Genomic DNA, 57542 nt, shown 5'->3' on the forward strand with positions numbered 1-57542 from the left:
GGTATCGGGTTCCCACATTCATCCGCACATGTGCGGATGAATGTGGGAGGTGTTCGGATAAAGTTGATAATCAAGGGGCAGCTGATCCCCACCATAAATTACCCTCGGCATACTTGCGCGAACGATTGCTCGTGCTACACTTGCAATTGCTGTTTCAGGGCGGGGTGGAATTCCCCACTGGCGGTAAATCGGGCGGTGTCAAAGGGACGCCGTGGCGCAGGTGAGATGCCTGCGACCGAGCCGATGAGTCCGCGACCCGTGTGTGCGTTGGTTCGCATGCCGGCTGAACTGGTGAGATCCCAGTACCAACGGTTAGAGTCCGGATGAAAGAGGCAGGTGATCTTATGTCTGAACAGTCGCAGCATATCCATTTTGAGAACACGAATAGGTGGAGCACCAAACAGCTCGTTACCATGGCGTTGATGTGTGCCTTGGGCGCCCTGTTTATGTACGTGCAGCTGCCCATCCTTCCTTCGGCGCCGTTTTTGACCTATGACCCGTCGCTGGTGCCGGCAATGGTGTGCGGGTTTGCGTATGGTCCTGGCGCCGGCACTGCTGTTGCCGCTATGGCTATCGTTATCCATGCGCTCACCACGGGTGACTGGGTCGGCGCGCTTATGAACTTGGTTGCCACGCTGGGCTACATTCTGCCCGCGGCTATCGTCTACCAGAAGATGCATACCTATAAGGGTGCCGTGATTGGCCTGGTACTCGGCGTCATTGCCGCTACGGCGCTGTCTATGGTCGCAAACCTTACCATTGGCGTATGGTTCTGGTATGGCTCGGTAGATGTGATCGCCCCGCTCATGATTCCTGCCGTGCTGCCGTTCAACCTCATCAAGACCGTGCTTAACTCGGTGTTGACGCTGGCGGTGTACAAGGCGGTCTCTAATCTCATCACGCCCAAGAAGGACCAGGTCAAAGGCCGCGCATGATTGAGTGTCGGGGCGTTTCCTTTAGCTATGACGGTGCTGCACCGGCGCTCGACGACGTCGATCTGAGCATCGAGGACGGGGAGTTTTTCTGTATCCTCGGTGGCAACGGGTCGGGCAAGTCGACGTTTGCCAAGCATCTGAATGCGCTGCTGCAGCCCGATGCGGGCACGGTGCGCGTCAACGGCATGGATGCGTCCGATCCCGAGTTGGTCTACGACATTCGTTCGACCGCGGGCATGGTGTTCCAGAATCCCGATGACCAGCTGGTGGCAACGCTTGTCGAAGATGACGTTGCGTTCGGTCCCGAAAACCTTGGCGTGCCATCGGCGCAAATTGCGCAGCGCGTACGCGAGGCGCTGAAGGGCGTGGGCCTGGTGGGCTTTGAGCGCCACGAGACCCATGCGCTTTCGGGCGGCCAAAAGCAGCGCGTGGCGCTTGCCGGCGTGCTCGCCATGGAACCGCGCGTGCTCATATTGGACGAGGCTTCCTCGATGCTCGATCCGCGTGGACGCAAGGGCCTCATGAAGGCTTGCCGCGCGTTGCACGCTCGCGGCATGACCATCGTGATGATTACGCACTTTATGGAAGAGGCTGCCGAGGCCGATCGTGTCGCCGTGTTTCAGACGGGACGAGTTGCCATGCTGGGCACGCCCGATGAGATTCTGACGCGGGCGAATGAACTCGTTCAGCTCAACCTTGACATGCCAGAGTCGTGCCGTTTGGGCATGGCACTTCGTGCGAAGGGCGTGTCCGTTTGCGCGCAGGTGCGTGAGGCGGATATGGTCGCCGAGATTGCGCAGGCTTATGCCGAGCGGAGTGGGGCAGGCACCGCGGGGCAGTCTTCCGTATCCCAGTCGGAAATCGCTGACGGCACTGTTCCGGCAGACAACGAGGACAACGCGTCGGAGCCCGTCATCGAACTATCCCATGTTTCGTACAGTTATTCGCTCAGTCCGCGCGAGCGCCGCCGCTGGCATAAGCGCTCAGCCACTGCGGGCAAATCGAGCAAACAGGCTCTCTGGGGAAACGACCCCAGCAGCCCGTGGGCGCTGCGCGATGTATCGCTGACGGTGCGTCGCGGCGAGTTCCTGGGCTTGGCAGGTCATACCGGTTCGGGTAAGTCGACGCTGGTTCAGCATCTCAACGGTTTGATTCGCCCCCAGGAGGGATCCGTTCGTGCGCTGGGGCTCGATCTGTCAAACAAGAAAGACGCCGCCGCGGTTAAGGCCAAGGTCGGCGTGGTGTTTCAATATCCTGAGCGTCAGCTGTTTGCCGAAACCGTGGCGCAGGACGTGGCGTTTGGTCCGCATAACCTTGGCTTGCCGCAAGATGAAGTCGACCGTCGTGTCGAGTCATCGCTCTCACGCGTGGGCCTCGACCTTTCCACGGTCGGCGACAAGAGTCCCTTTGAGCTTTCGGGCGGTCAGCAACGGCGTGTGGCATTCGCCGGCGTGCTCGCCATGGAGCCCGAAGTCCTGGTGCTCGATGAACCCATGGCGGGGCTCGATCCGGCTGCGCACAGGGATTTCCTTGAGCTTATCGATCGACTTCACCGCGATGGCCTGACCGTTGTCATGGTTTCGCATAGTATGGATGACCTGGCCAATTGCTGTGACCGCATCGTCGTAATGAACGAAGGCGCGGTGTTTGCCGAGGGAACCCCCGCGCAGGTGTTTGCGCATGCCGGTGAGCTCAAGTCGATCGGCTTGGGCGTTCCCGCCGCCCAGCGTATGGCGCTGGCGCTTACGGAGGCGGGCGTGCCGCTGCGTCGCGGCGGGCTCCATACGGTTGAGTCGTTGGCCGACGAGTTGGCAAATTTGCTGATCGGTCGCTCAGACGGTTCTTCTAACGTCTCGGACATTGCTAAATCCAAGACGGTCGCGCGAGAGGAGGGCTGCTGATGGAGGCGTTTTCGTTTGGCAGCTACTATCCCGGCGATAGTGCGATCCACCGCCTGGACCCGCGAACTAAGTTGCTCTTGGGCTTTGTGTTTCTGATCACGACGCTCACGGTCAGCAGCTTCCGCGGACTGGCCCCTGTCGCAATTTTCGTCGTGCTGATCTATGCCGTGTCCCGGGTGCCGTTGCGCCGGGTCCTATCATCGATGGCGCCGCTGCTGGCAATCGTCGTCGTGGTCGCGGTGCTCAACTTGTTTACCGATCAGAGTGGGCGCATCCTGTGGCAGCTCGGCTTTCTGCAGATAAGCGAGGGCTCACTGCGTTCTGCCGCCTTTATGGCGTGCCGCCTGACGTTGATGATGGCCGGCATGAGCGCCATTACACTCACCACGCCGACGCTCGACCTCACCGCGGGCTTTGAGCGCCTGCTCGCGCCGTTTGCGTGTGTGGGACTTCCTGCGCACGAGCTCGGCATGATCATGGGTATCGCGTTGCGCTTTATGCCGCAGTTCGCTACCGAGATGAAGCAGACGGCCGATGCACAGGCAAGCCGCGGCGCGCGCGTGACGGGCGGTCCGCTCGGCGGCGTGCGTATGCTCGGCAGTGTGGCGATTCCGCTGTTCACGGGCGTGTTCCGCCATGCCGAGACGCTGTCTGCCGCCATGGATGCACGCTGCTATCACGGCGAGCAGGGCCGCACGCGCCTGCATGCGCTTGCATTTGGCCGCGGCGATGCGTTGGCGGCGGTGGTGACGGCGTTGCTGCTCATCTGCGTCATCGTCATCAATCTTCAACTTGTTTAGGCGCGATTCGAGCGCAAGAAAGGGGTCCCTATGACCGACAACGACCGCACGGCTCAGCTTGAGCGTGCCTGTTCATATCTCAGGCGCATTCCGGCGTGGTATCTGGCCACGACCGATGTGGCCGACGGGCATCAGCCTCGCGTGAGGCCGTTTTCGTTTGCCATGGTCGATGACGGTAAGTTGTGGTTTTGCACGTCGCGCGACAAGGATGTGTGGGCGGAGTTGAGCGCGAATCCCAAGTTTGAGGTATCGGGCTGGAAGCCGGGGGAATGTTGGATCGTATTGACCGGCGAAGCCGCACTTGAGGACGACGCAGCTGCGAGCGACAAGGTGCGTCAAGCGGGTTTTAAGCACATGGTGGGCATTGGCGAGGAACACGAGAGTGCCAACGACGGCCGCCTTGCTTTCTTTTCGGTCCGCAACATTGCCGCGCGCTTCTGTGATATCGACGGCAGCGAGGAGCGCCTGGAGCTCTAGCGCGTCTCAAATTAACTACCCGTTCCGAATTAGCTAGTGCCAGGAGGACACATGGACGGATTGAATACGGTGTTGGAGTATCTGACGTCGGTGCCGGCATGGTATTTGGCGACGAGCGTTGACGGACAGCCTCATGTGCGTCCGTTTTCGTTTGCGCAGATCCAGGATGGCAAGCTGTGGTTTGTAACGGCGCGCACCAAAGATGTGTGGCAGGAGCTGCTGCAAAATCAGCGCTTTGAGGCCACGAGTTGGTGGCCGGGCCATGGCTGGCTCATCTTGCGCGGACGTGCGGGTCTGGATGACCGGGCTTCGAGCGAAATGCGCGAGGCAGGATGGAAACATCTTGAGCGCTTGAGCGAGCACTATGAGGGGCCTAACGACCCCACGCTCGTCTTCTTTAGCGTCGAGGATCCCGAGGCTTTTATCTGCAATCACGACGAATGGGTGCCGGTCGAGCTCTAGCCAGCTGGCGCATCCTAACAACTTGGTTTTCGCATGGGCGGGCCCCGTATTGCCCGGCGCCGTTAGGAGCGCCGGTCAATACGGGGCCCGCTCCATTTGTCAATTCCTTCAAGCGAATGTGTCGGGATTGTTTCAATGCATGAATATGCAAACCATTTACGTGTTCATGCATCTTTTGGTGCTAAAGTTTCAACCCACTTCATAACGACCGCTGCGAAATGCGCATCGGTGCATAAATCGCAGACAAGGAGTCTGATATGTCTTTGAAGGTTGGAATCGTCGGCGCGGCTGGATATGCCGGAGCCGAACTCATTCGCCTCGTGCTTGGCCATCCCGAGTTTGAACTTGTTGCCATTACGTCCAACGCCGATGCTGGCCAGCCGCTGTCCGCGGTGTATCCGAACTTTGCTGGCGTGAGCGATCTGGTTTTCACCACGCATGACGCCCCCGAGCTTAAATCCTGCGACGCCGTCTTCTTGGCCGTGCCGCACACGGCTGCCATGGCACAGGTGCCCGCGCTGCTTGCATCGGGCGTCTCCTGCTTTGATCTTTCGGCCGATTACCGTCTGAGCGACGCGTCTGTCTTTGAGGCATGGTATGCCGCCGAGCACACGAGCCCTGAGCTGCTCAAGACCCGCGCTTTTGGCCTGCCCGAGCTGTTCTGCCAGGACTTGGAGACCGCCGCATCCGATTATGCTGACGGCAAGTCCGTGCTGGTCGCCTGCGCCGGCTGCTATCCCACCGCAACGAGCCTTGCTGCCGCTCCTGCCGAGCGTGCCGGCTGGGTTGCCCAGAGTGGCCCTGTGATCGTCGATGCCATCAGCGGTGTGACGGGTGCCGGCAAGTCCTGCAACGCCCGCACCCACTTTTGCAGCGCGGACGAGAACCTGGAGGCCTATGGCGTGGGTAAACATCGCCACACGCCCGAGATTGAGCAAATCCTTGGCTTAACCGATCGCGTCGTCTTTACCCCGCATCTGGCACCGCTCAAGCGCGGCCTGCTCTCCACGGTGACGCTGCCGCTCACGCCGCAGGCCATCGACTCCCTGGCTCTTGAGGATGTCGTCGACTATTACAAGCAGTTCTACGCTGGACGCACCTTTGTGCGCGTGCTCGATGCCGGTCAGCAGCCCAAGACGGCTTCGGTCGTCGGCACCAACGCCGCCCAGATTGGCCTCGCGCTCAACAAGCGCGCGGGCGTGCTGGTGGCGACGGGCGCCATTGACAATCTGTGCAAGGGCGCTGCGGGCCAAGCAGTCCAGTGCGCCAATATCGTCTTTGGCTTTGACGAGCGACGAGGCTTGCCCACAGTGGCGTGCCCGGTGTAGCACATTCGATTGTTAACGATTTGGTAGTCGGGCATCGAGTGGGGCGCCACTCTTAAGCTGGTCTCATGATTACGACTGGCATGGCGCACCAACCGATGTCCGTTTTTTGTTTGACATAAGGAGTCATAAAGACGATGAATATCGAGCTGTTTGATATCAAGATTCGCGCAGTCGAGGGTGGCGTTACGGCTGCGGCTGGTTTTAAGGCTGCAGGCATCCACGCTGGGTTCCGCAAGAACCCCGAGCGTCTGGATTACGCGCTCGTCGTGCCCGATAAACCCTGTCCCGGCGCTGGAGTGTTTACCACCAATCGCTTTTGCGCGGCGCCCGTGCAGGTGAGCCGCGCCAACCTGGGCGGTGCCGACAAGGGCTACGGTATCATCGCCGGCGTTTCGGTCAACTCTGGCAATGCCAACGCCGCCACGGGCGAGACCGGCCTTGCATGCGCGCGCGAGACGTGCAGCATCGCATCGCAGGTCATCGGCTGCGAGCCCCAGCAGATTCTGGTTGCCTCCACGGGTGTGATTGGCCAGATTCTGCCGATCGACACGTTTGAGACCGCCATTCCTGCTGCCTACGAGGCACTCTCCGCCCACGGTGGCGCCGATGCCGCTCGCGCCATCATGACGACCGATACCCACTCCAAGGAGTATGCCGTTCGTTATCGTAGTGAGGCTGCGGGTCATGCGGGCAATGTCTATACGGTAGGCGGAATGTGCAAGGGCTCGGGCATGATCATGCCCAACATGGCCACCATGATCGCGGTTATCACCACCGATGCCCCCGTCGAGCCGGCGGCACTTCATGCCCTGCTGCTCTCGACCGTCAAGCAGACCTTTAACAAGGTAACGGTCGATTCCGACACCTCGACCAACGACACCTGCATCATGCTTGCCTCCGGCGCCGCTGCCGCAGATGCCGAGCCTATCGTCGAGGGCTCCGATGCCTTCGACGAGTTGGCATTTGCCGTGCACGAGGTGTGCGAGAGCCTGGCGCGCAATATCGCCGCCGATGGTGAGGGCGCATCCAAGCTTGTTACGGTCAACGTTACCGGCGCCGTGAACGACGAGGAGGCCGATATCGCCGCCCGTGCCGTTGCCAACTCGCCGCTCGTTAAGACCTGCATCGCCGGCCACGACTGCAACTGGGGCCGTGTTGCTATGGCGCTTGGCAAGTGCGGCGTGAAGTTTAATCAGGAAGACGTTTCCATCGACATGATGGGCATGCCTGTCTGTCGCGGCGGTCTGACTGTTCCTTTTGATGAGGACGAGGCTCTACGACGTTTCGAGGCGCCCGAGATCGTGATCTCGGCCGACCTGGGCGCAGGCGACGCGGCAACGACCGTGTGGACCTGCGACCTCACGCATGAGTACATCTCCATCAACGGCGACTACCGTTCCTAGATTCCGGGCACGCTGCGCATCTTGCCGCGATTGCGGACAGCGGAGCACGGCGCGATAACGATACGAAAGACGAGGCAGATTATGAAATTCGCACGCGATTGTCGTTCGAGCGAATCCAACGAAGCAACCGCGCAGCTGCTGTTCGAAGCGCTGCCGTGGATTAAGAACCTGACCGGCAAGACGGTTGTTATCAAATATGGCGGAGCCGCCATGGTTGATGAGCAGCTGCGCCGCGACGTGATGAGCGACATCGTTTTGCTCAAGATCATCGGTATGCGCCCCGTCATCGTGCATGGCGGCGGCAAGGCTATCAACGAGGCGCTGAGCCATTACGATATTCCCGTCGAGTTTAAGAACGGCCAGCGCGTGACCACGCCGGCGACTATGGATATCGTGCGCGAGGTGCTGGGCGGCAAGGTTAACCAGGAGCTGGTTGCTGCCATCAACCACCACGGCAACCTGGCCGTGGGCGTGTCGGGCAGCGATGCCGGCACGCTCATCGCCGAGCCGCTCGACCCCGAGCTCGGTCGCGTGGGCAAAGTGACGCACGTCAACACCGACTATATCGAGCGCTTACTCGATAGCGAGTACATTCCCGTCATCGCCACCGTCGCGGCGGGGGAGGACGGCGGTTTCTTCAACATCAACGCCGATACCGCCGCCGGTGCCGTTGCCGCGGCGCTCCACGCGCATAAGGCGATCTTTTTGACCGATGTCGATGGCCTGTACAAGGACTTTAGCGACAAGGACTCGCTTATCTCCAACCTAACGCTCGACGAGGTTAACGAAATGCTCTACGGCGGCGAGGTCGATAAGGGCATGATTCCCAAGCTGCGTGCGGCCGTCGATGCGCTTACCGGCGGCGTATTTCGTGCCCACATCATTAACGGTACTACGCCGCATTCGCTGCTGCTGGAGCTGCTGACCGATGCCGGCGTCGGTACCGTGATCCATTCCACCGAGATGGCTTACGAGTTCGATACGCATCCGCATCCGCTTTCGACGTTTGCTGCGCGTCTGACCGAGAACCTCGACGAGGTCGAGAAGCTTCAGACGGTCTAGCTGACCCGCAGCCGCCCCATTCCTGCATCCATAGCCCCGCGCCGTCCGGCGCTCAACGAAAGGCATCCCATGTCACTTGCAGCTCAGCAATCGCTTGAATCCCATTACGTTATGCATACCTTTGGCCGCTCTCCGGTCGAGTTTGTCGAGGGCCATGGCATGAAGCTCACCGGCGACGATGGCCGTGAGTACCTCGACTTTCTTGCCGGCATCGGCGTGTGCAGCCTAGGTCATGGCAACCTGGCTGTGCTCTCGGCGCTCGAGGCACAGACCAAAAAGCTCATGCATGTCTCCAATTACTTCTACATCGAGCAGCGTGGACAGGTCGCGGCGCTGCTGTCCAAGCTTGCTAACGACGACGTAGATGGTGCGCGCGTGCTTGCCGATGCCATTGCCGCCGGCGATGAGACCACGGCAGCTGCTCTTGGTGCCCCGGCTGCGGGCGAGCAGGTGTGGGAGACGTTCTTTGCCAATTCCGGCGCCGAGGCCAACGAGGGCTCGATGAAGCTCGCGCGCTTGTACGCCAAGCGTGCCGGTAACGGCGGCAACACCATCGTGTGCATGCGCGGCGGCTTCCACGGCCGTACGCTCGAGACCATTGCCGCCACCATGCAGGATTGGCTGCAGGATAGTTTCCGTCCGCTGCCGGGTGGCTTTGTGGCCTGCACGCCCAACGATGTCGATGAGCTGCGTGCGATCTTTAAGCAGCTGGGGAGCGAAATTTGTGCCGTGATGCTCGAACCGATCCAGGGTGAGAGTGGCGTGCACCCCATGACCGAGGAGTTTATGGCGGCAGCGCGCGACCTAGCACACGAAGTGGGCGCCGTGCTTATCGCCGACGAGGTCCAGTGCGGTATCTTCCGCACGGGTAAGCCGTTTGCGTTCCAGACCTATGGCGTGGAGCCCGACATTATGAGTCTTGCCAAGGGCATTGCCGACGGCGTACCCATGGGTGCCGTCGTGGCAAAGAAGGAGATTGCCGACGTGTTTAAGCCGGGCGACCACGGCTCGACCTTTGGCGGTAGCTGCTTGGCCGTCGCGGCGTGTGCCGCGACGCTCTCCGCGCTTGTGCGCGGCGATTATGCCGAGCATGCTGCCAAGGTGGGTGCCTATATGGAGCAGGCGCTGGCTAAGCTTCCGCATGTGGTAGAGGTGCGTGGCCGTGGCCTGATGCTCGGCTGTGATTTGGATGATGCTGCGGGCGATGCGCATGATATTGTTGCCCGCGCGCTGGCCGCCGGTGCCGTGATCAACGCTACGGGTGCTCATACGCTGCGTTTCTTGCCACCACTTGTCTGCGAAGAAGCCGACGTGGACGGCCTGATCGAGATCCTGTCGGGTGTCTTGGGCTAACGCAGCGCAATAACTCAATTTGGACCGGGTTCCGGACTGTGGGCGTGTCCTATGCGGCATGATTCAGCGGTCTGGAGCCCGTTTTGCCTTAGATTTGCTAAGGCAGGGAGACCTGCTGGTCAAAAAACATCAAATATGAGTACTGTTACCGATTTGGTAGCAGCAATTTTGGACTAATAAGGCCAGATAGCAAGTCGAAATGGCGATGAAAGCACGATTTTGATCCAACTGTTAGTCCTTATAATGGACATATGTTGCGTAACTTAAGCAAATACTGTCTTTTTATATGTTGCAAACAAAGTAGCAGTACTCATTTTTGCCATTTTTTGGCCACGGCCTTTGTGACAGACGTGCTGGCGGGTTCGAATCCCATGCACCGGGCGCAAGCAAAAACGGTCCCCTTGCGAGGACCGTTTCCAATTCTGTGGTGGGCGATGAGGGATGTCCGCGTGCGGCTGGCGCCGCCCGCGTCCCGCTTCGTCGCTCCGCTCCTCGCGTGCTGCGCTGGAAAACGCTTGCGCGTTTCCTCAGCTCCGCACCCTGTCGGGTTCGAATCCCATGCACTGGGCCCAAAAAAGAAAGGCTCCCATTGCTGGGAGCCTATCAAATCAGTGGTGGGCGATGAGGGATTCGAACCCCCAGCCTTGTGCGTGTAAAGCACCTGCGCTAACCGTTGCGCCAATCGCCCGTGCGGAGAGAGTATAGCAAAACAATCGCCTCATTCACCTCATATCCATTAAAGGTAACTGGCGCGTGTCCACGCGGAGCTGATTCAGTTGAGATTGCCTGAACATTCCGCCCCTCTTTACGCCCTCGGGTATACTCAAAAGCTACTGATTCGATTTGATGCCCAGCAACAGCAGAGGGGATAGTATATGTGCGGTTTTGTCGGTTTTGTCGGTGGGACGGATAACCAATCCGAGGTGCTCACCAAGATGATGGACCGCATCGTCCATCGCGGTCCCGACATGGGCGGTCAGTTTATCGACGGCCGCGTTGCCCTCGGCTTCCGTCGCCTGTCGATCCTCGACCTGACCGAGGCTGGCGCCCAACCCATGGCCAATGAGGACGGCAGCGTCGTCATTGTCTTCAACGGCGAGATCTACAACTTCCAAGAACTCCGTTCCGAGCTCGAGGCCAAGGGCTACAAGTTCCACTGCGGCGCCGACACCGAGAGCCTCCTGCACGGCTACGAGGAGTGGGGCGAGGCCGTCCTCGATCGCCTGCGCGGTATGTACGCCTTCGTCATCTGGGACAAAAAGAAGAACAAGCTTTTTGGCGCCCGCGACATCTTTGGCATCAAGCCGCTTTACTACTATCCCATGGCCGATGCGGGCGACGGCGCTCCGGGCGTGCTCTTTGGTTCCGAGATCAAGAGCTTCCTGGACTACCCGCACTTCCACAAGGCGGTCAACAAAAAGGCTCTGCGTCCGTACATGACGCTGCAGTATTCGGCAACCGAGGAGACCTTCTTCGAGGGTGTCTACAAGCTGCCGCCGGCGCACTACTTTACCGTCGATATCTCGACCGGCAAGATGAACATCGAGCGCTACTGGGATTGCGATTACTCTGCCGTCGAGAAGCCGTTCGAAGAGTATGTCGATGAGCTGGACGAGGTCGTGCACGAGAGCGTCGAGGCCCATCGCATCGCCGACGTCAAGGTCGCGTCGTTCCTCTCCGGTGGCGTCGACTCCAGCTACATCGCCGCTTGCCTCATGCCCGACAAGACCTTCTCGGTGGGCTTTGACTACAAGAACTTTAACGAGACCAACTACGCCAAGGAGCTTTCCGATAAGCTCGGCGTCGAGAACGTTCGCAAGATGATTACCGCCGACGAGTTCTTCGGTGCGCTCGAGGACATCCAGTATCACATGGACGAGCCGCAGTCCAACCTGTCTTCCGTGCCGCTGTGGTTCTTGGCCGAGATGGCCCGCAAGGACGTTACCGTCGTGCTTTCGGGCGAAGGCGCCGACGAACTCTTTGGCGGCTACGCCTACTACGAGGATACGGTCCCGGTGCGCAAGTACAAAAAGATGGTGCCGCTGCCCATCCGTCGCGCGCTCGGTAACCTGGCGCTGCATATGCCGTACTTCAAGGGACATAACTTCCTGGTCAAGGGTGCCGAGATCCCCGAGAAGTCGTTCCTGGGACAGGCTCTGGTATGGCCGGAGCGCGAGGTCGACGGCGTGCTCAAGCCCGAGTACAACACCGGTGACGGCGCCTTCGAGCTTGCCGCTCCCATCTACGCACGCGTGAAGGGTCAGCCCGAACTGGTCAAGAAGCAGTACCTGGACATGAACATGTGGCTCCCGGGCGACATTCTGCTCAAGGCCGACAAGATGTGCATGGCGCACTCGCTGGAGCTGCGCGTGCCCTTCCTGGACCGCAAAGTCATGGAGTTCGCCGAGCACATTCCCGACCGCTACCGCATCAACGAGAACGGCAACAAACAAGTACTCCGCCACGCTGCCAACAAGTCGCTGCCCGATGAGTGGGCCACCCGTCCCAAGGTGGGCTTCCCGGTGCCGATTGTCTACTGGCTGCGCGAGCAAAAGTGGTACGACTATGTCAAGGAGTACTTCACCGCGCCGTGGGCAAGCGAGTTCTTCGATACCGACGAGCTCATGCACCTGCTCGATCTGCACTTTGCGGGCAAGGGCGATTTCCAGCGCAAGATCTATACGCCGCTCGTGTTCCTGGTGTGGTACAAGCGCTTCTTTATCGACGAGGACCAGCCCGCTGTTCAGGCTGCCTAGCCTCGGCTTACGAACGCCTGCGCGTAACGGCTCCTCCGGGAGCCGTTTTTGCGTGGGTGCGTTTCAGTTACTATAAAAACCGTCCCTGCCAAATGGCTGAGAAAGGTGAAAGATGCACCATTCGGATTCCGCGACCGTGACCACGGTCGATACGCTTGCCAAGCTTCTCGATGTGTGCGGCGAGCTGCGCGCATCAGAGCAGGTTGACGAGCGTGCTGTGACCGGCTGCTCGTTTGATTCGCGCGCGGTCTCGGTAGGTGACGTGTTCTTTTGCAAAGGTGCTGCCTTTAAGCCCGCGTTTTTGAGCATGGCGCTCGATGCGGGCGCCGTCGCATTTGTGTGCGAGGAGTCGCTGGTCGAGTCTCTGGAGCCGCTGGCGCAGGAGAGCGGTGCTGCGATGCTGGTCGTGGACAGCGTTCGCACGGCCATGGCCCTGTTGCCGCCGGAGGTCTACGACCGTCCCGACCACGACGTCAAGATCGTGGGTATCACCGGCACCAAGGGAAAAACCACGGCCGCTTTTATGCTCCAGTCCATCATCAAGGCGGCGGGCGAGTCCTGCGGCATGATCGGCTCGGTGAGTACCGACGATGGCATCGAGTGTTACGAGAGCACCAATACTACGCCCGAGGCCCCCGAGGTCTGGCGCCATATCGCCAACTGCCGCACGTCCGGTCGCCAGTCCATGGTCATGGAGGTCTCGAGCCAGGCGCTCAAGTACCAACGCGTCGAGAATCTGCCGTTTGACGTGGCGTGCTTCCTCAACATCGGCCGCGACCACATCTCGCCGATCGAACACCCCACGTTTGAGGATTATTTTGAGAGCAAACTCAGGATCTTTGACCAGGCAAAGACCGCCGTGGTGAATCTGGGCACCGAAGAGGTCGACCGTGTGCTGGAGGCAGCGTCGACGGCCGAGCGCTTGGTGACCGTTGGTGTCGAGCATCCCGAGGCAAGCCTGTGGGCGAGCGACGTACGCATGGTCGGCTTTAGCATCGAGTTCAACTTGCATGGCCTGTGTGCCGACGAGTCCGAGGCGGGGGAGAAGATCCTGCTGGGTATCGCGGGAGACTTTAACGTGGAGAACGCGCTGGTCGCTATCGCCGCCGCGCGCGAGATCGGCATCGGTATCGAGGCCATCAAGAAGGGCCTCTCCAAACTGCGTGTGCCGGGCCGTATGGAGGTCGTGGAGTCGAAGGACGGCCGCGTGATTTGTGTTGTTGACTACGCTCACAACCAACTTTCGTTCCGCTCGCTTTTCTCGTCGGTCAAGCGCGCGTTTCCCGCCAGCCCGGTCATCGCAGTGTTTGGCGCTGCCGGCGGCAAGGCGCAGGAGCGCCGCGAGCAGCTTCCGCGCGAGGCCGCATCATATTCCGACCTGATGATTTTTGCCAACGAGGACCCGGCTCACGAGGACCCGATGAAGGTCTGTCGCGAGCTTGCCGAACATGTTCCCGACGATACGCCGAACAAGATCATCCTCGATCGCGAAGCCGCTGTGCATGCGGCGTTCAAGGCGGCGCGCGAGGAGTACATCAACCCCGATGCTCCCACCATTGTCTTGCTGCTGGCAAAGGGTGACGAGGAACTCATGCACGTGGGCGACGAGTTCGTGCCCATCGAGAGCGACCTTTCGCTGGCCAATCGCCTGATCGATGTTACCCAGTTTGACTAATGAACCATGATGGCGGCGCCCTGAGTGCGCTGTCGCCATAAGCGTGTTCCCTCAATCAAAACATGCCGTCCAAGTCCAAACCCTTCTACGTAAACGGAGTAACCATGTCCCACAATACCCTGCCGACCGTTGCCGAGCTTTCGGGCGAGATGCGCGAGCGCTTGGCCAAGGTCAAGTACGTCTTTACCGACCTGGATGCCACGATGCTCGCACCCGGCTCGTGCGTGCTGCGCGACAACGACGGCAACCCCTCGACCAAACTCGTCGAGGCCGTCGTGGCGCTCGCTCGCGCTGGTATTCAGGTGGTTCCCACCTCGGGCCGCAACCGTACCATGATCCACGAGGACGCGCGCGTGCTCGGCCTTAACTCCTACATTGGTGAGATGGGCGGCCTGGTCATGTACGACCTCAAAGCCAACGATTGGGAGTATCTGACCGGCGACATGCCTTACGACCCCGCCTGCGGCCTCACGCCGCACCAGGTGATCGAGCAGACCGGCGTGTGCGAGAAGATCCTTGCCCGCTGGCCGCACAAGATCGAGTACCACAACGACATGTCGACCGGCTACAAATACCGTGAGGTCACCGTCGGCATGCGCGGCGATGTACCCGACGATGAGGTCCAGGCCATCCTCGACGAGGCCGGCTACGGTCTGATCTGGGCTTGCAACGGCCATCTGACTCACCTGTCCAAGCCGACGACGCTCGAGCTCGATCGCGTCGAGGACGGCCGCGCCTTCAACATCAATCCGGCGGGTCTCAACAAGGGCGTCGCTATTGCGCGCTTCTGCGAGCACCTAGGGATCGAGCGCGAGGAGACGCTCGCGCTCGGCGACTCCGAGTCCGACTTCTACATGGCCGATCACGTGGGCACATTCTGCCTGGTCGAGAATGGCCTGACGAGCGCCGGCGCGCCCGAGTTCCTGGCTGCTTGCGAGAACGCTTTCGTTACGCGCGGCAAAATTGTCGACGGTTGGGCGGCGACGGCAGAGCTGCTGGTCGCGGCGCGTTCGTAGCGCGGCGTCGCCGCACTTGGACATGTCTTTTCGAGAGAGACTGGTGAGGTAATGTCCGATATCGAGAATCCGGCAGGCGACACGCGCCCGATTGGCGTGTTCGATTCTGGTTTGGGCGGTCTGACGGTTGCGCGCGCGATTGCGACGGCGTTGCCGCACGAGTCCGTCTACTACTTCGGTGACACCAAGCGCTGCCCCTACGGCACGCGCACCGAGGACGAGGTGCGCTCGTTTGCGTTGCAGGCGGGTCGTTGGCTTTCGAAGCACGATGTCAAGATTATGGTCATCGCCTGCAACACGGCGACCGCTGCGGCCTTGCGTCTGGCCCAGCAGGTGCTCGACGTTCCCGTGATCGGTGTGATCGCGCCGGGTGCCCGTGCGGCAATCAACAGCACGCGTACGCGTCGCGTGGGCGTGCTCGCCACCAATCTCACCATTCGCTCGGGCGCCTACACGCGCGCCATCCAGGATTTGGATGCTGGTGTCGATGTGTATGGCTGCCCGGCTTCGAGCTTTGTCGAGGTCGTCGAGCACGAGCTCGCCTCGGGCGCGCATCTGCAGGAGCAGTGGCTCGAGAACGAGGATATTTTTGATACGCCAGCCGTTCGCGCGCTGGTGGGTGCCACGGTTGAGCCGCTGCGCGACCACGGTATCGATACCGTGGTGCTCGGCTGTACGCATTTTCCGCTGTTGGTGGGACCTATCCGCCATGCGCTGGGGCCTGGGGTGCGCGTCGTGAGTTCCGCCGAGGAGACCACACGCGAGCTGACCGATATCCTCACGCGCCGCGAGCAGCTGGCGGGCGACGCCGCCGAGCCGCAGCATCGTTTTGCCACGACGGCCGATAACATTGCCGAGTTTGCGGTGGCGGGCAGCTTTATCTTTGGTCAGCCGCTCAAGAGCATCGAACATATCGATATCGATGAGCTGAAATAGATGTAAGGCAGCCGTCAAGGCCTTCGCCACATCTTTTGCCGAAAGGATATTTCTATGGAGTACATGCAGGTCAACCGCGCTAACGGTCGCGCCGCCAACGAGTTGCGCCCCGTTAAGCTCACCCGTAGCGTCATGAAGCACGCCCACGGCTCGTGTTTGGCCGAGTTCGGCGACACGCGCGTGCTGTGCGCCGCCACTATCGAGGAGGGCGTGCCGGGCTGGCGAAAGGGAGCTAAGGCCGGCTGGGTGACCGCGGAATACGCCATGCTGCCGGCGTCGACCGGCAAACGTTGCAAACGCGAGCACGCCAACCGCAAGGGTCGCTCCATGGAGATCGAGCGCCTCATTGGCCGCAGCCTGCGTACCGTCGTCAACATGAAGGCGCTCGGCGAGTACACCGTCACCGTCGACTGCGATGTGATTCAGGCCGATGGCGGCACGCGTACAGCGAGCATCACCGGCGCCTGGGTGGCGCTGCACGACGCCTTCGCCATGTGGGTCGAGGCGGGAAAGATCGAGCGCATCCCGCTTATCGGCCAGGTGGCTGCCATCTCCATGGGCGTTGTCGACGGCAATACGCTGCTTGACCTCGATTATTCCGAGGACAGCCATGCCGAGGTCGACATGAACCTCGTCGCCACCGACACTGGTGAGATGATCGAGCTCCAGGGCACTGGCGAGCAGGCGCCCTTCGACCGCAAACGCCTCAACGCCCTGCTCGACCTGGGCGACAAGGGTATCGCCGAGCTCATCGAGCTTCAGCGCCAAGCCATCGCCTAACCTGCCAAAAAGGGACAGGTTTATTTTGGTAGGTTTTATCTGCGGAGACGTCTAGGCGCAAGACAGCCGTTGATTGAGAGGGGAGAGGCGGAGTCCCTCGTTGCCCTCGGCGCGGTATTGATATAGAGACAAGGAGGCCAGTCATGGCACTTGAGAAGATTGACATCGACACCCTCGACCCGGCGGCGACCATCGTCGTGGCAACGGGCAACGCCCATAAGCTCACCGAGATCGAGGCCATTTTGGGCAAGGTCATGCCCGAGGTGCGCTTTGTGGCGCTCGGCCAGCTGGGCGATTTTGAGGACCCCGAGGAAAACGGCACGACGTTTTTGGAGAACGCCATCATCAAGGCACAGGCTGCGGTCGAGGAGACGGGCCTTATGGCCATTGCCGATGATTCGGGCTTGGTCGTCGACGCGCTGGACGGTGAGCCCGGTGTGTATAGCGCGCGCTACGCGGGCATTCACGGCGACGATGCCGCCAACAACGCCAAGCTGCTCGTTAACTTGGAAGGCGTGGCAGACGAGGATCGCACCGCGCGTTTTATGAGTGTCGTCGCGCTCATCGACACGGATGGTCTGGTCACCTATGGTGAGGGCGCCTGCGAGGGCGTTATCGCGCACGAGGGCCGCGGCGATCGCGGCTTTGGCTACGACCCGCTGTTCCTGCCGGTCGACACGCCGGGCAAGACCATGGCCGAGCTGACGGCGGACGAGAAGAACGCCATCAGCCATCGATTCCATGCGCTCGAGCACCTGTCCGCCAAGCTGACGGGCGAGGAGTAGACCGTGCGTGCGGTGGTGCAGCGCGTGCTCAACGCCGGCGTGACGGTCGACGGCGAGTGCGTGGGTCGCATTGGACGCGGCTACCTGGTGCTGCTTGGTGTGGGCCATGGCGATACGCGTGCCGAGGCCGACAAGCTGTGGGGCAAGCTCCGCGGGCTGCGTATCAACGAGGACGAGAACGGCAAGACCAACTTGGCGCTTGCCGATGTCGACGGCGAGGTGCTCGTGGTGTCGCAGTTCACGCTGTTCGCCGATTGCCGCCACGGTCGCCGCCCATCGTTTACGGATGCCGGCGCCCCCGATGTCGCCAACGAGCTCTACGAGTACTTCTTGACGCTTGTGCGCGAGGACGTTGAGCATGTGGCGCACGGTATCTTTGGCGCCGACATGAAGGTCGACCTGGTCAACGACGGCCCATTCACCATCGTCTTGGACACCGACAACCTTTAGGTTACGCGGTTTTACCAAACCGCGTAACAACTGGTCATGCGAGATTGTCGTCTGGTACGTATTCGAGACCGGGCTTTTTTAGCTACTTGCGTATGGCCACAACAGGGTGCTATAGTATTAGAGTTTTGTCTATCTTAGGGGTATTATCCCCTTTTTGAATTGCACCTTTTGGAGGCCCTGTTCATGGAAGAGATGGAAGTCAATCACGTCGACGACATCCACGAGAAGCTGACCGATATGGTGGGCGATCGCGTCAAGGTTAAGGCCAACATGGGCCGCACCCGCGTTGTCGAGCGCATGGGCACCATCAAGAGCGTCCACCCCGCCGTCTTTATCGTCGAGGTTGACGAGCGCCGCGGCCGCAAGTCGCGTCAGTCCTACCAGTATATCGATGTCCTCACCGGTCAGGTCGAGCTATTCGACCCTGAGAGCGGCGAGCATATCTTTACCCCGCTCGGCAATCAGCTCGAGGAGCACTAACGGTGACCGATCGGTCCCTGACTCTTTCCGCGCCGGCAAAGATTAACCTCTACTTGGGGGTTCATACCGAGCGCGATGACCGCGGCTACCACAGGGTCGATTCCCTGATGGCAGCCGTCGGTCTTTCCGATACCGTGACGGTCACGCCGGCACAGGCGCTGGCCGTTCAGACGGTTCCGGCATCAGATTTTCCCATGCAAAAGAATACGGCGTATCGGGCTGCGGTTGCTATGGCCGAGCATTATGGTCGCGAGGCAAACATCTGCGTGACGATTGAGAAGCGCATTCCATTGTGCGCCGGCTTGGGCGGCCCCTCGACGGATGCGGCCGCGGTCATCGTCGCCTTGGCGGAGCTCTGGGACATTGATCGCACCGACCCAGCGCTCGATGACATTGCGCGGGGCATTGGTGCTGACGTCCCGTTCTTTTTGCACGCGAGTTCTGCGTTCTACGTAGGCGGGGGAGACGTGCTGGCAACTGAGTACCCCGCGCTGCCCGCGACGCCCGTCGTGCTGGTCAAGCCGCGCGAGGCAAGCGTTTCGACAATTGAAGCCTATCGACGTTTTGACGAGGCCCCGGTGCCTGCGGACAAGCCCGGCGCGATAGCTTCTGCCTTGCGTGCTGGTGATGCCGAGACGGCATATGCACTCATCCATAACAACCTTGGTGTCATTTCCGCACAGATGGAGTCGCAGATTCAAACGGTCCTCGACTGGCTGCGTAAACAGGACGGAACCGTTGCTGTAGATGTGTGCGGATCGGGTGCCTGCTCGTTTGCCATTTGCGACACCGCTGCCACGGCCGAAAGGCTTGCTGACGCTGCCCAGCAAAATGGCTGGTGGGCCTGCGCGACTGAGCTTATTCCCAACACGGTCCAAATCGACACGCCAAAGAAATAAAAATTTCTCTAGCACGCGGCGAAAATCTTTGTTACTATAGTCGAGCTAACGGGTTGTGGCTCAGTTTGGTAGAGCACTGCGTTCGGGACGCAGGGGTCGCTGGTTCAAATCCAGTCAACCCGACCAGAGCATGAGGAGGGACCGCTTCTTGCGGTCCCTTTTTTTAGCTAGTGTTGTGATACCGCGATACCCGCGGTATACTCATTCGAGCTTGTCTCGCTGTATTGTGGAGGTCTACATGTTTGGACTGAGGGCTCCTGAGCTCATCATTATTCTCGTCGTTGTCCTGATTATCTTCGGGCCCAAGAACCTGCCGAAGCTCGGCAAGTCCCTCGGCTCTACCGTCAAGAATATCCGTGAGGGTATGGAGGGCGACGATAAGGCCGAGACCAAGCAGGCCGAGGAGGTCGTGGTCGAGCAGTCCGAGGAGGACAAGGAGATCGCTGAGCTCGAGGCCAAGCTCGCTGCTGCCAAGAAGAAGCAGGCAGAGGACAGCGACGCGGACGCAGAGTAGTCCCATCCCTTTGGGGTGAGCACCTGACCGGCTTGCCCGCAGGCTAGCCGGTCTTTTTCGTTTTGTTGACAGTTGATTGTTTGATCAGAGTTGGGGAGATATCCGTATGGACGCAAGCCAGATCGTACTGACCGCTGAGGGCCGCCAGAAGCTCGTCGAGGAGCTCGCCTGGCGTGAGGGCGATTACGCCAAGGAGATCGTCGAGGACATCAAGGAAGCCCGCGCGTTCGGCGACCTTTCGGAGAACTCCGAGTACGACGCCGCTAAGGACAAGCAGGCCCAGAACGCCGCTCGTATTGCCGAGATCCAGGCCATCCTCGCCAACGCTCAGGTTGCTGCCACCACGGGCGACCTGACCGTCTCCATCGGTTCCACCGTTTCGCTGATTGATCCCAACGGTGAGGTCATGGAAGTCACGCTCGTCGGTACCACCGAGACCAACTCGCTCGAGCACAAGATCTCCAACGAGTCTCCGGTCGGCCATGCCATCATCGGTCACGGCGAGGGCGACTCCGTCGAGGTCGTTACGCCTTCCGGCAAGACTCGCGTCTACACCATCGCCAAGATCGCACGCTAGACCACGGTCCCGCGTAAAGGTATGTTTTCGCTCCCTGGGACCGAATCCTGGGGAGCGTTTTAGTTTGAGGAGCTAACTTATGGCAGAGAACCAGAACGCCGCAGATCAGGCATCGACGCTCAACGACGAGCGCGCCACCCGCCTGGCCAAGCGCGCCGCCCTGTTCGAGGCGGGCCAGAACCCCTATCCTGAGCACTCTGAGCTTGAGGACTACGTCGCCGATATCGAGGCTAAGTACGCCGATCTTGCCGATGGCGAGGACACCGAGGACGTCGTGAAGATCGCTGGCCGCGTGGTCGCCAAGCGCGGTCAGGGCAAGATCATGTTCATCGTCGTGCGCGATGCGACCGCCGAGATTCAGCTGTTCTGTCGCATCAACGACATGGACGAGGCTGCCTGGAATACGCTCAAGGCTCTCGACCTGGGCGACATCCTGGGCGTGACCGGCGTGGTCGTGCGCACCCAGCGCGGCCAGCTTTCCGTTGCCCCTAAGAGTGCAATCCTGCTTGCCAAGGCCGTTCGTCCGCTGCCCGAGAAGTTCCACGGTCTTTCCGACAAGGAGACCCGCTATCGCCAGCGCTATGTCGACCTGATCGCCAACGACGACGTTCGCGAGACCTTCCGCAAGCGCTCGCAGATTCTCTCCACCTTCCGTCGCTTTATGGAGTCCGACGGCTACATGGAGGTCGAGACCCCCATCCTGCAGACCATCCAGGGTGGTGCCACGGCCAAGCCGTTCATTACCCACTTCAACGCGCTCGATCAGGAGTGCTACCTGCGTATTGCCACCGAGCTGCACCTCAAACGCTGCATCGTCGGTGGTTTTGAGCGCGTGTTCGAGATCGGCCGCATCTTCCGTAACGAGGGCATGGACCTTACCCACAACCCCGAGTTCACCACGATGGAGGCCTACCGTGCCTTCTCCGACCTCGAGGGCATGAAGGCGCTCGCCCAGGGCGTCATTAAGGCGGCTAACAAGGCCATCGGCAACCCCGAGGTCATCGAGTACCAGGGCCAGACCATCGACCTTTCTGGTGAGTGGGCCAGCCGTCCCATGACCGACATCGTCTCCGACGTGCTCGGCAAGCAGGTCACCATCGACACGCCGGTCGAGGAGCTTGCTGCCGCCGCGCGCGAGAAGGGCCTGGAGATCAAGCCCGAGTGGACTGCTGGCAAGATCATCGCCGAGATTTACGATGAGCTGGGCGAGGACACCATCGTCAACCCGACCTTCGTGTGCGATTACCCCATCGAGGTCAGCCCGCTTGCCAAGCGCTTTGAGGACGACCCGCGCCTGACCCACCGCTTTGAGCTGGTCATCGCCGGCCACGAGTACGCCAACGCATTCTCCGAGCTCAACGACCCGGTTGACCAGGCTGAGCGCTTTGCTGCCCAGATGGCCGAGAAGGCCGGCGGCGACGATGAGGCCATGGAGTATGACGAGGACTACGTGCGCGCCCTCGAGTACGGTATGCCTCCCGCGGGCGGCATTGGCATTGGTATCGACCGCGTGGTCATGCTGCTTACCAACCAGGCTTCTATCCGCGACGTGCTGCTGTTCCCGCACATGAAGCCCGAGAAGGGTTTCCAGTCCGGTGCCGCTGCCGCCAAGGCTGCCGAGGCCGGCAACGCCGCGAGCCCGTTCGTTACGTCGCTTAAGCCCACGCTCGATTACTCCAAGATCGCCGTTGAGCCGCTGTTCGAGGAGTTCGTCGACTTCGATACCTTCTCCAAGAGCGACTTCCGCGCCGTGAAGGTCAAGGCATGCGAGGCCGTCAAGAAGTCCAAGAAGCTGCTGAACTTTACGCTCGACGACGGCACCGGCACCGACCGTACCATCCTCTCCGGTATTCACGCTTATTACGAGCCCGAGGACCTGGTCGGCAAGACCTTGCTCGCCATCACCAACCTGCCTCCGCGCAAGATGATGGGCATCCCCAGCTGCGGCATGCTCATCAGTGCCATCCACGAGGAGGATGGTGAGGAGCGCCTCAACCTGATCCAGCTCGACGCCTCCATCCCCGCCGGCGCAAAGATGTATTAAGAGTTACGCGGTTCTACGAACCGCGTAACCAGTTGACGCTGCAAGCCCGCCAGAGCGGCAATCTGCCTTTCAACTTCGGCGGCATGACCAGAAGGTCAATGCCGCCTTGTTTCAAGGCACCTTGCTCGCTCTGGCGGGCTTTCGCTGTCGTTTCCAAGGCATCGGCGTTGCCTTGATTGGCACTTGGGGACGTTCCTTTTCTGCCGACACTTGGGGACAGTCCTTGTTTTGATAGTCGTTGGGGGTCTACCGACGCATTGGAGGTTTGCGCCTTCCATGCATGACAGCCGTCTCTTTTATGTTTCCTTTAGCCGTTGCTGCCTAGGATGGGGGTTAGTCGGTAGGAAAGGAGCGCCTGTATGGACGACGCGAGCGAGCGTGCAATCGAAGAGGACATGCTCGATCAGTTCAACTACTTTGATGATGAGGATGAGGAGCTAATCGATCGTCGCGAGCCAGCGCCGCTTGATTCCTTTGATCTGGTCGATGAAGAGCCCAACGAGGACGAGGGCGAATCAACGGAGCCCCCACAGTCTTCGCGCCTGGACTCGCTGCTTTCGAGAGTCCCTATGCACCACGGCGCTCGTGCCGGTGCACTCCATATGAAAACTGACTGGCGCCAGATCGTGACGGCAGGCGATGAGCTTGCCGTCGATGCGCCGCTCACTGATAAGTCATCCATCATCTGCCGCACCGGCATGCTTATGCTGGCAAGCGGAACAGGTGCCTGGCGCGTGCGCGATACCATGAATCGTGTTGCTGCCGTACTCGGCGTCACGATTCACGTCGACCTGAGTCTTCTGTCGTTTGAGTGCACTTGCATCGAAGATGGCCACTGCTTTAACGAGGTTGTCAGCCTGCCCACAACGGGAGTCAATACCCATCGCATTTGGATGATGGAGAGTTTCCTCAAGGAAATCGAGACCTATGGTCGTCGCTTCACGGTACACGAGTATCACGAGATGCTCAAGACCGTTGAGAGTTCAAAACCCGATTACTCTCCCTGGCAACAGGGCCTTGCGGCAGCTTGTGCTTGCGGCGCCTTCGTCTTTTTGCTCGGCGGCGGCCCTATCGAGATGGCCTGCGCGTTTGTGGGCGCGGGTGTCGGCAACTTTGCCCGCTCCCATATTCTCAAGCAAGGCCTTGGTCAGTTCAGCGCGCTGACGACCGGCGTTGCGCTCGCTTGCGTTTCGTATCTGCTGGCATTGCTCGGCCTTGGCCAGGTCGTACCGGGGGCAATGTCGCACCAAGAAGGCTATATCGGCGCCATGCTCTTTGTGATTCCCGGCTTTCCGCTCATTACGGCAGGCCTCGACATCGCTAAGCTCGACATGCGAAGTGGTATCGAGCGCCTGTCATATGCCGTATCGATTATTGTGATGGCGACGCTCGTAGGTTGGATGGTTGCCGAGTGTGTTGGCCTGGCGCCGGACGACTTTGCGCCGCTCGGCCTTTCGCCGCTTGCTCTTACGCTCCTGCGCGTGGTGATGAGCTTCGTTGGCGTATTCGGCTTCTCGGTGATGTTCAACAGCCCGGTAAAGATGGCCGCGGCAGCTGGGCTGATCGGCGCCGTGTCTAATACCCTGCGTCTGACCCTTGTCGATGCGCCGACGATGATTCCCTTCCTGGGCCTCAGCACGGGAATGCCTCCCGAGGCAGCAGCGTTTATCGGCGCGCTGGTATCGGGTCTGCTGGCAAGCTTGGCCGAAGTCAAGCTCACCTACCCGCGTATCGCTCTCACGGTGCCTTCGATTGTCATTATGGTGCCGGGTTTGTATCTGTATCGCTCGATGTATTACATGTGCACCTTCGACACAGTCAATATGCTCGGCTGGTTTGTGCGCGCAGTGCTCATCGTGGCGTTTTTGCCCGTTGGCCTGGGTGTGGCGCGTACGCTCACCGACCCTCGCTGGCGCCACACCAGCTAATTGGTGCAAGGGGGACAGGTTACTTTGCACCCCCAATGAGTTGCGGTGAAATAGGGACTGAATTGCTGCTTAAAGGGTCAAAACAGTCCGTATTCCACCGCAACTTATGGGGTCGGGGGGATTATTGGTGCCCTGCATCTCCATAAACTCAACGCTTACGAAGCGCGCGCCGTTCGTGCTAGGGTAGTTCCACCACATAAGTAGTCGCAGACGCACGTACCACGGGCGGGCGAGATGAAGTCCCAACAGCTCCATCTTGCCCGCCCGTTTTTGTTGCGTGGTGCCGCGGCGTAACACAGAAAGGATTTTGTCCTTTATGCCTATCAACAAACGAGAGAGAGCCTGCTGTTCACCTTTATCATGTGCTTTTGCATGGTGCTCTGGATGAGCATCTACAACGTTGCCCTGCAGCATGGGGCCATCAACGGCGAGGTTGTTGCCGCCGCGTGGCTCGGCTTCCCCGTTGCCTACATTTTTGCCATGTGCTGCGACTGGTTTGTTGCCAGCCCCCTTGCCAAGGGTTTCGCTTTTAAATTCCTGGTCACGCCGGGCAAGAGCTCGCCACTTGCCATGACGCTCGCCGTCAGCTCCTGCATGGTCGTTCCCATGGTCATCATCATGTCGCTGTACGGTGCCTGCGAGGGTCTGACGCACATGCCCGGCGGCATCCTTGCGAACCTGTATTCCGTGCCCGCGATCTGGATGATCAACATCCCGCATAATTTTGTGATGGCGCTGCCGTGGAACCTTTTGGTAGCCGGTCCGATTTCCCACTTCGTCTTCCGTCGCGCCTTCCCTGTGGGGACGGTTTTCGAGGAGGAGCATGCCGAGCTCTTGGAGCAGGCTATGGCTCCTGAGTGCGAGTAGCTCGCTTAGGGATCTGCTGAGCGCGGGCGACTTGCTTGGTTGGAGCCCTAAGCGTGGATAGCTCTCTCGGCGACATCGCGGGCGTGAGCGGTGCGCATGACCGGAGGGCCCGTGCTGCTCCGTTGCCCGACGTGCTAGCGCGCAGAACAATCTGTTGGTGCATTCGGCGGCTGCTGAAGCGTTTCGGCAGCCGCTTTTTATACGGAGTTTAAATACAACAGTCTGTTGTATTACGTAGAGTGGTATATCTCTAGCAGGAAAAATGCGAGAGACGGAGCATTATGGCGTTGCTAGTAGGACTGGACGTAGGGTCGACGACGACCAAAGTTTACGCGATGCACGAGGATATGACCGAGGTGTGGTGGGGATATCGCCGCCACGGGGCGTGTCAGACAGCGAGCGTGCGCGCCATGCTCGGCGAGCTCGCCGAGCGCTTTCCCCATGAGTCGCTGCGCGTTGCGGTGACCGGCTCGGGTGCGCGCGATATCGCGACCGCGCTGGGCGCCTCGTACGTTCAGGAGGTGGTCGCCAACGCGCTCGCGATCAGCAGGTTCTATCCGCAGACGCGCTGCGCCATCGAGCTGGGCGGCCAAGACGCCAAGATGATCTTCTTCCGCACCAACGATAAGGGAGACATCGAGGTTGCCGACATGCGCATGAACGGCTCGTGCGCAGGCGGTACCGGTGCATTTATCGACGAGATGGCAAAGCTCATGGGGGTCGGCACCGAATCGGGCGAGTTCGAGCAGCTCGCAAGCCGGGGAACGACCGTCCACGAGGTCTCGGGCCGCTGCGGCGTGTACGCAAAGACCGATATCCAGCCGCTGCTCAACGAGGGCATTCCTACCACCGACCTGGCGCTTTCGGCGCTTCACGCGGTCGCCCGCCAAACGATCGGCGGTCTGGCCCAGGGTATCGATATCGAGCCGCCGGTAATCTTCGAGGGCGGTGCGCTCGCCTACAACCCCACACTGGTCCGCGTGTTCCGGGAGCAACTGAATCTATCGGACGATCAGGTTATCGTCCCGCGCGATCCGCAGATCATGGTCGCGCGCGGTGCCGCCCTGTCGCTGACCGACATGTTCGCATCGTCCCAACCGATCGACCTTCCCGACGCTTTTGTCCGGCTGGATAAGCTCGAGACGGTCGCGCCCGCAAGCGGGGAGGGACGTCTTGCCCAGCCCTTTTTTGCCACACCTGCCGAGCAGGCGGATTTTACGGCACGCCATGGCAAAGAGACGCCGGCAAAGGGTCCGGATGCGTATGCGCCCGGAGAGACGGTGCGTGTGGCGCTCGGTATCGATTCGGGGAGCACGACGACCAAGTTCGCCCTGGTCGATGAGGCGGGTGAGCTTGTCGATTCGTTCTACGCGTCTAATAACGGCAGACCGCTCGACGTCGCCCAACAGGGTCTTGTCAGCTTGAAGAACCGCTGGGAGACAGCGGGAGTCACGCTTGCGATCGATGCCGTGGGCACCACGGGATACGGCGAGGAGCTTTTCGCGCGCGCGTTCCACGCCGACTACCATACGGTCGAGACGGTCGCGCACGCCCGCGCCGCGTGCGCATGCGTTCCCGATGCGACCTTCGTGCTCGACATCGGCGGACAGGATATGAAGGCCATCTGGCTCAACCACGGCGTGCTGACCGATATCGTCGTCAACGAGGCGTGCTCTGCGGGCTGCGGCTCGTTCCTCGAGGGTTTTGCCAAAAACCTCGGAATAGCCGTTGAGGATATCGCGACCGAGGCATTTTCGTCCAAAGCCCCCGCCGTTCTCGGCAGCCGCTGCACGGTGTTCATGAACAGCAGCGTCGTTTCCGAGCAGCGGCGCGGTAAGGGTCCGAGCGACATCATGGCCGGTCTCTGCCGTTCGATTATCGAGAACGTGTTCACCAAGGTCGTTCGCGTTTCAAATCTCAACCGTCTGGGCGACAAAGTCGTCGTCCAGGGCGGCACGTTCCGAAACGACGCGGTGCTGCGCGCATTCGAGCAGTATCTGGGCAAACCCGTCACGCGTGCGCCCCACCCGGGGCTGATGGGCGCTATCGGTATCGCCCTGCTCGCGCGCGAGGAATGCCGCAAGGGCGACGCCGGCACGTCGTTTATCGGGCTCGATGCCGTGGAGCGCTTCGAGCATCGCGAGTTCGGCGGCGTTACCTGCCGTCGGTGCAACAACCGCTGCCAGCGCGCGGTCGTGGCATTTGGCGACGGCTCGCTTTACGTCACGGGCAATCGCTGCCCGCGCGGCGGCGCCATCTCATGGGATGAGCTCGTGCGCGAGGTTCCCGCGGCGGAGGAGCTGCGTCCGCAGGGTGCTTGCGAGGCACAGGCACCCGGCACGGGGCGCGACCGGACCGCGGCTGCCCCCAATCTCTTTGTCGACCGCGAGAAGCTGCTGTTCGAGTCGTACCCCACGGTTCCCGTCTGCGGGGGGCGCGATGTCACGATCGGCATTCCCCGTGTGCTCGAGTTCTGGGACACCATGCCGTTCTGGTCGACGTTCTTCAGCACGCTCGGCTTTAAGGTGCGCGTCTCGGGACGCAGCACCAAGGCGATGTACGAGCGCGGTCTGGCGCACGTCACATCCGACACCGTGTGCTTCCCGGCCAAGCTCGTCCACGGGCACATCCGCAATCTCGTCGACGCCGGCGTCGACCGCATCTTCATGCCCATCATCACGACGGTGCCCACCGAAAACACCGCCTCTACCAGCGAGTGGATGTGCGCCGTCGTAAAGGGATACCCCTACGTGATGCGCAATTCCGATAACCCGGAGGAGCGTTTCGGCGTTCCGTTCGATACGCCGCTGTTCCACTGGTACGACGAGGGCGACCGAAACCGCCAGCTCAAGGCGTGGTGCAAGGAGACCTTCGATATCGATGCCGACCTGGTTGCCAAGGCGACCGAGCAGGCGGACCGCGCGCAGGAGACGTTTGAGAACCAGCTGCAGCTGCGCGGCAGGCAGGTGCTCGAGAACGTGCGCGAGGACGGCGGCTACGCGGTGGTGATCGCTTCGCGCCCGTACCACAACGACCCGCTGGTCAACCACGGGCTGCCCAAGCTCTTCTCTGAGCGCGGCATCCCCGTGCTGACGCCCGATGCGGTGCCGGGGGTCTGCAACGTCGATCTTTCCAACAGCCGCATCGACATCGTGAACAACTACCATGCGCGCATGCTGTCGTGCGCGGTCATCGTCGCATCGACGCCCGAGCTCGAGCTCGTGCAGATGGGCAGCTTCGGCTGCGGCCACGATGCGTATCTCACCGACGAGATCGCGCGCATGATGGGCGAGATGGGCTCCAAGGTTCCGATGATGATCAAGCTCGATGAGAGCGACGTCGCCGGTCCCATGGGCATTCGCGTGCGTTCGTTTATCGAGTCGGTCAACCGTCGTCGCGCGGAGGAGCGTGCCGAGGGCGCCCGGGTGCACGCGGTCCATCCGCTCGACGACCCGTATAAGGTCAAGTACACCAAGCGCGACCGGCACGACAAGATCGCGCTGGTCCCCAACACCTCCCATGCGTTCTGCAGGCTCATGACCGCGGCGATGCGCAATCAGGGCGTGCGCGCCGAGGCCCTTGATATCGGGCGCGAGGATGCCATCCGCCTGGGCAAACGCTATGTGCACAACGACATCTGCTTCCCCGCGCAAATCGTGATCGGCGAGGCGCTCGCGGCACTCGAGAGCGGTAAGTACGATCCGCACGACGTCGCCGTGGTGACTGGCAAGTATATCGGCGACTGCCGCCTGACGCACTACATGCCCCTGCTGCGCCGCGCGCTCGACGACGCGGGATACGACTATGTCCCGGTGCTCACCAACGACGACGTCGATGCCCACAATGCGCATCCGGGCTTCAAGCTCGGCCTTGGCCCGAGCATCCAGATCGCCTACGGTCTTCCCATGATCGATGCCCTCGAGGCCATGCTTAGGCGCATCCGTCCCTACGAGCTCGAGAAGGGCGCGGCGGACGCTGCGTTCGACCGCGCGCTCGATGAGGTTATCGAGGGCATGGAGCGCTCCGGGCTGAGAGGCCAGGCGACGGGCTTCAAACGCGCGCTTGCGATCATGGACGCCGTTCCGTACGACCGCTCGAACCCGCATCCGACCGTTCTCATCGTGGGCGAGTACCTGCTCAATTTCCATCTCGGCGCCAACCACGAGATCGAGCGCTACCTCGAGGACAACGGGCTCGAGGTCATCGAGGCGCGCATGACCGACGTGATCCGCAAGACCTATTTCTACAAGCATGCGCAGTCGCGCGAGTTCCACGTCGACCTGTCGCTGCCCGAAAAGGCCTGGTACGCCACGGCGGACAACCTGTTCGAGCTCGCGCACGACCGTTGCGACCGCCTGGGCGCGGCGAGCCCGCTCTACGAGCCGCCGACGCGCATGCCCGAGCTCGTGCGCGCGAGCGATAAGATCCTGCACCATACGTTCGATGCGGGCGAGGGCGTGCTGATTCCGGCGGAGATCCTCGAGCACGCCAAGCGCGGCTGCCGCAACTTCGTGATCCTGCAGCCGTTCGGGTGTCTGCCCAACCATGTCGTGGGGCGCGGGCTCATCCATGCGCTCAAGGAGCAGTATCCCACGGCGCAGTTCCTGCCGCTCGACTACGATCCCGACGTGAGCTTCGCCAACGTGGAGAACCGTCTTCAGATGCTCATCATGAACGCCAAGGCGCAGGGGTGCGGTGAGGCGCATGGCGAGACCGCGTAAGGACGCCGATGCGCCCGATGCACGCACCCGTATCATCGAGGCGTTTTGGGAGCTCATCGAGAACAACAGCATCTTCGAGCTGTCGGTTGGCGAGGTGACCCGCGCCGCCCAGTGCAATCGCGGAACGTTTTACTACTATTTTCACGATTTCGATGAACTCGTCGCCATCGCCATAGCCCAGCTGCTGCAGGATAACGAGCTCATCACCGATGCCCTCTGGCATTTTTCGAGCGAGGGCGACCTTTCGGCGTTCGACCGGCGCGACGTCCGCTGCCTGCTGCGGCGCATCGTCATCACCATGAGGGCGGGTGCCGCCGAGCAGGTCGTGCAGGGCATCCATACGATCATCATCGACCGCGTGAGAGAGATCGTCCACCCCGACGGAGAAGAGCTCAAGGCAGATTCGAGCTTTGCGGTGGGCTTTCTGGTCTCGGGCATCATGGGCTTTGTGATGGCGGTCGGCTTTGCCCGGGAGGGCGGCGAGGAGATAGACCTCGAGCAGCTGGGGGACAGCGCGTGCGCGTACCTGAGGGCGGTCGCCATGCAGACGGTGGAAACGGTCGCGCAAGTCGAGGGCGTCGATACATCCGAGCTGCTCGAACGCGTCTCCAAGGAGGCCGATGCCTATCGCGCATCGCGTGCGACGAGTCCCGACGTGGTGAAAGACGCCTAGGGTTTCTCTTGCGGGGCGCCTGTCGCGCATCGCGCGGTGAGTCCCGCGATGCGGTCATAACCTGCATTCATGTGAGTCGGGTTTATAGATATTCCTCCAGCTGTTAACATAGACAACCTGTGGGTAAAGAGACAAAAGCGCCGCCGACGGGCGGGCGTTTTGATTTCGATGAACTCATGTAAGGAAACGAGCATGTTAGATAGATTTACCGATCGAGCGCGCAAGGTCATGTCGATGGCCAAACAGGAGGCGCTCGATCTGCACTCAAATAAGGTGGGCACCGAGCACCTGCTGCTCGCACTTGCCAAGGAGGACGAGGGCATCGCTGCCGAGGCGCTGCGCTCGCTTGATATCTCCTACGACGACATCATGGACACCCTCAAGGAGGTCCAGACCACGGTTCCCGAGCCCAGCGAGGAGACCGAGGCTGCCAAGCTTGCCTTTACGCCGCTCGTCATTAGCGTGATGGAGCGCTCCTTCCGCGTGGCGCGTGAGAACAACCAGACATATGTGTCGACCGAGCACCTGCTCATCGGCATCGTCGAAGAGGGCAACGGCATGGCCATGGATATCCTCATGCGCCTGGGTGTGTCGTCTGCTTCCATTAAAAAGGCCATCGAAAAGCTCACCGCTAAGGATCAGGACAAGAAGCGTCCGCTCGCCGGAGCCGGCGCCGGGCGTCCCGGTGCGGGCCTGCCGTTCTTTAGCGGCTCGGACGCCTCTCAGCAAAAGGGGAGTGGCACCGATACGCTCAAGCAGTTCGCCACCAACCTCACGCAAAAGGCGCGCGACGGCGAGCTCGATCCCGTGATTGGCCGCGAAAAGGAAGTCCAGCGCATGATGGAGATCCTTTCGCGCCGCACCAAGAACAACCCGCTCATCCTGGGTGACCCCGGCGTGGGTAAGACGGCCATCGTCGAGGGCCTGGCGCAGCAGATCGCTGCCGGCAATGTGCCCGAGAATCTTATGAACCAGAATATCTGGACGCTCGATCTGCCGGGTCTTGTTGCGGGTGCCAAGTATCGCGGTGAGTTTGAGGAGCGCCTCAAGAACGTGATCCAGGAGGCAACCGAAGCCGACGACGTCATCTTGTTTATCGACGAGATGCACACCATCATCGGTGCCGGTTCTGCCGAGGGTTCTATCGATGCGAGCTCCATGCTCAAGCCGGTGCTCGCGCGCGGTGCCTTCCAGATCATCGGTGCGACCACGGCCGAGGAGTTCCGCAAGTACCTCACCAAGGACCCGGCCTTTGAGCGTCGCTTCCAGACGATTGATGTCGAGGAGCCGAGTGTCGAGGACACGGTCAAAATTCTGACCGCGCTCAAGCCGCGCTACGAGGAGCACCATCACGTACGCTACACGCAGGGTGCTATCGAGGCCGCCGCGAACCTCTCCAACCGCTACATCCAGGATCGCTTCCTGCCCGATAAGGCCATCGACCTCATCGACGAGGCCGGCGCCCGCGCCCGCATCGCCGCCAACCGCGCGCCCGAGCCGGTGCGCGAGGCCGAGCATCGCGTGGAGGAGCTTAAGGCCGCCGCGCAGGAGGCCACCGAGAGCGACGACATGAACAAGGCCGCCGAGATCACCGAGCAGCAGAAGGCCGCCGAGATTGAGCTCGCCGAGGCCAAGGCTGCCTGGACCGCCGAGCTCGACGCCAGTCCGCTCACCATCGATGTGAGTCAGATCGCCGATATCGTGTCCGTGACCTCGGGCGTGCCGGTGTCCTCGCTTACCGAGAGCGAGAGCCGCCGCCTGCTGCAGGCCGAAAGCGTGCTCAAGACGCGCATCATCGGTCAGGACGAGGCCGTCGAGGCCGTTGCCAAGGCCGTGCGCCGCAGCCGCTCGCCGCTCAAGGACCCGCGCCGCCCCGGCGGCAGCTTTATCTTCCTGGGCCCCACCGGCACGGGCAAGACCGAGCTCGCCAAGACGCTCGCCGAGTATCTCTTTGGCAGCAAGGACGCGCTCATCAGCTTCGACATGTCGGAGTTTGGCAGCGAGTTCGAGGTCTCCAAGCTCATCGGTAGCCCTCCGGGTTACGTCGGTCACGACGAGGGCGGCCAGCTCACCAAGGCCGTTCGTCGCCACCCGTACTCGGTCGTGCTGTTCGACGAGATCGAGAAGGCGCACCCCGACATCTTCAATATCCTGCTGCAGGTGCTGGAGGAGGGCCGTCTGACCGATAGCCAGGGCAAGACGGTCGACTTCCGCAATACGGTGATCATCATGACGTCAAACGTGGGCGCCCGCGAGATCGCGCAGGATGCGAGCGTCGGTTTTGGCACCACCGGTGAGCAAGGCCTTACCTCGAGCGAGATTAAGGGCCGTGCGATGGGCGAGCTCAAGCGCCTGTTCCGCCCCGAGCTGCTCAACCGTATCGACGACATCGTGGTGTTCCAGAAGCTTTCGGGCGAGAACCTGACCAAGATCGCGCACCTGCTGGTGGACGACCTGCGTCAGCGCCTGATCGCCAATGGCATGAATATCAAGCTCACCGATGCAGCCTACGACAAGATTGTGGCGGAGGGCACCGACCTCACCAACGGCGCGCGTCCGCTGCGCCGCGCCATCCAAAAGCTCATCGAGGACCCGCTGTCCGAGGAGCTGCTGGCCGGCGAGTGGGGCGAGGGCGATACCGTCCTGTGCGACGTGGCCGACGGCAAGTTTGTCTTTAGCCACGGCACGGGCGAGATTCCGGCACCGCGTCCGGCGGGCACGCTCGGTGGCGATACCGCCCCGGCGGCACCGCACACCGGCAACGCCGCGCCCGTGAGCGGCGGCGTGACCTCGGGCCCCGGCGGCATGATGCAAGCCGGCTCTGGCGCGCTGTAGGGATTAACATAGCTTTGCGAAGGGGCACTCCTGTCGGGGCGCCCCTTTTTTATGAGTAAATGGTGCTATACTCGAAATATAAATATGTATAGCAGAAGGAGCTAGCATGCCTATATCGGTACTCGACTCACGGCCGGTCCAGATGAATGTGCGCATGGATCGCCAACTCAAAGAGGCTGGGGACGCCGTGCTGGCGCATATCGGCATGACGCCGTCTCAAGCGGTGCGGACACTTTGGGAATATCTGGTCGTCAACGGATGCATGCCCTCGAGATCGGGGGTTGCGGTACCGAGCTCTAACGTGCCAGCGACTGCGTCGGTGGAATCAAGGGTTACGCAGGGCAGCCACATCGTGCACGATGCGTGCCTCAAATACGGCATCCCTGTTCCCGACCTCTCGGGTGACTACGATGACCTCTATGAGGAAGCAATGGCGGAGCGCTATCCCGAGTGGGTGGAGCTATGAGTGCAGACGGCATTCTCAAGTTGCTCATCGACACCAACGTATGGATGGATTACTTTTCTGGAAGGTCGGACCGGACAGCGGATGTTGTCCGTCTATTCGAGATTGCCGATGTCTCGGAGCAGATTGCCCTGTTTGCTTCGTCTCTTTCGGTCAAAGATGTCTCGTATCTTGTCTCGGCGGCGATTAAGAGGGAGTGCCGAAGGAAGAATGGTTCGCTGAGCGATAACGCCATTGCGGCGGCGGACGAAACGGCCTGGGCATGCGTTCGGCAGATGCGCGAGCTCGCCCTCATCGCGCCGGTCGGTGCAGACGAGGTCTTCGACTCCTTTGTGTTCAAGTATCATCACAACGACTTCGAGGACGACCTGATGCTGGGCGTCGCCAATCGCATTGATGCCGATTACGTCGTGACGGAGGACAAAAACCTCATTAAACATACCAATGGCGTATGCATAAACGTTGATCAAGCTTTGAGGTTGGTTGAAGGGTCCAACGTCCCTTCGGCGCAGTCCGTCTAACCTGCTTTATCTTAATAAAGTGGCGTTTCCCCGCCGTTAGCCGATGATGCGAGGGCGCTCGGCGTTTTCGACTGGTTTATGCACGCAAAGTCTGGGAATATACAAGTCGCATGTCTTACTGTCTAACCAGTTGCGCCAAGGAGGCACCATGGACTACAAGATTACCGGCTACGAGCCCGCTCAGCTGTTCCATTTCTTTGAGGAGGTCAGCGCGATCCCCCGTGGGTCTGGCAACGAGAAAGGCATCAGCGATTTCCTGGTCGCGTTTGCCAAGGAGCGCGGTCTCGATGTGTATCAGGACGAGGTCTACAACGTCATCATTCGCAAGTCCGCATCTGCCGGCGCCGAGAATGCCCCGACCGTAATGCTGCAGGGCCACATCGATATGGTGTGCGACAAGTTGGGCTCCGTTGAGCACGACTTTACGACTGATGGTATCGACCTGGTCGTCAAGGACGGCGTCCTCACCGCTAACGGCACCACTCTGGGCGCCGACAACGGTATCGCCGTCGCTCTGATGCTCACTGTTCTCGATGACGATTCGATTGTTCACCCCGCCCTCGAGTGCGTGTTCACCACCGACGAGGAGACCGGCCTGGTCGGCGCCGAGACGCTCGACAAGTCCCAGATTAGCGCCCGCACCATGATTAACCTTGACTCCGAGGAAGAGGGCGTTGCTACCGTCAGCTGCGCCGGCGGTGTCGTCGTTACCTACACCTGCCCGATCGCGCGCGAGCACAAGACCGGTAGCACCCTCACGCTCGACATCTCCGGCCTGCTGGGCGGCCACTCCGGCAGCGATATCAACCTGGAGCGCGGCAACGGCAACCTCATCATGGCCCGCATCATCGACCGCCTGATGGTCGCCGGCGAGCCCGCCATCGTTAGCTTTAACGGCGGCACCAAGGACAACGCCATCAACCGTGAGTGCAAGGCTGTTCTGGTCTACGCCGACCACGCTGCCGCCGAGGCCGCGGCCCAGATCGCAAAGGGCATCATCGCCGACGTTACTGCCGAGCTCGAGGTCTTCGACCCCGGCTTTACCTGCACGGTTGAGATTGCCGACAACGCTGAGGTCGAGGCCATGGACGAGAAGTCCGCACTTGCCCTTATTCGCGCTCTGCGTCTTGCCCCCAACGGTGTGATCCGCCGCAACGTCGCCACCGACGGCTCCGTCGAGGTTTCCTCCAACATCGGCGTGGTTGCCACCTCTGACGACCAAGTCAAGATCATGCTGTCCCCGCGCTCCTCGATCACCTCGCTGCAGAACGAGTTCAAGGACCGCCTGCAGACGCTGGCCGATGTCCTGGGCTTCGACGCCAAGTTTGAGTTCGAGTATCCCGGCTGGAGCTATGCCGAGCATTCGCCGGTCCGCGACGTCTTCGTCGAGAGCTATCGCGAGCTCTTTGGCTCCGAGCTGCGCATCGAGTCCATTCACGCCGGCCTTGAGTGCGGTCTGTTTGCCGAGGCCCTGCACGGCCTGGACGCCATCGCCGTGGGCCCGACGCTCTCCGATGTCCACACCCCGGACGAGAGCATGGAGCTCGCTTCTGCCGAGCGCTTCTACGAGCTGCTCATCGACGTCCTCAGGCGCCTCGCTGCGTAAAGGTTGCGCTAGCAGCAGTCCGAGCCACGTGCTAGCGGATTGCAAATGACATTATGAGAGGGGGCACCCGGTCTTTTGCGACGGGTGCCCCCTCTCTTTTGTTTGATAATTGCGAAATTACGGCCACCTAGTCCATTTCTGCCCTGATGAGGTCGAGGGTGCGCTGGCAGTTTTCGCGGACGGGGCCGAGCATATGCTCGCGCAGGTCCGCCATGCCGGGCAGGTCGGCGTATTCGTCCATGACCTCTTCCATGCAAATGGGTACCTCGTAGGCGAGGTCCATCATGGTCGCAAAGCAAAACTTCTCGGATAGCCCGGCATCGGTGAGCGCCGCCTCCAGCGCGGGGTCGCCCATACCGTGGTATCGGCGAATTGCGTTGGGTCCGATGCGCCCCACACGGTTCTCGCCGCCAACGCTCATGGCGAGGCGCGCTTTTCGCCGCATACGTTCGTATGCTAAGCCCGATGCGACATCGTACATGGGTGCGAGCGCCGCGTTTGTGCCTTTGCCTAGGATGAGCGAGTAGTTTTTAGCGTGTGCGTCAGGCGCTCCGATAATGGCGTTATAGAACAACATATAGGTAAAAAGCACAAGATTCATGTGGTGGGGGACTGTGTTAATCAGTCGTTCTTGGATGTCTCGTGTAGTTGGTCCTCCGTCGGCGGTGTATTTCTGGGTTGGCAATACACCGAGCGCCTGGCAAAAGTCCTCCTGATGCAGCCTTTCGATATTTCCGCTGCTATTGACCATTCTGTCGTACCGTTCAACGACGAGCGCGGCTTCGTCTTCAAATGTGCAATAGGAGACGTTGGCAGTTGGAATGCCAACACGCCGAGCTGTTTTCATGCAGACGAATTCGTTTAAGGCCTGATGTTTGAACCCAACGACACCATTTTTGAAGATATGGGTAGTGGGGGATGACCCTAGACATTCGCACCATTGTCCATCATGCCAAGCTAGTGCAAATTTGCCTTGGTTGCCGCCCAGGGACCAGCTTTCGTTGGAGCCCATCCATGTCTCTCTTTCGTCATCGCGAATTGCTTTGAGCTTGTGAGCGATTTGGGAATTGGTAAGCGGGCGGTATGCTGAGACCCTGCCGTGGGCGGCATCTAATTGATCGGCTCGACAAAACTGAACGGCCCCCGCGCAGTCAAGACCGATATGGCACAAGAGGGCGACGGGGTTGTTGGATGCAACGTCATGCTCGGCGGCAATAGCGCGACGCTGCTCTTGGCTGTCGGGCAAAAGGCCAAATAGGAACGGACGGACGATGTTATGGCCATATGTGCGATTGGAAAGCGGCATTGTTAACGATAGCGGTGCTCCGCGATAGGTTGGGGCGTATACAAAGCTGCAGAGTCCATGCTCGTCTTGCCGGAGAGTGCCGGCGATTTCGCCACAAATGAGGGTCGCAAGCTCCATTTCTGCCATTTATTTCACAACCTTACAGCCAAAGGAGAGGTCTGAAGTGCCGGAAAGGCCTTGCTCGGCTGCGATTTGGGCCAGCAAGGCACCATAGAAAGCTGGCGTTCCTTGTCGAGCGGGTCGTCTGCCTACGCTTGGCTTTGGCAGGGCATTCGAGTTCGCGATAGGGAGGTCCGCTATCGTCATCGGATGTTCGGAGGGCGATGCGATGGAGTCGTTATCGCTTTGCGCAAAGAGACCTATGCCGAGTGCGTTAAAGACGGTCAACAGCTTGTCGAGCCGAATGCCCGTGGCATCTCCCAGCTCGAGCGATGCGAGCAGGCGCTCCGAAACACCGGCCTTTTTGGCGAGGGCGGCACGGGTGAGACCCTGAGTCTCGCGTGCCTGGCGCACATAGATGCCAGCTTGGCGCGGTGTGGTGATGGGAAAGGTGTCCACGGCGATCTCCTAACGTGCAGACTTTTGCATATCAGTATGACATGCAAAAGTCTGCATGAAAAGGCCTCATGCAAAACTCTGCATGAGGCCTCATACGGACGTTTAGTTTTGAAGGGTGTTTTACAGCACCAAAATCCCCAGATGCTCAAGTAAGATCTTAAGCCCGATGAGGATGAGCACGACGCCGCCCACGATGGTGGCGGGTTTTTCGTAGCGCGCGCCAAAGGTGTGGCCGATCGCCACGCCAGCGATGGAGAAGACAAAGGTCGTGATGCCAATGAGCGACACGGCGGGAACGATGTCGACCGAAAGCGCGGCGAACGAGATGCCCACGGCCAGGGCGTCGATTGAGGTGGCGATGGCAAGGATCAGGTACTCGCCCAGGTCAATCTTTTCGGCATCCTTGCCGTCGCCTTCGTTCTCGTCCTCGGTAAAGGCCTCCCACAGCATTTTGCCGCCGATAAAGGCCAATAGGATAAAGGCGATCCAATGGTCGATGGGTCCGATGATGCCCATAAACTGGCTGCCAAGCGCCCATCCGATTACGGGCATGCCGGCCTGAAAGCCGCCAAAGAACAGGCCGAGCACCACGGCGACCTTAAGGTTGATCTTCTTCATGCCAAGGCCCTTGCAGATGGATACGGCAAAGGCGTCCATCGAAAGGCCAACGGCGAGCAATACGAGCTCTGCGAGTCCCATAGTCTGGCTCCCTCTCTGCGGGCGGGCCCGCGTGTACCTCTTGGGGGAGTAACAAAAAAGACCCGTGGCGTACGCGTTGCGCGCACAGCCACGAGTCTCGTTCATTAAGGCAAGCCAGGCCGCATCGGCCAGTGTGTTGACTTGCCGCGCCACCGGAGGCGAACCCGATCACGCGACTACTCCCTCATTTATGCGAATCCCGATGCTACCACATAAGCAGCTCATTTGGGTTGGGCTCTCAGCTGTGTTCGCTCATTCTGTAAGCATCGGATTTCGTGGCTGCTGCGGGGACAAACCGTGAGAAACTATTTAGCGTTTATGGAGCGTACACGATGGGAGCGATGCCTTGGATAAGAACGAGCTGCAAAAGCGTATGGAACAGGCTATTCGCCTGACTGCCCCCGGCCAGCCGATCCGCACCGCCCTCGACATGATCATTGCCGGTCACCTGGGCGCCCTTATCTGCGTCGGCGACACCGAAAACGTGCTCGCTGCCGGTAACGACGGCTTCCCGCTCAACATTTCGTTTACTTCGAACCGTCTGTTCGAGCTCTCCAAGATGGACGGTGCCATCGTCATCGACGGCGACCTCACCCAGATCCTGCGCGCCAACTTCCACCTCAATCCCGATCCCTCGCTTGCCACGAGCGAGACGGGCATGCGCCACCGCACCGCCGCTCGCATGTCGGTGCTCACCGACGCCATCGTGATCTCGGTTTCGGCTCGTCGCGCCGTCGTTAACGTGTACGTTCACGGCAAGAGCTACGAGATCCAGCCCGTCACCACCATCATGAGCTCGGTCAACCAGCTCGTCGCCACGCTCCAGACTACCCGTCAGTCGCTCGATCGCTCCCTGCTGCGTCTGACGGCCCTTGAGCTCGACGACTACGTCACGCTCGCCGACATCACCGGCATTTTCTCGAGTTTCGAGATCATGCAGCAGGCAAAGACCGAGCTTAAGGATTGCATCGTCAAGCTGGGTAACCAGGGCAAGCTCGTGCAGATGCAGCTCGAGCAGCTCGCGGGCTCCAGCATGGATACCGAATACGACCTGATGATCCGCGACTACGCAAGCGATTCCTCTGAGGCCAACGCCGAGAAGATCCGCGCTGAGCTTGCCCGTATGACGCCTAAGGACCTATCCGACCCGCAGCACGTGGCGGCAGTTCTGGGCTATGACGACCTGGACGAGGACTCCGTCATGACGCCGCTGGGCCTGCGCACGCTTTCGCGCGTGTCCGTCGTGCGCGACGGCGTGGCCGAGAAGATCGTCGACGAGTATGGCTCGCTGCAGGAGCTCATGGACGACATTAGCGAGGATCCGGAGCGCCTGGGCGACTTTGGCGTTAACAACCCTGCCATTCTTGCGGACTCGCTGTACCGCATGAAGGGCACCAAACAGGGGAACGCATAATGGCGCCCGTATGCGCCGTGGTCGTTGCTGGCGGCAGCGGCCAGCGCTTTGGAAATCCCGGCGGCAAGCAGCTCGTTAACGTGGCGGGCCGTCCGCTCATGAGCTGGTCCATCCGTGCGTTCGATCGTAGCGACAAGGTCGGCCACATCGTCGTGGTTTGCCCTGCCGAGCGTCGTGTCGAGATGCGCCGCCTGGCCATCGACCCGTTTGACTATGACACGCCCATCAGCTTTGCCGATGCCGGCGATACCCGTCAGGATTCCACCCGTGCCGGCGTGCATGCGGTTCCGGCGGGCTTTGAATACGTCGCCATTCACGATGGCGCTCGTCCGCTCATTACGACCGAGGCCATCGACCACGCTATCGACGTGCTCGTGAGCGACCGTGCTCTCGACGGTGTCGTGTGTGGTCAGCCCGCGATCGACACGCTCAAGATCGTCGATGGCGACAACATCGTCGAGACGCCGCCGCGTGAGCTCTACTGGGCAGCGCAGACGCCGCAGATCTTTAGCGTCGATGCTATGAAGCGCGCCCACGCTGCAGCCATTGCTGAGGGCTTTATCGGCACCGATGATTCGTCGCTGGTCGAGCGCATGGGTGGGCGCGTCCGCTGCGTCCAGAGCCCGCGCGATAACCTTAAGGTGACGGTGCCCGAGGACCTGCGTCCCGTAACCGCGATTCTGCTTGGCCGCATGGCCGAGGGAGAGGACCTTCCCCATGTTCAGTAACCTGCGCATTGGCCATGGCTACGACGTTCACCGTCTGGTGGAGGGGCGTCGATGTATCATCGGCGGTGTCGACATTCCCTACGAGCGCGGCCTGCTGGGCCACTCGGATGCCGATGTGCTCGCGCACGCCTTGGCCGACGCCATTCTGGGCGCCTGCCGCGGGGGAGACATCGGCAAGCTATTCCCCGATACCGACCCCGCCTATGAGGGTGCCGATTCGATGGTGCTGCTCGCTCGCGTGATGGACTATGCGCGCGAGCTGGGCTTTGAGTTTGTCGATGCCGATTGCACCATTGCCTGCCAGCAGCCTAAGATCACCCCACACCGCGATGCCATGCGTGCCAACCTTGCCCATGCCTTGGGCGTTGACGTCGAAAACGTGGGCGTCGCCGCCACTACGACCGAAAAGCTCGGTTGGGAAGGCCAGGGCGAGGGAATCGGCGCCTGGGCCGTCTGCCTGCTACAGAAAACCGTTAAGGAGTAACGAATGCGTATCTACAACAGCGCTACCCATAAAAAGGAAGAGTTCCAGCCCATCGAGTCCGGCAAGGTCCGCATGTACGTGTGCGGCCCCACGGTCTACGACAACATCCACATCGGCAACGCCCGTACGTTCATCAGCTTTGACGTGATTCGCCGCTGGCTCATCGCGAGCGGTTACGAGGTCACGTTCGCCCAGAACCTCACCGATGTCGACGACAAGATCATCAAGCGCGCCAACGAGCAGGGCCGTACGGCCGCCGAGGTCGCGACGGAGTTCTCCGACAAGTTCATCGGCGTCATGCGCGCCGCCAACGTGCTCGATCCCGATGTGCGCCCCCGCGCCACCAAGGAGATCGGCCCCATGATCGCCATGATCAAGACGCTTATCGAGCAGGGCCACGCTTACGCAGCCGATAACGGCGATGTGTACTTTGCCGTGCGCAGCGATCCCAGCTATGGTCAGGTCTCGGGCCGCAACATCGACGACCTTATGGTTGGCGCACGCATCGAGGAGAACGAGGACAAGAACGACCCGCTCGACTTTGCCCTGTGGAAGGCCGCCAAGCCCGGCGAGCCCAGCTGGCCGAGCCCCTGGGGCGAGGGCCGTCCCGGTTGGCACACCGAGTGCGCCGCCATGGTGCATCGCTACCTGGGCACTCCGATCGACATCCACGGCGGCGGCTCCGACCTTGCCTTCCCGCATCACGAGAACGAGTGCGCTCAGGCCACCTGCGCCTGGCACCAGGGCTTCTCCAACACCTGGATGCACACGGGCATGCTGCTGGTAGACGGCGAGAAGATGTCCAAGTCGCTCGGCAACTTCTTTACGCTGGCCGAGGTCCTCGAGCAGCACTCCGCTGCCGCCCTGCGCCTGCTGATGCTGCAGACGAGCTATCGCTCGCCGCTCGACTTTTCTTGGGAGCGCCTGGAGGGTGCCGAGAACTCGCTCACGCGTATCGCCGGTACGGTCGAGAACCTGCGCTGGGCCGCGAACCATGCGACGGCCGATGCCGATGAGGCAGCATCCGAGGCGTTTGCCGCCAAGGCCGCCGAGACCCGTGCCACCTTTAAGGAGTGCATGGACGACGACTTTAACACCGCCGGTGCCATGGGTGCCGTCTTTGGCTTTGTGACCGAGTGCAACCAGTACCTGGAGCAGGCGGGCGATGCTGCCGACAAGGCCGCAGTCCTGGCTGCCGCCGATACGCTGGCCGAGCTGCTCGATACGTTTGGCGTTGAGCTTCCCGAGCCCAAGGTCGAGCTGCCGCTGGGTCTGCTGGGCGTTGCCGCCGGTCTGGTCGCCTATACGGGCGACGACGTGGACGAGGCTGCTGCCAAGATTCTCGAGGCCCGCGCCGAGGCCCGTGCCGCCAAGAACTGGGATCTGGCCGACGCCATCCGCGACCAGCTCAAGGACCTCGGGCTGACGATCGAGGATACCGCCGCCGGCACTCGTATTAAGAGTCTCTAGTATTTGTCGACCGTTCGAGGTGCGGCAGATTGCCTTGAAAGAGGAGGGCATAGACCTGGTGGTCATGCCCGACGATTGAAAGGCAAGGTGCCGTGGCTCGGACGGTCGATTCTTGTTCGTTATCTATTTAAGGAGGCCGTTTTATGGCCGACAATCGCAAGCGTGCGCCTCGTGGCGGCAAGCAGGCTGCTTCTGGCTCGCGTCCGATTCGCCGCAATGATCGCGCTGCCGCTCCCAAGGGCCAGCGCGATCGCACCCAGGCCGCACGTCCGCAGCGCGATCGCACCCAGGCCGCACGTCCGCAGCGCGATCGCAACCGCGACGCTGTCCAGGCTCCCAAGGGCGAGTTTATCGAAGGTCGTCGTGCTGCCGCCGAGGCGCTACGCACTGGTTTTCCCATCAAGTGCGCGCTCATTGCCGAGGGCGGGGAGCGCGATGCCGCCTTGTCGCGCCTGGTCGATGACCTCAACGCCGCGGGCGTCCGCATTAAGTTCGTTCCACGCGCGCAGCTCGATGCGCTGTCGAGCCATGGCGCTCACCAGGGCATTGCGCTCGAGGTTGGCAACTTCCCCTATGCCGATGTCGCCGACATCCTCGACCGCGCGGGCGACGGTCCGGCGCTCGTCATCGTGCTCGACCATGTGACCGACGATGGCAACTTTGGTGCGATCGTGCGCTCTGCCGAGGTCGTGGGCGCGGCAGGCGCCATCATTGCCAACAAGCGCGCCGCCGGTGTGACCGTCGGCAGCTATAAGACTTCTGCCGGCGCCGTCATGCATCTGCCTATCGCGCAGGTGCCCAACATCGCCCGTGCGCTCGACGATCTTAAGGCCGCTGGCTTTTGGGTGGGCGGTGCCTCCGAGCACGCCGAAGGCAGTTGCTGGGATGCTCCCTTCGAGGGCCGCGTGGCGCTCGTCATGGGCTCCGAGGGCGACGGCATCTCGCGCCTGGTGCTCGAGAAATGCGACTTTTTGACCAAGCTTCCCCAGCGCGGCATGACCGAGAGCCTCAATGTTGCCCAGGCGACCACGGCGCTGTGCTTTGAGTGGCTGCGCCGCAACGCCGGCGAGCTCATGGGGGAGGAGTAGCGCATGTCCAAAAAGAACCGTGCCAAGTCCAAGGCCAAGCGCTTTGGCGAGGGCTCGGCCAAGCCGATTGTTTCGGCCGCGACCTATGGCGTGGGCGGCAATGCGTTTGCGCAGGCCATCGCCGACCCGGTCTCGACGGTGCACTCCAACAAGCCCGAGCTGCTGGTGGTCGACGGCTACAACGTGATCCACTGCACGCCGCGCTACGAAAAGCTCGTGTACGACCATTCCGACGATCCGTATTCCAGCGACGTTCACGATATGGCGCGCACCGCCCTCATCAACGACGTCGCCGCCTTTGCCCAGGGCCGTTACGAGGCCGTAATCGTGTTTGACGGCGCGGGCAATATCTCCAGCGAGCGCCCCAACCTACCGGCCCGCGGCGTGCGCATTGAGTTTTCGCCGACGGGTGTTTCGGCCGATACCGTGGTGCAGAAGCTCTGTATCGAGGCACGTGAGGAAGGTCGCGCGTGCTCCGTGGTATCGAGCGACGGCACGATCCAGGCCGTCGTCATGGGCAAGGGCGTTACGCGCATCTCGAGCCGTATGCTGGTAGACGAGATTAAACAGATCGATAACGACGTTCACGAGGCAGAGGAAGCTCCGCAGATCAAGATGACTCTGGGCAGTCGCCTGAGCCCCGATGCCCTGGCCAAGCTCAAGGCCCTGCGCGGGAGGTAGGGAAGTTGGCGGGGCAATGCTGCCTCGCTAACTCCATTCAGCGATGTCGATCATTCTTTCGAGGCGCCACGTTAGCGCCTCTTTTAGATATGGCAGCCTTGCCGTGAGCGCGTCGTTTCTGGAAAGAATCTCGATTGCCTCGTCAACGAAGCCTTCGAGTTTGTCGCCGTCAAACCAGCCCATGTCCTCGACGAGCAACATTTGTTTGGCGGGGCTTGAATGAAATTGTGCGCTGGTAAAACTGTGCTCTCCCGCCCTAAGCTCCTCTAGTGATATGTTGCACCAGAGCGATGAGCCCGAATCGAAGATGGGGGCAGGTCTGCAAGCTTGCGTGTTTACGTTTCGCACGAGGCCGAAGTTGCGCCAATGACGATCGTAGTTGGCAATGATGTCGTCACATACGATCATGCGGTCAAGGGCATCCTTGACGCCTGTCACCCCGAGCTCCTCGCAGTTTGCTACATATCGCTCGTAGTCGGTTAGCCGTTCATCTGCGTTTGCGTGCTGGTTTACATAGAACGCAGGGACATACTCTTCTTCATCAGTTAAGAAGACATCGCATGTGCTCAGGGCGGAAGTGCCCGTGCCCTCGAGCGAGTAAGGCACATAATCGCAGGCGTTTAGGATGCGACGGTGGAGCGCGGTCGCCACCAGCTCGTTATAAGGTTCCTGGTCCAGGTGCGCTCCTGCCTTATGCAGAATTCGACGTTCGCCCTCGCACGTCCAGTACTTTTGAAGATTGCCGTCCGAGGTGTTATCGGGCTTTGCGGCAGCCGCTTTTCCCTCTGGGGCAAAGGGTGCAATGGACAGCGAGACGTCATCAAAGGCGTTATTGAAGAAGTTGATATCCTCCCAGGTGAGACCGGAACCTTGGGGCCTAATCCAATACTGGTCGGATAAGGAGAGGCCGAGATTTCGCTGGACGAGTTCATCGGGAACATCGACTGCGGCTTCTGCAAGCAGGGAGGCTAGCCCAATGCGTGCGAGCGGGATACCGCGGCCGCGCCACCAGATGCGGAAGGAGTCTAGCGATATGGGGCTATTAGGGCCAAATACTCCAATAGGGGCGTGGGCGTAATCGATGTCGGCACCGATGTGGGTAAAGTCTTTTCGCGATGTACTGTAGACCAGCTGAGCGACTTCGTACGTGCGGTTCATGAGGGTGAACGCGATCTCGCTCTTACCGTGGCCGCGGCGGGGACGTCCCCCCGTTTTGGTCACAGAGCGGAGTCGCGTGTCGACGCTGTCTTTGTCGATGAGCCATACACCAGAAGCCTTGCGGGCCTCAAGTGCTCCGTTTTTTATGAGCTCCTGCACCCTGCGCGGAGTGATGCCGAGCAGCTCGGCGGCTTCTTTGGTAGTAAGCATCGCGAAACCCTTCGCCAGAACGAATAGTTTTATATATAGCAATTGTAATTAAAACTATTCGTTCTGGCGAATGGTTTTAAGATTGAGGGCGCACTGACAGAAATGAACGGGCCTGGTACGCGTTGTTGCTGGATTTTGCATATTTGTATAACGCCGTGCGGCCTGTTGCGCCTCGTCCGCAATTCCTTTATTCTTAACTGGCTTCGCGTGAAAGCGCCAAGTGTGCCAGTGTGGCGCAACGGTAGCGCAACTGATTTGTAATCAGTGGGTTGCAGGTTCGATTCCTGTCACTGGCTCCATGAGAGTTTCGGGCTCTGTTCCCTTGTGGGACAGGGCCCGTTTCTATTTATGTCGATAAGTCAGCGGGTTTGGCACCGGCCAAGCTTCAGATTTGTCTCGATCTGTAACACGAAGGGGCGGAAAACCGTTCGTACTGTTACAGAATGAGACGTAAGCTGGGGTCTCTGCGTAATATCTCAACCTGTAACAGATAGGGGAGAAAATGTTCTCTATATGTTACAGATCGAGACAAAAGCCGTGTCGAGCTCGGTTGCCCCCCCCTGAGCGTGGATTATCGGATGAACGAACGTGGATAATCTGCCACTTTGGCCATGGGGACACGCCAAAAGTGGCAGATTATCCACGCTCGATTTCAAACGGAAGAAAATCCACGCTCGATTTTGCCTGGGAAGAGCAATCTTCTGTCTGGGAAGCCCCGATCTCGACCTATATATAGGTGCAAATAAGCCGGTATCGAAGTTCGATACTGAAGGTGTACTCCACTACACCAAAGTGTTACCTCGGGAAACGTCACCTCAGTATCCAAAACCACCGTCCTTCATATCCAAACTCAACAAAACCGCAGGTCACAGCTATATAGATACGCCCGGCACCGTGTATCTAGAGGTTTTCGTTGACAGCCCCCAAGGTTGCATCGTATTATCTTTTTCGTTCGCGGGGGCGGCGGTCCAAAAGACCAAAGGACCTGCGGATACTTGAACGATTGGGAGTTTGCCCGAGTGGTTAATGGGGACGGGCTGTAAACCCGTTGGCTCTGCCTACATAGGTTCGAATCCTATAGCTCCCACCCGTCAAGTGCCTGTATAGCTCAGTCGGTAGAGCACTTCGTTGGTAACGAAGAGGTCACCAGTTCAAGTCTGGTTGCAGGCTCCATCCGGCGGTGTAGCTCAGTTGGTTAGAGCACACGGTTCATACCCGTGGCGTCACTGGTTCGAATCCAGTCACCGCTACCATAGGTAACACGGTGGCTTCTCAATAGTATGTTGAGAGGCCACTATGGTATAAAGGCAAAGTCCCGTCCGGGGACGACCTGTTTAGAGGAGGGCTTTATGGCCAAAGAGAAGTTTGAGCGCACTAAGCCGCATGTTAACATCGGCACCATTGGTCACGTCGACCACGGCAAGACCACGCTGACCGCTGCCATCACCAAGGTTCTCTCCGAGACCGAGGGCTGCAAGGCTGACTTCACTGCGTTCGAGAACATCGACAAGGCTCCCGAGGAGCGCGAGCGCGGCATTACGATCTCCGTCTCCCACGTTGAGTACGAGACCGCTGCCCGTCACTACGCTCACGTTGACTGCCCGGGCCACGCTGACTACGTCAAGAACATGATCTCCGGCGCTGCTCAGATGGACGGCGCTATCCTGGTTATCGCCGCTACCGACGGCCCCATGGCTCAGACCCGCGAGCACATCCTGCTCGCCCGTCAGGTCGGCGTTCCCTACATCGTCGTCTTCCTGAACAAGTGCGACATGGTCGACGATGACGAGCTCATCGACCTCGTCGAGATGGAGACCCGTGAGCTCCTCTCCGAGTACGATTTCCCCGGCGACGACATCCCCGTCATCCGTGGTTCCGCTCTGGGCGCTCTCGAGGGCGACGCCAAGTGGATGGACGCTATCCGCGAGCTCATGAAGGCCGTCGACGAGTACATCCCGACGCCTGCTCGTAACAACGACCTCCCGTTCCTGATGGCCGTTGAGGACGTTATGACCATCTCCGGCCGTGGTACCGTTGCTACCGGCCGTGTCGAGCGCGGTGAGCTCAAGCTCAACGAGCCCGTCGAGATCGTCGGCATCAAGGATACCCAGAACACCGTCGTTACCGGTATCGAGATGTTCCGTAAGTCCATGGACTTCTGCGAGGCTGGCGACAACGTCGGTCTGCTGCTCCGCGGCATCAAGCGCGAGGACATCGAGCGCGGCCAGGTTCTCTGCAAGCCCGGTTCGGTTACCCCGCACACCAAGTTCACCGGCGAGATCTACGTTCTGACCAAGGAGGAGGGCGGCCGTCACACCCCGTTCTTCGATGGTTATCGTCCTCAGTTCTACTTCCGTACCACCGACGTTACCGGTACGGTCAAGCTCCCCGAGGGCACCGAGATGGCTATGCCTGGTGACCACATCACCATCGAGGGCGACCTCATCCACCCGATCGCCATGGAGGAGGGCCTGCGCTTCGCTATCCGCGAGGGTGGCCACACCGTCGGTTCGGGCATCGTCTCCACGATCATTGAGTAAATTAGCTCTTTGATATAGCTGACTTAGAGAACCCGGCACTTATAGGGGTGCCGGGTTCTTTTCTGCAATGGATATTGAGCCGTTGCTGGTGTCGAGAGGATTGATAATGGTCCTGGATGCACCGTCGATTAGATCTCGATGGCTTCATTGATGTGTTCCAAATATGAATGGATCCACCGAGAACCAATTGACTCGAGGTTTTCATTGACAGCACTTACGTGGAGCTGATAAAGTAACAACTCGTGCCCGTACGGGGCGGAAATGAAAGGTTCAGGATACATGCGTACTCTAGTTACTCTTGCGTGCACTGAGTGCAAGCGCCGCAACTATACTACCACCAAGAACAAGTCGACCATGCCTGATCGTATGGAGATCAAGAAGTATTGCCCCTGGTGCCGTCACCACACGCTGCACAAAGAGACTCGCTAGTCTCTAGTCACATACGCCAGTAGTTCAATTGGTAGAGCATCGGTCTCCAAAACCGAGTGTTGAGGGTTCGAGTCCTTCCTGGCGTGCCAGTCATTATTCCGTAAGCTCCCACTTGGGGGCTTACGGTTTACTCATGTATAAGCGCATTGCGCGGAGGTAACCCAAATGGCCAACAAGAAGAACAAGAAGAAGGCTCAGCAGCCGGCACCTGCCAACAACGCTGCCGCCAACTCCAAGGTTGAGGCCAAGAAGGCCGTTGCCAAGAAGAACGAGAAGGCTGCGAAGTCCAAGAAGAACGAGAAGCCTGGTTTCTTCGCCCGCACCAAGAAGTATTTCGCTTCGGTCAAGTCCGAGATGAAGCGTGTCACGTGGCCCGATAAGAAGGAGCTCGTGAACTACTCGGTCGTCGTTTGCGCTTCTCTGATCGTCGTCGGCGTCGTCATCGCTCTGCTCGATGCTGGCTTTGGCGAGGCTCTTGCTCTGTTCTCTGGATTGAGGGGCTAAACCATGTCTAAGCGTTGGTACGTCGTTCACACTTACTCTGGATACGAGAACCGCGTTAAGTCCGATCTCGAGCATCGCATCGAGACTATGGGCATGCAGGACCGTATCTTTGATATCGAGATTCCTATGGAGCGTGTCACCGAGATTAAAGAGGGTGGCAAGCGTGAGACCAAGGATTCCAAGATCTTCCCGGGTTATGTCCTGGTCCGCATGGAGATGGATGACGATGCGTGGACGTGCGTTCGTAACACGCCTGGCGTCACCGGTTTCCTAGGCGGCAACGGCAAGCCCGCTCCGCTTTCCCGCGACGAGTACAACAAGATGACTCGTCGTCCCGGTAAGGGCGATTCGCCCAAGCGCACTTCGGTTGATATTGAGGTCGGCACGTCCGTCCGCGTCACCGATGGCCCGCTTACCGACTTTGATGGCAAGGTCTCCGAGGTTAACACCGAGGCTGGCAAGCTCAAGGTCACGCTGATGATCTTTGGCCGCGAGACGCCGGTCGAGCTCGACTTTAACCAGGTCGCTGTCATCGCTTAAGTTTTCGTCCGTTCGCGCGAGCGTGCTTCTTCTGTGACTGCTCATCTCAGGAGTGCTTCTAACACGTGCGTGCTTACGATATAGCAAGTACTTCACACTCGTGATTCGAAAGGAATGACCATGGCTGAGAAGAAGGTTGCCAACGTCATTAAGCTCCAGATTCCTGCTGGTGCAGCTAACCCCGCTCCTCCCGTCGGCCCCGCCCTGGGCGCTGCTGGCGTGAACATCATGCAGTTCTGCCAGGCCTTTAACGCCGAGACGCAGGACAAGAAGGGCGACATCATCCCCGTTGAGATCTCTGTCTACGAGGATAAGTCCTTCTCCTTCATCACCAAGACCCCGCCGGCGGCTCACCTCATCAAGAAGGAGCTGAACCTCAAGTCTGGTTCCGCTAAGCCCCAGGCCGACAAGGTTGGCCAGCTCTCCCAGGAGCAGCTCACCAAGATCGCCGAGATCAAGATGCCGGACCTCAATGCCAACGACATTGACGCCGCCAAGAAGATCATCGCCGGTACCGCCCGTTCCATGGGCGTCACCATCGCTGAGTAGCGATTTCTTATGGTAACGACGGGTGCTCCGACCGGGGCGCCCGTTAAATGTGTGCAATAGGGCACACGATACGATGTGGGAGGGCTCGCGCCCGTTTAACCACAGGAGGTAATGCACATGGCTAAGCATGGTAAGAGCTATAACGCCGCTGCCGAGAAGATTGACCGCGCCACGCTCTACACCCCCCTTCAGGCTGCCAAGCTCATCAAGGAGCTCGACACCGCCAAGTTCGACGAGACCGTCGAGGCCCACTTCCGTCTGGGCATCGATACTCGTAAGGCTGACCAGAACATCCGTGGTTCCATCTCCCTGCCCCACGGCACCGGCAAGACCGTTCGTGTTGCCGTCTTCGCCGAGGGCGAGAAGGCCCGCGAGGCCGAGGCTGCCGGCGCCGACATCATCGGTTCCGACGAGCTCGTCGCCCAGATTCAGAAGGGCGAGATCAACTTCGACGCCGCTATCGCTACGCCGAACATGATGGCCAAGGTTGGCCGCATCGGTAAGATCCTTGGTCCCCGTGGCCTCATGCCGAACCCCAAGCTCGGCACTGTGACCATGGACGTCGCCAAGATGGTCTCCGAGCTCAAGGCCGGCCGCGTTGAGTATCGCGCCGATCGCTATGGCATCTGCCACGTGCCCCTGGGCAAGAAGTCCTTCTCTGAGCAGCAGCTCGTCGAGAACTACGCTGCCCTGTACACCGAGATCCTGCGCGTCAAGCCCTCTTCTGCTAAGGGCAAGTACGTCAAGTCCATCTCCGTGTCTTCCACCATGGGCCCTGGCGTCAAGGTCGATCCCGCTGTCCAGCGTGACTTCCTGGCTGAGTAACTGCTAGTTACTGCCTGAGCAAAGCAAGCATTGCTAAAGAAACCCGGTTCTGCCTCGTGCAGGACCGGGTTTCTTGCTATCTCGGGCCAAAACCACCACAAAGGGGACAGGCACCTTTGTGGTGGTTTTGGCACTTTGGCGTCAATGTTATGGCATCGCAGCGAGCCGGTTCCAAGTGCCCCAGGTCGCCCCGAAAGAGGAGCGACGCGTACTTTGGTACGCGAGCGACGGTCTGAGGGGCGAGATGGGGTGCTTGGGGCCGGCGCAGCGTCAAGCCTTAAAAGTGGTTACCAGGGTGTTCTTGCGGTTGAGGACTCGATTGCCTCGTGGCGTTTGAGCTCGCGACGCATGGTTTGTGAGTTGAGCCAGGCTGCTTGCCAGCCGCGGATTGGGTAGTGCGTCTGGTCGAGCTCAAACTGCGTATAGCCGCAGGCGTTGATGATCGTCGTTCCACACACATGCTGCCGCTCGCGCTGAAAATCGTGACCGTAGCTTTGGTGTACATGCCCATGCACCATGTAGTCGGGGTTCCAGGATTCGAGTGCTGTGTTAAAGCATTCGAATCCTCGATGCGGCAGATCGTCCAGATCACCCATACCGGCGGCGGGTGCATGGGTAAGCAGAATGTCGCACCCGCCGACCATCCTAACCTTACGCGACAGCTTACGCATGCGCTTGGACATCTCGCGTTCGGTGTACATGTTGGCGCCGTCGCGATAACGCATGGACCCGCCAAGGCCCGCAATGCGAATCCCTCGGTACGTGTACACGCTGTCTTCCACGCAGATACATCCGCCCGGTGCATGACGTGCGTAGCGGTCATCGTGATTGCCGCGCACGTAGATGAGCGGTTTGTTGATGACCGTAACCAAAAACTCAAGATAGTCCGGGTCCAGATCGCCGGCGGATAAAATCAGGTCGACTCCCTCAAAGCGTTCCTTGCGAAAGCACTCCCAAAGGCATCGTTCTTCGGTATCGGCTATGGCAAGGATTTTCATAGGGCAGGGACTTTCGGCTCATCGTCGAGCTGCGGAATGGTGCCTACCACGTTGTCCGCCAGCCAATTCATCTCGACAATCTGCGTGCTCGGCAGCGGAGGGAAGCCTTCGATCTGTACCACGCCGTTCTGGCTGTGGAGCTCGCCGCCAAAGGGGTTGATGGATCCCTCAACAATGCCGTTGCGGAGCAACTGCACGAGTTTGCGCGTTTGGTAGGGTAGGCCCGGAGCGTAACGGATGTCGATAACGCCGGAGCTCATGCCATACCAGTAGTTGACGGCGCGCACTTGGTTGTCGTCGCTGGTCTCGTCCCATGTGCCGTGCAGAAGGCTTTTCACGATAAGCTCGTAGTAGCGCCCCCAGTTCCAGACGGGCATGGCGATGCCGGTAACCTTGCCATCGACCAAGCGGTGAAGCCCGTAGGCGGTGGGATCTTCCAGCGACTTTGACATATCGGCGCCGGTCATGACGCTCACGCCTTCGCGGCACATGGCCTCGGCGAGACCTCCAGCGGGCACATCACCCCAGGTCAGGATAATTTGCGCGCGCGGGTCGAGCAGCGAGGCGCCAATCGCAAAGGCGTTGATCTCGCTGAGTGCGCCCGAGGCGAAGACCGACGCGTGGTAACCGATGCGGTGGTTGTCCGCCATGCTGGCCGCAAGGGCGCCCAGCAGAAACTTGGCCTCGTACATCTTGCCAAAGTACGAACGGACGCTTTGATGGGGAAGGCCGATAGAGCAGTTGAGGAACCGAACCCGGGGATACTCAACGGCAGCCCTGAGCGTGTATTCCATCAGGCGGTGCGAGGTTGAGAAAATGACGTTTGCTCCATGTTTGACAGCCGTTTCCACGGCGGCGTAGAACACATCCGGATCGTGACAGTCCTCGAACGCCTCGGTGCGCACGATACCGCCAAAGTGCTCATCGAGATACTGACGCCCTTGGTCGTGCAGGCTGTCCCAGCTCGACGTCGCACAGGGGAACTCATGGATAAAGGCGATGCGCAGGGGGTTGACCGTCGAGTAGACGGTCTTGCCCATAAAGAAGTTGAGCACGCCAGCGGTGGACTTGGCGGGCGTTTCTTCCTCGTCGACGCTCGGTGCTTCGACAAGATCGACCTTGTCCTCGTCATTTTTGCCGGCAATGACCAGCTCGCGCCAGATCTTGCACAGGCGGTTTACGACGATATCCGTCGGCGTATCCAGCAGGCGGTCCTGGTTGTACACATTGAGGTACACGAGCATGGCGTCGGCGGGCGTAATGTCCAGGTGATCGCCGCCTGCGCGAAGATAGGCGCGCTTAAAGAGCAGGAAGGTGTGGTGCAGGTAGTCGACCTTTTTCTGCGGCCATTTTTCGATAAGGTTCTGACCGAGCATCTTGGCGAGCATTTCGTAGCTTCCCTCACGCGAGAACTCGATCTCGTATAGGGGGCAGACGCGCCAAAACGCGTAGAACTCACCGTACAGGCGGCTTTCGACGGAATCCCATGTGCCGGGGTAGAGACGGGTGACCTTGGCCGAAACCGTCGGGGCGTCTAGGAATTTGAGGACACTGACGCGTTTGTTGCCTTCCTGGACATAGAACCGATGCATAAACTCGGTGACGATGATGGGGTCGCGATAGCCCTCGGTTACCTGGATGTCGTAGAGGTTGGACCACTTGCGGGCAAACTCGGTGTTAAACGGAAGCAGTGGCATAAAGTTACACGAAAAGGCGGACTGACGGCCTTTGGTGACCGTGCCGACGACCATTTCGAGCGGAATATCCCTTAGGCCGACATTCTCTCGCTGACCTAAGGGGAGCTGAGCAACCAAGCTATCGAGGTCCGTAAGGTATGGATGCTCGCTTTGGCTAATAGCGCGTCGACGTCCTTGCTCGCCGCGCTTGCGTGCTTGACGATAGGCCTCTTCCATGATGTTGCTCCCTTAGTCGTTTAAACAACTATATGAACCATGGTACCACGAATGAAAACCACTACAAAGATGCCTGTCCCCTTTGCGGTGGTTTAGGCGATGATGGGGGCGATGGCGCGGATGCAGGCGTCGGCTGCCGTGAAAGTAGTGCTGTCGTCGCTGACGATAAAGATGATCTTTCCTTTGATGCCAAAGTCGCCGATTTCGCTAAAGAGTACGTAGGGCTCCTTGTCAAAGCCCGAGATGGGAAGCACGGCGGCCTTGGTTGCGCTCGTGAGCTCGTCTGCCAGCGCGTCAAGGGAAGCCCACTTAGACGTGTCCTTTACGGCAACGGGCACGGCCACGCGTCCAAAGGGCATCAAATGCACGAGCGTGTTCTTGGAGATGTTGGAGTTGGGCACAATGATGGTCTGTCCACAGGCATCCTCAATCGTTGTATGGCGCCAAGTGATGTCTTGGACCACGCCCGACACACCGCCGACCTCGATATTGTCGCCGGGCTTGATGATGCCCATAAAGGTCACTTGCATGCCGCCGATAAGGTTTGACAGCGTGTCCTGAAAGCCGAGCGAGATGGCGATGCCGCCGACGCCAAGAGCGGCGACGAGCGCGTTTGCGTTAATGCCAAAGCAGTTGTCGAGGATAAAGCTGCCGCCAATCATCCAGATGACGGCGCGCGCGATGTTGATGAAGATACTCGATGCCGGAAGCGGGTTATCGTCTCGGTTAAGCAGATGGTTCAGGGTCTTGGATACGACCTTGGCGGCGACGGCGGTGCCTATCGCCAAGATGACGGCCCAGATGATGTTGTGGACCCACCGTTGCTCAAAGAAATGAAGAATCGGCTCAAACAATTCCATGTAGGGAAAACCTCCTAATGATCGTCCAACCATGATACCCACCAAGAAGCCCGTCCGATCAAATTCGGACGGGCTTCTGTGCTCGATATAAGGTTTATGCGGCGGGGCTGCAAGGCCCGGCGGTGTAGCTTAGCGTCGACGCTTCCAGATAATGCCGAGGAAGATGACGATGATGCCGCCGATAAGGCACGCGCCAACTACTGCCAGCGTGCGGTCTCCCGTTGCAGCGAGCTTACCGGTCGTCTTCTTGGTGATGACCTTCGTGGTCGTCGTGTCCGTCTTAGGCGAGGGCTTAGGCGTCGGGGCCGGTGTGGGCGTGGGGTCCACGGCAGCGGAGCCAAAGCTGATGGTGCCCGCGAGCGAGGCCATCTTGCTCTCCCAGCTGTTCTGCCCGATCAGCGCCCTCAGCGCTGACTCGCAGGTACCCCACTCGGTGTGCTTGGTGGCGTTTGCGAAGGTGGGGAAGTCGGTCGTGTTGGTGATGATGTAGTTGTTGGTGGCGACGGTATAGGTCTTGGCGGGGTCGAGCGTGCTGCCGTCTTTGGTGAGCGTGGCACTCACGATGCGCTTGCTTTCGGACTGCGTCCAATCGATTGTCACGTTGATGCCGCCGAAGGAAAGGACACTGCCGGAGTCGTCGCGCCACTTGTACGTGTCTTGCGCCTCCTGCTCGGTGTGACCGGCCGCCACGTAGGCTTGCTGAAGCTCGTAGCTGTGATTGCACTCGTCGCTGATTTGTAGCGAGTGCTCGAGCGCTGCGAGGAAGTCCGCGCCGGTCATGGTCCAGGTCTCCACGGTGTTGCCGTAGGGCGAGATGGCGATGACGTTGCCGGCGGTCACGTTGCCCGCCGCGATGCCGCCGCGGATGCCGCCGGCGTTTTCGATAGCGAGGTCCGCGCCCGTCAGGGCAAGATAGGAGCCGCAAATCACGTGGCCGATGGTCTGGGCCTTGGTGGTGTCGCCCTCCTTGCTGGGGCGGAAATCGGTGGTGCGCACCATTTCCCAGCCATGCGTGCCTGCAGCGTCCTCGCCGTAGAAATAGTTGGCGGTGGATGTGCCGAGCACCTTGTTCGATTCGTTTTCAAAGTCCTCGTCGAGCGGCTTGATTTTGTTGCGGACGGCTTCAAGGAGGCTCTGGTAGTCGGAGCCCTTGTCGGGGTCTGCCAAAAGGTCGTTGACGTTCTTGGCGGTGTAGAGCTTCTCGTTGCTGTCGTCTGCAGGGACCGTGACCGTGTCATCGTCGGTCGTCTCGGTGCCATTCGTGTCGTACTTGTACGGAATGGAAAGCAGTCCCACCTCGGCAAAGGCACTGCCCGCCTCGACAACGTGGATTGTCTTGCCGTCGGCTCCCGTCACCTTCTCGTTAAGGTTGATGTGCTCGTGGCCTGCGATAAGGGCATCGACGCCACGGAGTCGCGTGGCAAAGGTCTTGGCGTCGAGCGTGTGCGCGATACACACAACAACATCGCAGCCCTCCTTGCGCAGCTGCTCTGCCTCGGTATTGATGGCGTTCGCGGCACCCGAGAACGACGTACCCGCGACCAGGTCCGCGCGCAGCGAGGATCCCAGCGACTCATCCATGGCGCCCACGACGCCGACCTTGATTTTGTAGTCGAATGTGGAGTGATCTTCGCTATCCTCCCAGGTGCGATCGAGCGTCTTCGTGATGCTCGAGCTCCATACGCCGCTCGTAGACTTTGCGTTCGCGCAGAGCATGGCGAAGGGCGTGCCAGTGGTGCTGTAGCCGGTCATGGTGCGGAGTTTGTCCGCGCCGTAGCTCCAGTCGTGGTTACCTGGCGTGGTCGCGTCGTAGCCGTCGGCATAGAAGGTGTCCATGAGCTCGGCGATGCTCTTGCCCTCGCTCATGGTGGCGAAGGACTGTCCGTGGAAGGTGTCGCCCGCATCGAGCAAAAGATCGGGGGCGTTGCCCTGGGCGCTATAGAGAACCGCCAGTCCGTCAAAGCCCACAGTGCCAGTGCCCTTGCTTTCGTTGTAGCTGTACTTGTAGCTGCCGTGGATGTCGTTGGTGTGCATGACGGTCACAGAGCCGTCAATAGCGGCGGGCAGGTTCCCCGCGAAAGCGAGGCTTGGGATGCCTGCGAGCGCGCCGGCAAACAACGCGGCGGCCAACGCAAGGCGGGGGAGTCTTTTCATGGCAGTTTCCTTAGTCCTTAGCCAGAATATCTGGTTGAATGTCGGATTATCGACATAATATGCGAAAACCGCCGCAAGGGCGTCTGTCCCTTTGCGGCGGTTTTGACGTTTGCGCAGATAAAACCTACCAAAATAAACCTGTCCCTTTTTGGCAGGTTTTAGCTCAGCAGCATGCGGTCGTTGGCGA

Annotated in this window: 50 protein-coding genes, 7 tRNA genes and 1 riboswitch (1 of these 58 running past the window's edge); of the genes, 47 read left to right on the forward strand and 10 right to left on the reverse strand. The window is 60.1% G+C overall.

Going from position 1 to position 57542, the window contains the following annotated elements; genetic code table 11:
* Window positions 1–146 precede the first annotated feature (146 nt).
* A riboswitch (FMN riboswitch) is annotated at window positions 147–339 on the forward strand.
* A 5-nt stretch (window positions 340–344) separates the two neighbouring features.
* The 9 genes from ABCN01_RS07050 (at window position 345) to ABCN01_RS07090 (ending at window position 9721) form a co-directional block, all read left to right on the forward strand.
* Window positions 345–935: an ECF transporter S component gene (locus ABCN01_RS07050; RefSeq protein WP_055252299.1), complete on the forward strand. Its 591-nt coding sequence runs from the start codon at window positions 345–347 to the stop codon at window positions 933–935.
* Window positions 932–2836: an energy-coupling factor transporter ATPase gene (locus ABCN01_RS07055; RefSeq protein WP_342995811.1), complete on the forward strand. Its 1905-nt coding sequence runs from the start codon at window positions 932–934 to the stop codon at window positions 2834–2836. Before ABCN01_RS07050 ends, ABCN01_RS07055 begins: the two co-directional genes overlap by 4 nt.
* Window positions 2836–3636 carry an energy-coupling factor transporter transmembrane component T family protein gene (locus ABCN01_RS07060; protein WP_342995809.1) on the forward strand — a complete coding sequence of 267 codons (801 nt, stop codon included), beginning with the start codon at window positions 2836–2838 and terminating at the stop codon, window positions 3634–3636. The genes ABCN01_RS07055 and ABCN01_RS07060 overlap by 1 nt, the downstream gene beginning before the upstream one ends.
* A gap of 30 nt (window positions 3637–3666) precedes the next feature.
* The gene (locus tag ABCN01_RS07065) at window positions 3667–4113 is read left to right on the forward strand and encodes a pyridoxamine 5'-phosphate oxidase family protein (protein ID WP_342995808.1); all 447 of its coding nucleotides are present in this window, start codon (window positions 3667–3669) and stop codon (window positions 4111–4113) included.
* A gap of 51 nt (window positions 4114–4164) precedes the next feature.
* Entirely contained in the window at window positions 4165–4575 is a 411-nt protein-coding gene (locus ABCN01_RS07070) for a pyridoxamine 5'-phosphate oxidase family protein (protein ID WP_342995806.1), read from the forward strand.
* A 257-nt stretch (window positions 4576–4832) separates the two neighbouring features.
* Window positions 4833–5903, forward strand: coding sequence for an N-acetyl-gamma-glutamyl-phosphate reductase (gene argC, locus ABCN01_RS07075; RefSeq protein WP_342995805.1), 1071 nt, complete (start codon window positions 4833–4835; stop codon window positions 5901–5903).
* A 134-nt stretch (window positions 5904–6037) separates the two neighbouring features.
* On the forward strand, window positions 6038–7306 hold the full coding sequence (gene argJ / locus ABCN01_RS07080; protein WP_342995804.1) for a bifunctional glutamate N-acetyltransferase/amino-acid acetyltransferase ArgJ: 1269 nt from the start codon (window positions 6038–6040) through the stop codon (window positions 7304–7306).
* Window positions 7307–7387: 81 nt separating this feature from the next.
* Window positions 7388–8368, forward strand: coding sequence for an acetylglutamate kinase (argB, locus tag ABCN01_RS07085; RefSeq protein WP_342995803.1), 981 nt, complete (start codon window positions 7388–7390; stop codon window positions 8366–8368).
* Between the two features lie 69 nt (window positions 8369–8437).
* Window positions 8438–9721 carry an aspartate aminotransferase family protein gene (locus ABCN01_RS07090; protein WP_342995802.1) on the forward strand — a complete coding sequence of 428 codons (1284 nt, stop codon included), beginning with the start codon at window positions 8438–8440 and terminating at the stop codon, window positions 9719–9721.
* Window positions 9722–10333: 612 nt separating this feature from the next.
* On the opposite strand, the gene ABCN01_RS07095 is transcribed toward ABCN01_RS07090, so the two are convergent.
* A tRNA-Val gene (locus ABCN01_RS07095) sits at window positions 10334–10409 on the reverse strand.
* A gap of 187 nt (window positions 10410–10596) precedes the next feature.
* On the opposite strand from ABCN01_RS07095, the gene asnB reads away from it, so the two are divergent.
* From asnB to ABCN01_RS07200, 21 genes are all read left to right on the forward strand, one after another.
* Window positions 10597–12477: an asparagine synthase (glutamine-hydrolyzing) gene (gene asnB, locus ABCN01_RS07100; RefSeq protein ID WP_342995801.1), complete on the forward strand. Its 1881-nt coding sequence runs from the start codon at window positions 10597–10599 to the stop codon at window positions 12475–12477.
* Window positions 12478–12589: 112 nt separating this feature from the next.
* Window positions 12590–14152, forward strand: a complete 1563-nt coding sequence (locus tag ABCN01_RS07105) for a Mur ligase family protein (protein ID WP_342995800.1) — start codon at window positions 12590–12592, stop codon at window positions 14150–14152.
* 104 nt (window positions 14153–14256) lie between these two features.
* A complete protein-coding gene (locus ABCN01_RS07110) occupies window positions 14257–15168 on the forward strand; it encodes an HAD family hydrolase (protein ID WP_342995799.1) in 912 nt (303 codons plus the stop codon).
* A 51-nt stretch (window positions 15169–15219) separates the two neighbouring features.
* Window positions 15220–16104, forward strand: coding sequence for a glutamate racemase (gene murI, locus ABCN01_RS07115; RefSeq protein ID WP_035137557.1), 885 nt, complete (start codon window positions 15220–15222; stop codon window positions 16102–16104).
* A gap of 54 nt (window positions 16105–16158) precedes the next feature.
* Window positions 16159–16884, forward strand: coding sequence for a ribonuclease PH (gene rph, locus ABCN01_RS07120; protein WP_342995798.1), 726 nt, complete (start codon window positions 16159–16161; stop codon window positions 16882–16884).
* Between the two features lie 143 nt (window positions 16885–17027).
* Window positions 17028–17669, forward strand: a complete 642-nt coding sequence (gene rdgB, locus ABCN01_RS07125) for an RdgB/HAM1 family non-canonical purine NTP pyrophosphatase (RefSeq protein WP_342995797.1) — start codon at window positions 17028–17030, stop codon at window positions 17667–17669.
* 3 nt (window positions 17670–17672) lie between these two features.
* Window positions 17673–18119 (forward strand): D-aminoacyl-tRNA deacylase, encoded by a 447-nt coding sequence (gene dtd / locus ABCN01_RS07130; protein ID WP_022094897.1) that lies wholly within the window; start codon window positions 17673–17675, stop codon window positions 18117–18119.
* Window positions 18120–18302: 183 nt separating this feature from the next.
* Window positions 18303–18599 (forward strand): Veg family protein, encoded by a 297-nt coding sequence (locus ABCN01_RS07135; RefSeq protein WP_006234957.1) that lies wholly within the window; start codon window positions 18303–18305, stop codon window positions 18597–18599.
* Window positions 18600–18601: 2 nt separating this feature from the next.
* Window positions 18602–19498 carry a 4-(cytidine 5'-diphospho)-2-C-methyl-D-erythritol kinase gene (gene ispE, locus ABCN01_RS07140; protein ID WP_342995796.1) on the forward strand — a complete coding sequence of 299 codons (897 nt, stop codon included), beginning with the start codon at window positions 18602–18604 and terminating at the stop codon, window positions 19496–19498.
* Between the two features lie 49 nt (window positions 19499–19547).
* Window positions 19548–19624 (forward strand) — tRNA-Pro (locus ABCN01_RS07145).
* Between the two features lie 112 nt (window positions 19625–19736).
* Window positions 19737–20012 (forward strand): twin-arginine translocase TatA/TatE family subunit, encoded by a 276-nt coding sequence (tatA, locus tag ABCN01_RS07150; RefSeq protein WP_022094895.1) that lies wholly within the window; start codon window positions 19737–19739, stop codon window positions 20010–20012.
* A 106-nt stretch (window positions 20013–20118) separates the two neighbouring features.
* A complete protein-coding gene (greA, locus tag ABCN01_RS07155) occupies window positions 20119–20589 on the forward strand; it encodes a transcription elongation factor GreA (RefSeq protein WP_006234960.1) in 471 nt (156 codons plus the stop codon).
* A 79-nt stretch (window positions 20590–20668) separates the two neighbouring features.
* The gene (gene lysS / locus ABCN01_RS07160) at window positions 20669–22633 is read left to right on the forward strand and encodes a lysine--tRNA ligase (RefSeq protein ID WP_342995795.1); all 1965 of its coding nucleotides are present in this window, start codon (window positions 20669–20671) and stop codon (window positions 22631–22633) included.
* Between the two features lie 359 nt (window positions 22634–22992).
* The gene (locus ABCN01_RS07165) at window positions 22993–24561 is read left to right on the forward strand and encodes a threonine/serine exporter family protein (RefSeq protein ID WP_342995794.1); all 1569 of its coding nucleotides are present in this window, start codon (window positions 22993–22995) and stop codon (window positions 24559–24561) included.
* 384 nt (window positions 24562–24945) lie between these two features.
* Window positions 24946–25428 (forward strand): DUF2798 domain-containing protein, encoded by a 483-nt coding sequence (locus ABCN01_RS07170; RefSeq protein ID WP_343014242.1) that lies wholly within the window; start codon window positions 24946–24948, stop codon window positions 25426–25428.
* A 281-nt stretch (window positions 25429–25709) separates the two neighbouring features.
* Complete coding sequence (locus ABCN01_RS07175; RefSeq protein WP_342995792.1) at window positions 25710–30149, forward strand: acyl-CoA dehydratase activase; 4440 nt, start codon at window positions 25710–25712, stop codon at window positions 30147–30149.
* Window positions 30133–30822: a TetR/AcrR family transcriptional regulator gene (locus tag ABCN01_RS07180; RefSeq protein ID WP_271748387.1), complete on the forward strand. Its 690-nt coding sequence runs from the start codon at window positions 30133–30135 to the stop codon at window positions 30820–30822. The genes ABCN01_RS07175 and ABCN01_RS07180 overlap by 17 nt, the downstream gene beginning before the upstream one ends.
* A gap of 192 nt (window positions 30823–31014) precedes the next feature.
* Window positions 31015–33657 (forward strand): ATP-dependent Clp protease ATP-binding subunit, encoded by a 2643-nt coding sequence (locus ABCN01_RS07185; RefSeq protein ID WP_342995791.1) that lies wholly within the window; start codon window positions 31015–31017, stop codon window positions 33655–33657.
* Between the two features lie 106 nt (window positions 33658–33763).
* A complete protein-coding gene (locus tag ABCN01_RS07190) occupies window positions 33764–34123 on the forward strand; it encodes a type II toxin-antitoxin system RelB/DinJ family antitoxin (RefSeq protein WP_152068526.1) in 360 nt (119 codons plus the stop codon).
* Window positions 34120–34641, forward strand: coding sequence for a type II toxin-antitoxin system VapC family toxin (locus ABCN01_RS07195; RefSeq protein ID WP_152068525.1), 522 nt, complete (start codon window positions 34120–34122; stop codon window positions 34639–34641). Before ABCN01_RS07190 ends, ABCN01_RS07195 begins: the two co-directional genes overlap by 4 nt.
* 148 nt (window positions 34642–34789) lie before the next feature.
* Entirely contained in the window at window positions 34790–36247 is a 1458-nt protein-coding gene (locus tag ABCN01_RS07200; protein ID WP_342995790.1) for an aminoacyl-histidine dipeptidase, read from the forward strand.
* Between the two features lie 127 nt (window positions 36248–36374).
* Here ABCN01_RS07200 and ABCN01_RS07205 read toward each other — a convergent pair whose 3' ends face one another.
* The 3 genes from ABCN01_RS07205 to ABCN01_RS07215 all read right to left on the reverse strand — a co-directional run bounded on the left by ABCN01_RS07205 (window position 36375) and on the right by ABCN01_RS07215 (window position 38810).
* Window positions 36375–37679, reverse strand: coding sequence for a type II toxin-antitoxin system HipA family toxin (locus tag ABCN01_RS07205; RefSeq protein WP_342995788.1), 1305 nt, complete (start codon window positions 37677–37679; stop codon window positions 36375–36377).
* Window positions 37680–38111, reverse strand: a complete 432-nt coding sequence (locus ABCN01_RS07210) for a helix-turn-helix domain-containing protein (RefSeq protein WP_342995787.1) — start codon at window positions 38109–38111, stop codon at window positions 37680–37682.
* Between the two features lie 120 nt (window positions 38112–38231).
* Window positions 38232–38810: a manganese efflux pump MntP gene (locus tag ABCN01_RS07215; RefSeq protein ID WP_342995786.1), complete on the reverse strand. Its 579-nt coding sequence runs from the start codon at window positions 38808–38810 to the stop codon at window positions 38232–38234.
* Window positions 38811–39183: 373 nt separating this feature from the next.
* Between ABCN01_RS07215 and disA the strand changes: the two genes are divergently transcribed.
* From disA to ABCN01_RS07245, 6 genes are all read left to right on the forward strand, one after another.
* Window positions 39184–40224 carry a DNA integrity scanning diadenylate cyclase DisA gene (disA, locus tag ABCN01_RS07220; RefSeq protein WP_006234973.1) on the forward strand — a complete coding sequence of 347 codons (1041 nt, stop codon included), beginning with the start codon at window positions 39184–39186 and terminating at the stop codon, window positions 40222–40224.
* Complete coding sequence (ispD, locus tag ABCN01_RS07225) at window positions 40224–40952, forward strand: 2-C-methyl-D-erythritol 4-phosphate cytidylyltransferase (RefSeq protein WP_342995785.1); 729 nt, start codon at window positions 40224–40226, stop codon at window positions 40950–40952. Before disA ends, ispD begins: the two co-directional genes overlap by 1 nt.
* Window positions 40942–41436 carry a 2-C-methyl-D-erythritol 2,4-cyclodiphosphate synthase gene (gene ispF / locus ABCN01_RS07230; protein ID WP_006234975.1) on the forward strand — a complete coding sequence of 165 codons (495 nt, stop codon included), beginning with the start codon at window positions 40942–40944 and terminating at the stop codon, window positions 41434–41436. The genes ispD and ispF overlap by 11 nt, the downstream gene beginning before the upstream one ends.
* 3 nt (window positions 41437–41439) lie before the next feature.
* A complete protein-coding gene (cysS, locus tag ABCN01_RS07235; protein WP_215673996.1) occupies window positions 41440–42906 on the forward strand; it encodes a cysteine--tRNA ligase in 1467 nt (488 codons plus the stop codon).
* A gap of 143 nt (window positions 42907–43049) precedes the next feature.
* Entirely contained in the window at window positions 43050–43994 is a 945-nt protein-coding gene (gene rlmB / locus ABCN01_RS07240) for a 23S rRNA (guanosine(2251)-2'-O)-methyltransferase RlmB (protein ID WP_342995784.1), read from the forward strand.
* Between the two features lie 3 nt (window positions 43995–43997).
* Complete coding sequence (locus ABCN01_RS07245) at window positions 43998–44675, forward strand: NYN domain-containing protein (RefSeq protein ID WP_006234978.1); 678 nt, start codon at window positions 43998–44000, stop codon at window positions 44673–44675.
* Window positions 44676–44702: 27 nt separating this feature from the next.
* Here ABCN01_RS07245 and ABCN01_RS07250 read toward each other — a convergent pair whose 3' ends face one another.
* Window positions 44703–46043, reverse strand: coding sequence for a DNA-binding protein (locus ABCN01_RS07250; RefSeq protein ID WP_138113135.1), 1341 nt, complete (start codon window positions 46041–46043; stop codon window positions 44703–44705).
* A 224-nt stretch (window positions 46044–46267) separates the two neighbouring features.
* On the opposite strand from ABCN01_RS07250, the gene ABCN01_RS07255 reads away from it, so the two are divergent.
* The 11 genes from ABCN01_RS07255 to rplA all read left to right on the forward strand — a co-directional run bounded on the left by ABCN01_RS07255 (window position 46268) and on the right by rplA (window position 51430).
* A tRNA-Thr gene (locus ABCN01_RS07255) sits at window positions 46268–46342 on the forward strand.
* Window positions 46343–47048: 706 nt separating this feature from the next.
* Window positions 47049–47130: transfer RNA gene (locus ABCN01_RS07260), tRNA-Tyr, on the forward strand.
* Window positions 47131–47140: 10 nt separating this feature from the next.
* Window positions 47141–47216: transfer RNA gene (locus ABCN01_RS07265), tRNA-Thr, on the forward strand.
* Between the two features lie 3 nt (window positions 47217–47219).
* Window positions 47220–47296: transfer RNA gene (locus ABCN01_RS07270), tRNA-Met, on the forward strand.
* A gap of 96 nt (window positions 47297–47392) precedes the next feature.
* Window positions 47393–48583, forward strand: coding sequence for an elongation factor Tu (gene tuf, locus ABCN01_RS07275; protein WP_035137538.1), 1191 nt, complete (start codon window positions 47393–47395; stop codon window positions 48581–48583).
* Between the two features lie 279 nt (window positions 48584–48862).
* Window positions 48863–49012 (forward strand): 50S ribosomal protein L33, encoded by a 150-nt coding sequence (gene rpmG, locus ABCN01_RS07280; RefSeq protein ID WP_022093895.1) that lies wholly within the window; start codon window positions 48863–48865, stop codon window positions 49010–49012.
* A 13-nt stretch (window positions 49013–49025) separates the two neighbouring features.
* Window positions 49026–49101: transfer RNA gene (locus ABCN01_RS07285), tRNA-Trp, on the forward strand.
* 76 nt (window positions 49102–49177) lie between these two features.
* Complete coding sequence (secE, locus tag ABCN01_RS07290) at window positions 49178–49516, forward strand: preprotein translocase subunit SecE (RefSeq protein WP_117583102.1); 339 nt, start codon at window positions 49178–49180, stop codon at window positions 49514–49516.
* 3 nt (window positions 49517–49519) lie between these two features.
* Window positions 49520–50056, forward strand: a complete 537-nt coding sequence (gene nusG, locus ABCN01_RS07295; RefSeq protein ID WP_099432095.1) for a transcription termination/antitermination protein NusG — start codon at window positions 49520–49522, stop codon at window positions 50054–50056.
* Between the two features lie 120 nt (window positions 50057–50176).
* Window positions 50177–50605 (forward strand): 50S ribosomal protein L11, encoded by a 429-nt coding sequence (rplK, locus tag ABCN01_RS07300; RefSeq protein ID WP_022093893.1) that lies wholly within the window; start codon window positions 50177–50179, stop codon window positions 50603–50605.
* A gap of 117 nt (window positions 50606–50722) precedes the next feature.
* Window positions 50723–51430, forward strand: a complete 708-nt coding sequence (gene rplA, locus ABCN01_RS07305) for a 50S ribosomal protein L1 (RefSeq protein WP_022093892.1) — start codon at window positions 50723–50725, stop codon at window positions 51428–51430.
* 287 nt (window positions 51431–51717) lie between these two features.
* Here rplA and ABCN01_RS07310 read toward each other — a convergent pair whose 3' ends face one another.
* From ABCN01_RS07310 to ABCN01_RS07330, 5 genes are all read right to left on the reverse strand, one after another.
* Window positions 51718–52428 (reverse strand): metallophosphoesterase family protein, encoded by a 711-nt coding sequence (locus ABCN01_RS07310; protein ID WP_342995781.1) that lies wholly within the window; start codon window positions 52426–52428, stop codon window positions 51718–51720.
* On the reverse strand, window positions 52425–54341 hold the full coding sequence (locus ABCN01_RS07315) for a BMP family ABC transporter substrate-binding protein (RefSeq protein ID WP_342995780.1): 1917 nt from the start codon (window positions 54339–54341) through the stop codon (window positions 52425–52427). The genes ABCN01_RS07310 and ABCN01_RS07315 overlap by 4 nt, the downstream gene beginning before the upstream one ends.
* A 92-nt stretch (window positions 54342–54433) precedes the next feature.
* Window positions 54434–55201, reverse strand: a complete 768-nt coding sequence (locus tag ABCN01_RS07320) for a mechanosensitive ion channel family protein (protein ID WP_195544454.1) — start codon at window positions 55199–55201, stop codon at window positions 54434–54436.
* Between the two features lie 129 nt (window positions 55202–55330).
* The gene (locus ABCN01_RS07325) at window positions 55331–57355 is read right to left on the reverse strand and encodes a bifunctional metallophosphatase/5'-nucleotidase (RefSeq protein WP_342995779.1); all 2025 of its coding nucleotides are present in this window, start codon (window positions 57353–57355) and stop codon (window positions 55331–55333) included.
* Window positions 57356–57513: 158 nt separating this feature from the next.
* Window positions 57514–57542, reverse strand: partial view of an ABC transporter ATP-binding protein gene (locus tag ABCN01_RS07330; protein WP_195544452.1) — the 3' end only. It continues 766 nt past the right edge of the window; only the last 29 of its 795 coding nucleotides appear in the window; the start codon falls outside the window, past its right edge; its stop codon occupies window positions 57514–57516.

The sequence above is a fragment of the Collinsella aerofaciens genome (assembly GCF_039062365.1).
Classification (GTDB): Bacteria; Actinomycetota; Coriobacteriia; order Coriobacteriales; family Coriobacteriaceae; genus Collinsella.

Bases quoted from the DNA above. Each gene is read 5' to 3' on its own strand.
- ABCN01_RS07050 (WP_055252299.1), top strand. From the start codon at position 345: ATGTCTGAACAGTCGCAGCATATCCATTTTGAGAACACGAATAGGTGG.
- ABCN01_RS07055 (WP_342995811.1), top strand. From the start codon at position 932: ATGATTGAGTGTCGGGGCGTTTCCTTTAGCTATGACGGTGCTGCACCG.
- ABCN01_RS07060 (WP_342995809.1), top strand. From the start codon at position 2,836: ATGGAGGCGTTTTCGTTTGGCAGCTACTATCCCGGCGATAGTGCGATC.
- ABCN01_RS07065 (WP_342995808.1), top strand. From the start codon at position 3,667: ATGACCGACAACGACCGCACGGCTCAGCTTGAGCGTGCCTGTTCATAT.
- ABCN01_RS07070 (WP_342995806.1), top strand. From the start codon at position 4,165: ATGGACGGATTGAATACGGTGTTGGAGTATCTGACGTCGGTGCCGGCA.
- argC (WP_342995805.1), top strand. From the start codon at position 4,833: ATGTCTTTGAAGGTTGGAATCGTCGGCGCGGCTGGATATGCCGGAGCC.
- argJ (WP_342995804.1), top strand. From the start codon at position 6,038: ATGAATATCGAGCTGTTTGATATCAAGATTCGCGCAGTCGAGGGTGGC.
- argB (WP_342995803.1), top strand. From the start codon at position 7,388: ATGAAATTCGCACGCGATTGTCGTTCGAGCGAATCCAACGAAGCAACC.
- ABCN01_RS07090 (WP_342995802.1), top strand. From the start codon at position 8,438: ATGTCACTTGCAGCTCAGCAATCGCTTGAATCCCATTACGTTATGCAT.
- asnB (WP_342995801.1), top strand. From the start codon at position 10,597: ATGTGCGGTTTTGTCGGTTTTGTCGGTGGGACGGATAACCAATCCGAG.
- ABCN01_RS07105 (WP_342995800.1), top strand. From the start codon at position 12,590: ATGCACCATTCGGATTCCGCGACCGTGACCACGGTCGATACGCTTGCC.
- ABCN01_RS07110 (WP_342995799.1), top strand. From the start codon at position 14,257: ATGTCCCACAATACCCTGCCGACCGTTGCCGAGCTTTCGGGCGAGATG.
- murI (WP_035137557.1), top strand. From the start codon at position 15,220: ATGTCCGATATCGAGAATCCGGCAGGCGACACGCGCCCGATTGGCGTG.
- rph (WP_342995798.1), top strand. From the start codon at position 16,159: ATGGAGTACATGCAGGTCAACCGCGCTAACGGTCGCGCCGCCAACGAG.
- rdgB (WP_342995797.1), top strand. From the start codon at position 17,028: ATGGCACTTGAGAAGATTGACATCGACACCCTCGACCCGGCGGCGACC.
- ABCN01_RS07135 (WP_006234957.1), top strand. From the start codon at position 18,303: ATGGAAGAGATGGAAGTCAATCACGTCGACGACATCCACGAGAAGCTG.
- tatA (WP_022094895.1), top strand. From the start codon at position 19,737: ATGTTTGGACTGAGGGCTCCTGAGCTCATCATTATTCTCGTCGTTGTC.
- greA (WP_006234960.1), top strand. From the start codon at position 20,119: ATGGACGCAAGCCAGATCGTACTGACCGCTGAGGGCCGCCAGAAGCTC.
- lysS (WP_342995795.1), top strand. From the start codon at position 20,669: ATGGCAGAGAACCAGAACGCCGCAGATCAGGCATCGACGCTCAACGAC.
- ABCN01_RS07165 (WP_342995794.1), top strand. From the start codon at position 22,993: ATGGACGACGCGAGCGAGCGTGCAATCGAAGAGGACATGCTCGATCAG.
- ABCN01_RS07170 (WP_343014242.1), top strand. From the start codon at position 24,946: ATGAGCATCTACAACGTTGCCCTGCAGCATGGGGCCATCAACGGCGAG.
- ABCN01_RS07175 (WP_342995792.1), top strand. From the start codon at position 25,710: ATGGCGTTGCTAGTAGGACTGGACGTAGGGTCGACGACGACCAAAGTT.
- ABCN01_RS07180 (WP_271748387.1), top strand. From the start codon at position 30,133: ATGGCGAGACCGCGTAAGGACGCCGATGCGCCCGATGCACGCACCCGT.
- ABCN01_RS07185 (WP_342995791.1), top strand. From the start codon at position 31,015: ATGTTAGATAGATTTACCGATCGAGCGCGCAAGGTCATGTCGATGGCC.
- ABCN01_RS07190 (WP_152068526.1), top strand. From the start codon at position 33,764: ATGCCTATATCGGTACTCGACTCACGGCCGGTCCAGATGAATGTGCGC.
- ABCN01_RS07195 (WP_152068525.1), top strand. From the start codon at position 34,120: ATGAGTGCAGACGGCATTCTCAAGTTGCTCATCGACACCAACGTATGG.
- ABCN01_RS07200 (WP_342995790.1), top strand. From the start codon at position 34,790: ATGGACTACAAGATTACCGGCTACGAGCCCGCTCAGCTGTTCCATTTC.
- ABCN01_RS07205 (WP_342995788.1), bottom strand. From the start codon at position 37,679: ATGGCAGAAATGGAGCTTGCGACCCTCATTTGTGGCGAAATCGCCGGC.
- ABCN01_RS07215 (WP_342995786.1), bottom strand. From the start codon at position 38,810: ATGGGACTCGCAGAGCTCGTATTGCTCGCCGTTGGCCTTTCGATGGAC.
- disA (WP_006234973.1), top strand. From the start codon at position 39,184: ATGGAACAGGCTATTCGCCTGACTGCCCCCGGCCAGCCGATCCGCACC.
- ispD (WP_342995785.1), top strand. From the start codon at position 40,224: ATGGCGCCCGTATGCGCCGTGGTCGTTGCTGGCGGCAGCGGCCAGCGC.
- ispF (WP_006234975.1), top strand. From the start codon at position 40,942: ATGTTCAGTAACCTGCGCATTGGCCATGGCTACGACGTTCACCGTCTG.
- cysS (WP_215673996.1), top strand. From the start codon at position 41,440: ATGCGTATCTACAACAGCGCTACCCATAAAAAGGAAGAGTTCCAGCCC.
- rlmB (WP_342995784.1), top strand. From the start codon at position 43,050: ATGGCCGACAATCGCAAGCGTGCGCCTCGTGGCGGCAAGCAGGCTGCT.
- ABCN01_RS07245 (WP_006234978.1), top strand. From the start codon at position 43,998: ATGTCCAAAAAGAACCGTGCCAAGTCCAAGGCCAAGCGCTTTGGCGAG.
- ABCN01_RS07250 (WP_138113135.1), bottom strand. From the start codon at position 46,043: ATGCTTACTACCAAAGAAGCCGCCGAGCTGCTCGGCATCACTCCGCGC.
- tuf (WP_035137538.1), top strand. From the start codon at position 47,393: ATGGCCAAAGAGAAGTTTGAGCGCACTAAGCCGCATGTTAACATCGGC.
- rpmG (WP_022093895.1), top strand. From the start codon at position 48,863: ATGCGTACTCTAGTTACTCTTGCGTGCACTGAGTGCAAGCGCCGCAAC.
- secE (WP_117583102.1), top strand. From the start codon at position 49,178: ATGGCCAACAAGAAGAACAAGAAGAAGGCTCAGCAGCCGGCACCTGCC.
- nusG (WP_099432095.1), top strand. From the start codon at position 49,520: ATGTCTAAGCGTTGGTACGTCGTTCACACTTACTCTGGATACGAGAAC.
- rplK (WP_022093893.1), top strand. From the start codon at position 50,177: ATGGCTGAGAAGAAGGTTGCCAACGTCATTAAGCTCCAGATTCCTGCT.
- rplA (WP_022093892.1), top strand. From the start codon at position 50,723: ATGGCTAAGCATGGTAAGAGCTATAACGCCGCTGCCGAGAAGATTGAC.
- ABCN01_RS07310 (WP_342995781.1), bottom strand. From the start codon at position 52,428: ATGAAAATCCTTGCCATAGCCGATACCGAAGAACGATGCCTTTGGGAG.
- ABCN01_RS07315 (WP_342995780.1), bottom strand. From the start codon at position 54,341: ATGGAAGAGGCCTATCGTCAAGCACGCAAGCGCGGCGAGCAAGGACGT.
- ABCN01_RS07320 (WP_195544454.1), bottom strand. From the start codon at position 55,201: ATGGAATTGTTTGAGCCGATTCTTCATTTCTTTGAGCAACGGTGGGTC.
- ABCN01_RS07325 (WP_342995779.1), bottom strand. From the start codon at position 57,355: ATGAAAAGACTCCCCCGCCTTGCGTTGGCCGCCGCGTTGTTTGCCGGC.